This is a genomic window from Pseudomonas boreofloridensis (assembly GCF_030580795.1).
Lineage (GTDB): Bacteria > Pseudomonadota > Gammaproteobacteria > Pseudomonadales > Pseudomonadaceae > Aquipseudomonas > Aquipseudomonas boreofloridensis.
Window position 1 is genome coordinate 340144 of sequence record NZ_JAUQOQ010000002.1, and the last position, 55919, is coordinate 396062.

At 63.5% G+C, this 55919-nt stretch carries 54 protein-coding genes (2 of these 54 only partly in view); 27 read left to right on the plus strand and 27 right to left on the minus strand.

Going from position 1 to position 55919, the window contains the following annotated elements; all coding sequences use genetic code 11:
• Positions 1–293, plus strand: the end of a protein-coding gene (gene pdxY / locus Q6A47_RS03785) for a pyridoxal kinase PdxY (protein WP_304483124.1). 580 nt of this gene lie to the left of the window's left edge; 293 of the gene's 873 nt are visible here — the last part of the coding sequence; its start codon lies beyond the left edge, outside the window; the stop codon is at positions 291–293.
• A 1-nt stretch (position 294) separates the two neighbouring features.
• Here pdxY and Q6A47_RS03790 read toward each other — a convergent pair whose 3' ends face one another.
• Positions 295–774 (minus strand): acyl-CoA thioesterase, encoded by a 480-nt coding sequence (locus tag Q6A47_RS03790; RefSeq protein ID WP_304483125.1) that lies wholly within the window; start codon positions 772–774, stop codon positions 295–297.
• Positions 775–1114: 340 nt separating this feature from the next.
• Between Q6A47_RS03790 and Q6A47_RS03795 the strand changes: the two genes are divergently transcribed.
• Positions 1115–2875, plus strand: coding sequence for a cation:proton antiporter (locus Q6A47_RS03795; RefSeq protein ID WP_304483127.1), 1761 nt, complete (start codon positions 1115–1117; stop codon positions 2873–2875).
• A gap of 76 nt (positions 2876–2951) precedes the next feature.
• Here Q6A47_RS03795 and Q6A47_RS03800 read toward each other — a convergent pair whose 3' ends face one another.
• The 3 genes from Q6A47_RS03800 to uvrD form a co-directional block, all read right to left on the minus strand.
• Positions 2952–3359 carry an SMI1/KNR4 family protein gene (locus Q6A47_RS03800; RefSeq protein WP_039582386.1) on the minus strand — a complete coding sequence of 136 codons (408 nt, stop codon included), beginning with the start codon at positions 3357–3359 and terminating at the stop codon, positions 2952–2954.
• Between the two features lie 113 nt (positions 3360–3472).
• Positions 3473–4321, minus strand: coding sequence for a Tim44 domain-containing protein (locus Q6A47_RS03805; protein ID WP_039582388.1), 849 nt, complete (start codon positions 4319–4321; stop codon positions 3473–3475).
• A gap of 182 nt (positions 4322–4503) precedes the next feature.
• A complete protein-coding gene (uvrD, locus tag Q6A47_RS03810) occupies positions 4504–6687 on the minus strand; it encodes a DNA helicase II (RefSeq protein WP_304483128.1) in 2184 nt (727 codons plus the stop codon).
• Positions 6688–6891: 204 nt separating this feature from the next.
• Between uvrD and Q6A47_RS03815 the strand changes: the two genes are divergently transcribed.
• A complete protein-coding gene (locus Q6A47_RS03815; RefSeq protein WP_304483129.1) occupies positions 6892–9402 on the plus strand; it encodes a putative bifunctional diguanylate cyclase/phosphodiesterase in 2511 nt (836 codons plus the stop codon).
• Positions 9403–9438: 36 nt separating this feature from the next.
• On the opposite strand, the gene Q6A47_RS03820 is transcribed toward Q6A47_RS03815, so the two are convergent.
• Together Q6A47_RS03820 and zwf are read right to left on the minus strand one after the other, a co-directional pair.
• Positions 9439–9735 (minus strand): hypothetical protein, encoded by a 297-nt coding sequence (locus Q6A47_RS03820; RefSeq protein WP_304483130.1) that lies wholly within the window; start codon positions 9733–9735, stop codon positions 9439–9441.
• A gap of 90 nt (positions 9736–9825) precedes the next feature.
• Complete coding sequence (zwf, locus tag Q6A47_RS03825; RefSeq protein ID WP_304483132.1) at positions 9826–11268, minus strand: glucose-6-phosphate dehydrogenase; 1443 nt, start codon at positions 11266–11268, stop codon at positions 9826–9828.
• A 105-nt stretch (positions 11269–11373) separates the two neighbouring features.
• On the opposite strand from zwf, the gene hexR reads away from it, so the two are divergent.
• The gene (hexR, locus tag Q6A47_RS03830) at positions 11374–12240 is read left to right on the plus strand and encodes a transcriptional regulator HexR (RefSeq protein WP_039582397.1); all 867 of its coding nucleotides are present in this window, start codon (positions 11374–11376) and stop codon (positions 12238–12240) included.
• A 104-nt stretch (positions 12241–12344) separates the two neighbouring features.
• On the plus strand, positions 12345–12563 hold the full coding sequence (locus Q6A47_RS03835) for a PA3496 family putative envelope integrity protein (RefSeq protein ID WP_029612230.1): 219 nt from the start codon (positions 12345–12347) through the stop codon (positions 12561–12563).
• Here the strand turns inward: Q6A47_RS03835 and Q6A47_RS03840 are convergent.
• Positions 12505–13467 (minus strand): LysR family transcriptional regulator, encoded by a 963-nt coding sequence (locus Q6A47_RS03840; protein ID WP_304483134.1) that lies wholly within the window; start codon positions 13465–13467, stop codon positions 12505–12507. The genes Q6A47_RS03835 and Q6A47_RS03840 overlap by 59 nt on opposite strands.
• A 190-nt stretch (positions 13468–13657) precedes the next feature.
• Between Q6A47_RS03840 and Q6A47_RS03845 the strand changes: the two genes are divergently transcribed.
• The 4 genes from Q6A47_RS03845 (at position 13658) to Q6A47_RS03860 (ending at position 17693) form a co-directional block, all read left to right on the plus strand.
• Entirely contained in the window at positions 13658–15073 is a 1416-nt protein-coding gene (locus Q6A47_RS03845) for an acetyl-CoA carboxylase biotin carboxylase subunit (protein WP_039582399.1), read from the plus strand.
• 97 nt (positions 15074–15170) lie between these two features.
• Complete coding sequence (gene oadA / locus Q6A47_RS03850) at positions 15171–16979, plus strand: sodium-extruding oxaloacetate decarboxylase subunit alpha (protein WP_039582401.1); 1809 nt, start codon at positions 15171–15173, stop codon at positions 16977–16979.
• A 208-nt stretch (positions 16980–17187) separates the two neighbouring features.
• On the plus strand, positions 17188–17418 hold the full coding sequence (locus Q6A47_RS03855) for a hypothetical protein (protein WP_304483135.1): 231 nt from the start codon (positions 17188–17190) through the stop codon (positions 17416–17418).
• The gene (locus tag Q6A47_RS03860) at positions 17415–17693 is read left to right on the plus strand and encodes a helix-turn-helix transcriptional regulator (protein WP_029612235.1); all 279 of its coding nucleotides are present in this window, start codon (positions 17415–17417) and stop codon (positions 17691–17693) included. Before Q6A47_RS03855 ends, Q6A47_RS03860 begins: the two co-directional genes overlap by 4 nt.
• Here Q6A47_RS03860 and Q6A47_RS03865 read toward each other — a convergent pair.
• The 3 genes from Q6A47_RS03865 to Q6A47_RS03875 are packed head-to-tail and all read right to left on the minus strand — an operon-like array spanning position 17686 to position 19475.
• A complete protein-coding gene (locus tag Q6A47_RS03865) occupies positions 17686–18381 on the minus strand; it encodes a GNAT family N-acetyltransferase (RefSeq protein ID WP_304483136.1) in 696 nt (231 codons plus the stop codon). The two genes, Q6A47_RS03860 and Q6A47_RS03865, sit on opposite strands and share 8 nt — an antisense overlap.
• 5 nt (positions 18382–18386) lie before the next feature.
• A complete protein-coding gene (locus Q6A47_RS03870) occupies positions 18387–18833 on the minus strand; it encodes a GNAT family N-acetyltransferase (RefSeq protein ID WP_039582407.1) in 447 nt (148 codons plus the stop codon).
• Between the two features lie 12 nt (positions 18834–18845).
• Positions 18846–19475, minus strand: coding sequence for an FMN-binding negative transcriptional regulator (locus Q6A47_RS03875; protein WP_304483138.1), 630 nt, complete (start codon positions 19473–19475; stop codon positions 18846–18848).
• 91 nt (positions 19476–19566) lie between these two features.
• On the opposite strand from Q6A47_RS03875, the gene pdxR reads away from it, so the two are divergent.
• Positions 19567–21093 (plus strand): MocR-like pyridoxine biosynthesis transcription factor PdxR, encoded by a 1527-nt coding sequence (pdxR, locus tag Q6A47_RS03880; protein ID WP_295483278.1) that lies wholly within the window; start codon positions 19567–19569, stop codon positions 21091–21093.
• Positions 21094–21112: 19 nt separating this feature from the next.
• Here the strand turns inward: pdxR and Q6A47_RS03885 are convergent, their stop codons facing one another.
• From Q6A47_RS03885 to aspA, 4 genes are all read right to left on the minus strand, one after another.
• The gene (locus Q6A47_RS03885; protein WP_029612243.1) at positions 21113–22216 is read right to left on the minus strand and encodes a polyamine ABC transporter substrate-binding protein; all 1104 of its coding nucleotides are present in this window, start codon (positions 22214–22216) and stop codon (positions 21113–21115) included.
• A 2-nt stretch (positions 22217–22218) separates the two neighbouring features.
• Positions 22219–23259: a histone deacetylase family protein gene (locus Q6A47_RS03890; RefSeq protein WP_304483140.1), complete on the minus strand. Its 1041-nt coding sequence runs from the start codon at positions 23257–23259 to the stop codon at positions 22219–22221.
• Positions 23260–23414: 155 nt separating this feature from the next.
• Entirely contained in the window at positions 23415–24407 is a 993-nt protein-coding gene (locus Q6A47_RS03895; protein ID WP_295483287.1) for an AraC family transcriptional regulator, read from the minus strand.
• A 180-nt stretch (positions 24408–24587) separates the two neighbouring features.
• On the minus strand, positions 24588–26012 hold the full coding sequence (aspA, locus tag Q6A47_RS03900; protein WP_039582414.1) for an aspartate ammonia-lyase: 1425 nt from the start codon (positions 26010–26012) through the stop codon (positions 24588–24590).
• A gap of 181 nt (positions 26013–26193) precedes the next feature.
• On the opposite strand from aspA, the gene Q6A47_RS03905 reads away from it, so the two are divergent.
• The 5 genes from Q6A47_RS03905 to Q6A47_RS03925 all read left to right on the plus strand — a co-directional run bounded on the left by Q6A47_RS03905 (position 26194) and on the right by Q6A47_RS03925 (position 29811).
• Positions 26194–27135 carry a LysR substrate-binding domain-containing protein gene (locus Q6A47_RS03905; RefSeq protein WP_029612249.1) on the plus strand — a complete coding sequence of 314 codons (942 nt, stop codon included), beginning with the start codon at positions 26194–26196 and terminating at the stop codon, positions 27133–27135.
• A gap of 168 nt (positions 27136–27303) precedes the next feature.
• Complete coding sequence (gene purE, locus Q6A47_RS03910; protein WP_029612250.1) at positions 27304–27795, plus strand: 5-(carboxyamino)imidazole ribonucleotide mutase; 492 nt, start codon at positions 27304–27306, stop codon at positions 27793–27795.
• Positions 27796–27805: 10 nt separating this feature from the next.
• Positions 27806–28888: a 5-(carboxyamino)imidazole ribonucleotide synthase gene (locus Q6A47_RS03915; protein ID WP_304483142.1), complete on the plus strand. Its 1083-nt coding sequence runs from the start codon at positions 27806–27808 to the stop codon at positions 28886–28888.
• A 95-nt stretch (positions 28889–28983) separates the two neighbouring features.
• Positions 28984–29229: a GlsB/YeaQ/YmgE family stress response membrane protein gene (locus Q6A47_RS03920; protein WP_039582420.1), complete on the plus strand. Its 246-nt coding sequence runs from the start codon at positions 28984–28986 to the stop codon at positions 29227–29229.
• 48 nt (positions 29230–29277) lie between these two features.
• Complete coding sequence (locus tag Q6A47_RS03925; protein ID WP_162889481.1) at positions 29278–29811, plus strand: DUF3299 domain-containing protein; 534 nt, start codon at positions 29278–29280, stop codon at positions 29809–29811.
• A 13-nt stretch (positions 29812–29824) separates the two neighbouring features.
• Here the strand turns inward: Q6A47_RS03925 and Q6A47_RS03930 are convergent, their stop codons facing one another.
• Complete coding sequence (locus Q6A47_RS03930; RefSeq protein WP_304483146.1) at positions 29825–30721, minus strand: D-hexose-6-phosphate mutarotase; 897 nt, start codon at positions 30719–30721, stop codon at positions 29825–29827.
• Positions 30722–30792: 71 nt separating this feature from the next.
• Positions 30793–31191, minus strand: coding sequence for an acyl-CoA thioesterase (locus tag Q6A47_RS03935; RefSeq protein WP_029612256.1), 399 nt, complete (start codon positions 31189–31191; stop codon positions 30793–30795).
• Between the two features lie 356 nt (positions 31192–31547).
• On the opposite strand from Q6A47_RS03935, the gene Q6A47_RS03940 reads away from it, so the two are divergent.
• The 7 genes from Q6A47_RS03940 to Q6A47_RS03970 all read left to right on the plus strand — a co-directional run bounded on the left by Q6A47_RS03940 (position 31548) and on the right by Q6A47_RS03970 (position 40957).
• Positions 31548–32837 (plus strand): MFS transporter, encoded by a 1290-nt coding sequence (locus tag Q6A47_RS03940; RefSeq protein WP_029612257.1) that lies wholly within the window; start codon positions 31548–31550, stop codon positions 32835–32837.
• A gap of 137 nt (positions 32838–32974) precedes the next feature.
• Positions 32975–33955, plus strand: coding sequence for a phosphate ABC transporter substrate-binding protein PstS (locus tag Q6A47_RS03945; protein WP_029612258.1), 981 nt, complete (start codon positions 32975–32977; stop codon positions 33953–33955).
• A 143-nt stretch (positions 33956–34098) separates the two neighbouring features.
• Positions 34099–36387: an ABC transporter permease subunit gene (locus tag Q6A47_RS03950; RefSeq protein ID WP_304483159.1), complete on the plus strand. Its 2289-nt coding sequence runs from the start codon at positions 34099–34101 to the stop codon at positions 36385–36387.
• Positions 36388–36404: 17 nt separating this feature from the next.
• Positions 36405–38072, plus strand: a complete 1668-nt coding sequence (gene pstA, locus Q6A47_RS03955; protein WP_304483161.1) for a phosphate ABC transporter permease PstA — start codon at positions 36405–36407, stop codon at positions 38070–38072.
• A gap of 90 nt (positions 38073–38162) precedes the next feature.
• A complete protein-coding gene (gene pstB / locus Q6A47_RS03960; RefSeq protein ID WP_039582425.1) occupies positions 38163–38996 on the plus strand; it encodes a phosphate ABC transporter ATP-binding protein PstB in 834 nt (277 codons plus the stop codon).
• A 122-nt stretch (positions 38997–39118) separates the two neighbouring features.
• Complete coding sequence (gene phoU, locus Q6A47_RS03965; protein ID WP_039582427.1) at positions 39119–39889, plus strand: phosphate signaling complex protein PhoU; 771 nt, start codon at positions 39119–39121, stop codon at positions 39887–39889.
• 162 nt (positions 39890–40051) lie between these two features.
• Positions 40052–40957: a response regulator gene (locus Q6A47_RS03970; protein ID WP_304483165.1), complete on the plus strand. Its 906-nt coding sequence runs from the start codon at positions 40052–40054 to the stop codon at positions 40955–40957.
• A gap of 50 nt (positions 40958–41007) precedes the next feature.
• Here the strand turns inward: Q6A47_RS03970 and Q6A47_RS03975 are convergent, their stop codons facing one another.
• The 5 genes from Q6A47_RS03975 to Q6A47_RS03995 form a co-directional block, all read right to left on the minus strand.
• On the minus strand, positions 41008–42348 hold the full coding sequence (locus tag Q6A47_RS03975; RefSeq protein ID WP_029612263.1) for a hemolysin family protein: 1341 nt from the start codon (positions 42346–42348) through the stop codon (positions 41008–41010).
• Between the two features lie 127 nt (positions 42349–42475).
• The gene (phoR, locus tag Q6A47_RS03980; RefSeq protein WP_116887309.1) at positions 42476–43783 is read right to left on the minus strand and encodes a phosphate regulon sensor histidine kinase PhoR; all 1308 of its coding nucleotides are present in this window, start codon (positions 43781–43783) and stop codon (positions 42476–42478) included.
• Positions 43784–43888: 105 nt separating this feature from the next.
• Positions 43889–44578 (minus strand): phosphate regulon transcriptional regulator PhoB, encoded by a 690-nt coding sequence (gene phoB, locus Q6A47_RS03985; protein ID WP_003253341.1) that lies wholly within the window; start codon positions 44576–44578, stop codon positions 43889–43891.
• A 235-nt stretch (positions 44579–44813) separates the two neighbouring features.
• Positions 44814–45704, minus strand: coding sequence for a 4-hydroxybenzoate octaprenyltransferase (gene ubiA / locus Q6A47_RS03990; RefSeq protein ID WP_029612267.1), 891 nt, complete (start codon positions 45702–45704; stop codon positions 44814–44816).
• On the minus strand, positions 45704–46261 hold the full coding sequence (locus tag Q6A47_RS03995; protein WP_039582433.1) for a chorismate--pyruvate lyase family protein: 558 nt from the start codon (positions 46259–46261) through the stop codon (positions 45704–45706). Before Q6A47_RS03995 ends, ubiA begins: the two co-directional genes overlap by 1 nt.
• Positions 46262–46436: 175 nt before the next feature.
• On the opposite strand from Q6A47_RS03995, the gene rubA reads away from it, so the two are divergent.
• The 4 genes from rubA (at position 46437) to Q6A47_RS04015 (ending at position 48799) form a co-directional block, all read left to right on the plus strand.
• Positions 46437–46604, plus strand: coding sequence for a rubredoxin RubA (rubA, locus tag Q6A47_RS04000; protein ID WP_029612269.1), 168 nt, complete (start codon positions 46437–46439; stop codon positions 46602–46604).
• Positions 46605–46634: 30 nt separating this feature from the next.
• A complete protein-coding gene (locus Q6A47_RS04005) occupies positions 46635–47783 on the plus strand; it encodes an NAD(P)/FAD-dependent oxidoreductase (protein WP_304483173.1) in 1149 nt (382 codons plus the stop codon).
• Positions 47784–47971: 188 nt separating this feature from the next.
• On the plus strand, positions 47972–48280 hold the full coding sequence (locus Q6A47_RS04010; RefSeq protein ID WP_029612270.1) for an HU family DNA-binding protein: 309 nt from the start codon (positions 47972–47974) through the stop codon (positions 48278–48280).
• Positions 48281–48424: 144 nt separating this feature from the next.
• The gene (locus tag Q6A47_RS04015) at positions 48425–48799 is read left to right on the plus strand and encodes a hypothetical protein (protein ID WP_029612272.1); all 375 of its coding nucleotides are present in this window, start codon (positions 48425–48427) and stop codon (positions 48797–48799) included.
• Positions 48800–48814: 15 nt separating this feature from the next.
• On the opposite strand, the gene Q6A47_RS04020 is transcribed toward Q6A47_RS04015, so the two are convergent.
• The 6 genes from Q6A47_RS04020 to exbB all read right to left on the minus strand — a co-directional run bounded on the left by Q6A47_RS04020 (position 48815) and on the right by exbB (position 55540).
• Positions 48815–50218 carry an aminoacyl-tRNA deacylase and HDOD domain-containing protein gene (locus Q6A47_RS04020; RefSeq protein ID WP_029612273.1) on the minus strand — a complete coding sequence of 468 codons (1404 nt, stop codon included), beginning with the start codon at positions 50216–50218 and terminating at the stop codon, positions 48815–48817.
• Between the two features lie 81 nt (positions 50219–50299).
• Positions 50300–52378 (minus strand): ATP-dependent DNA helicase RecG, encoded by a 2079-nt coding sequence (recG, locus tag Q6A47_RS04025; RefSeq protein ID WP_039582439.1) that lies wholly within the window; start codon positions 52376–52378, stop codon positions 50300–50302.
• 4 nt (positions 52379–52382) lie between these two features.
• On the minus strand, positions 52383–53309 hold the full coding sequence (locus tag Q6A47_RS04030; protein WP_029612275.1) for a hydrogen peroxide-inducible genes activator: 927 nt from the start codon (positions 53307–53309) through the stop codon (positions 52383–52385).
• 93 nt (positions 53310–53402) lie between these two features.
• Positions 53403–54137 carry an energy transducer TonB gene (locus tag Q6A47_RS04035; protein ID WP_029612277.1) on the minus strand — a complete coding sequence of 245 codons (735 nt, stop codon included), beginning with the start codon at positions 54135–54137 and terminating at the stop codon, positions 53403–53405.
• Positions 54134–54562 carry a TonB system transport protein ExbD gene (exbD, locus tag Q6A47_RS04040; RefSeq protein ID WP_039582442.1) on the minus strand — a complete coding sequence of 143 codons (429 nt, stop codon included), beginning with the start codon at positions 54560–54562 and terminating at the stop codon, positions 54134–54136. Before exbD ends, Q6A47_RS04035 begins: the two co-directional genes overlap by 4 nt.
• Before the next feature lie 3 nt (positions 54563–54565).
• On the minus strand, positions 54566–55540 hold the full coding sequence (gene exbB, locus Q6A47_RS04045; protein WP_304483178.1) for a tonB-system energizer ExbB: 975 nt from the start codon (positions 55538–55540) through the stop codon (positions 54566–54568).
• 190 nt (positions 55541–55730) lie between these two features.
• Between exbB and Q6A47_RS04050 the strand changes: the two genes are divergently transcribed.
• Positions 55731–55919: the start of an SDR family oxidoreductase gene (locus Q6A47_RS04050; protein WP_116887312.1), read on the plus strand. It continues 669 nt past the right edge of the window; 189 of the gene's 858 nt are visible here — the first part of the coding sequence; it begins with the start codon at positions 55731–55733; the stop codon falls past the right edge of the window.

Below are 55919 nucleotides of genomic sequence, written 5' to 3' on the forward strand. Positions count from 1 at the left end.
ATGCCTTCGAAATGCTGCTGGTGACGCGTGAGCAGAGCTGGCACCTGCGTCGGCCACTGCTGGCATTCCCGCGTCAGCCGGTTGGGGTCGGCGATCTCACCTCAGGGCTGTTCCTGGCGCGCGTGCTGCTCGGCGACACCTGGGTACAGGCGTTCGAGTTCACCGCAGCGGCTGTGCACGAGGTGTTGCTGGAAACCCAGGCCTGCGCCAGCTACGAGCTGCAACTGGTGCGCGCTCAGGACCGCATTGCGCACCCACGGGTACGCTTCGAGGCGCAGGCACTCGAGCGGTAGGTCACTCGGTCTTCAAATCCTGATAGCGCTTCTCCAGCTCTTGGCGGATCTGCCGGCGCTGCTGACCCTGCAGGAACCGGCGCTTTTCTTCGCTGCTTTGCGGCTGGCGTGCGGGGACTTGCACCGGACGGCGATTGTCGTCCACGGCCACCATGGTGAAGAAACAGCTATTTGAGTGACGCACCGAGCGCTCGCGGATGTTCTCGGTCACCACCTTGATGCCCACCTCCATGGAGGTGTTGCCGGTGTAGTTGACCGAGGCGAGGAAGGTCACCAGCTCGCCGACGTGCACCGGTTCGCGAAAAATCACCTGGTCCACCGACAGGGTCACCACATAGGTGCCGGCATAACGGCTGGCGCAGGCATACGCCACTTCGTCCAGGTATTTCAGCAGTGTGCCGCCATGTACGTTGCCAGAGAAGTTGGCCATGTCCGGCGTCATCAGGACGGTCATGTTCAGCTGGGCGTTGCCGGGTTCCATAGAGTGCTCACGGTGTGGTTGCGCTGAAACGGGGTGGGTATCTCCAGACACTTCTAAACCCCTTCGATGAAGTTTCCTATCGTGGTTACGGACGTCTGCGAGCGGTCCGCCGTCACGCCGATCATGCCATTACTGGGCGCGGTCTGGCCGATCTGTTTCTGCATATTGCATCGCCGTTCGATCGACGGACGCAATGTTACCCTGAGTACGCCCATGCAACATGGGCGTACCGCCGATCAACACAATCTGTACTTGCCGTTCGCTCAGGTGTCGCGTGGCCGAGCGGCGATCTGCCTCATGCGTCGATACAACCGTGCGTTGATAAAAGGAGTGCCACGCCATGCATGCCATAAGCTTCATCCAGGATCTGGCCGTGATCATGCTGGTCGCAGGGGTGGTAACCATTCTTTTCCACCGGCTGCGTCAGCCGGTCGTACTGGGCTACATCGTTGCCGGCTTCATCATCGGCCCCCATACCCCGCCGTTCGGCCTTATCCACGACGAAGACACCATCAAGACCCTGGCCGAGCTCGGGGTGATCTTCCTGATGTTCTGCCTGGGCCTGGAGTTCAGCCTGCGCAAGCTGTTCAAGGTCGGTGCCACGGCCTTCATCGCCGCGTTCCTCGAGATCGTGCTGATGATCTGGATCGGCTTCGAAATCGGCCGCTGGTTCGGCTGGAACACCATGGATTCGCTGTTCCTCGGCGCCATCCTGGCGATTTCCTCGACCACCATCATCGTCAAGGCGCTCAATGACCTGAAGATGAAGAACGAGCGCTTCGCGCAACTGATCTTCGGTGTGCTCATCGTCGAGGACATCCTCGGCATCGGCATCATCGCACTGCTGTCGGGCATTGCAGTCAGCGGTTCGGTGAGCTCCGGGGAGGTGTTCTCGACCGTCGGCAAGCTGTCGCTGTTCATGATCGTCGCCCTGGTCATCGGCATTCTGCTGGTGCCACGGCTATTGGCCTACGTGGCCAAGTTCGAAAGCAACGAGATGTTGCTGATCACCGTACTCGGCCTGTGTTTCGGCTTCTGCCTGCTGGTGGTCAAGCTCGAGTACAGCATGGTGCTGGGCGCCTTCCTGATCGGCGCGATCATGGCCGAATCGCGACAGTTGCTGAAGATCGAGCGCCTCATCGAGCCGGTCCGTGACCTGTTCAGCGCCATCTTCTTCGTCGCCATCGGTCTGATGATCGACCCGCAGGTGCTGGTCGAGTACGCCTGGCCGATCGTGGTGATTACCCTGGCCGTGGTGCTCGGCAAGATGCTTTCGTGCGGCATGGGCGCCTTCATCGCCGGTAACGACGGGCGTACCTCGTTGCGGGTGGGCATGGGGCTGTCACAGATCGGCGAATTTTCCTTCATCATCGCGGCGCTGGGCATGACATTGCAGGTCACCAGCGACTTCCTCTACCCGGTGGCGGTCGCGGTCTCGGCCATCACCACCTTACTGACGCCTTACCTGATCCGCGCGGCCGATCCGCTGTCCATTCGCCTGGGCAAGGTCGTCCCGCAGCGCCTGTCCAGGGTGCTGTCGTTGTACGGCGAGTGGCTGCGCAGCATTCAGCCGCAAGGTGAGGGCGCCATGCTGGCGGCGATGATCCGGCGGATTCTGTTGCAGGTTGGGGTGAACCTGGCGCTGGTGATCGCGATTTTCTTCAGTGGCGGTTACTTCGCCATGCGCATCGGCGCGTGGCTCAGCGAATGGATCGGCGATGTGGGGCAACAGAAAGCGCTGATCTGGGGCGCCGCGCTGCTGCTGTCGCTGCCTTTCCTGATCGCGGCCTACCGCAAGCTCAAGGCGCTGTCGATGTTGCTGGCGGAGATGGGCGTCAAGCCGGAAATGGCCGGGCGCCACACCCAGCGAGTGCGGCGGGTCATCGCCGAGGTGATTCCATTGCTGTCACTGCTGGTCATCTTCCTGCTGCTGTCGGCCTTGTCGGCCAGCATTCTGCCGACCAGCGAACTGCTGCTGATCATCGCGGTGGTGGCTGCGGTGGTGGTGGCGCTGCTCTGGCGCTGGTTCGTGCGCATGCATACGCGCATGCAGGTGGCATTGTTGGAAACCCTGGAGAACAGCCGCGACCACTCGCACTGATTGATCGCGGTGTCGCTTGTTCCGACGCGGCGAGGGTAAGGCCTTCGCCGTGTCAGACGCGGGTCACTCAGCAGGCTCAGCTTTCCAGCCAGACGTCCCGCGCCCAGTGCCACACCGATTCCCAGCTGTCTTCCCCAACGATCTCTTCGTCACCGTCCCACAGCACCACGGTGCCGTCTTCTTCGACGCAGTAGTAATTGTCGCCGTCCTGGCACAACGGAATCAGGTCACGCGGTACACCGGCGTCCCAGGCGTTGGCGGCGACGTCGGGCAGGTAGGTGTGCGATTGCGGGTCGGTGACGGTGACCGGTTCGAGAGACCCGTAGACCACGTCACTGACCGTGAGCAGGAACTCTTTGAAGACGAAGGGGATGTTGATGAACAGCTCTTCCTCGATCTCGACCAGTTGGTCTTCATCGGGAAGCTCGAGGGGGACCGGTACCGGCTCATTGGCTTCACGGAGTTGTTCGATCACTTCTTCCACGTTTCACTTCCTCTGGCCTTGATGACAACGCTGCGGTTTATACCCTAGTAGTCCGCTATGGCAAAAGCAAAAACCCCGGAACAGGTCCGGGGTTTTTGTGCTGCAGGTCGGAATCAGCCGTTCTGGCGGATACCGGCCAGCATCCAGGGCTGGTTCTCGCCCTGTGCACGCTCCATGTGCCAGCTTTCGCTGAAGGCTTCGCCTTGATCGAAGCGAGAGTTCTTCGACACGCCACGGAAGGTTAGGGTCGCGACGGTCTTCTCGGCACGGTCTTCGACGCCGTCCAGTTGCACGTCGAGGTCGTCGATGTAGGTGGACTGGAAGCCATCACCTTGTTCGGCGCGCTCGCGCTTGAGGAACTCAAGCATCTGCGGGGTGACGAACTCGGCGATCTTGTCCATCTCGTTCGCGTCCCAGTGCTGCTGCAGGGTCTGGAAGTGGTTGCGCGCGGCAGCCAGGAAGTTCTGCTCGTTGAACCAGGCCGGGGCGTTGATGACCGGCGCGGCGACCGGTGCGGCCGAACCGCCGAAGATCGACTGGGCAGGCTGCTGCGCTTGAGTCTGTACTTCACGCTGGTATGGCGCGTGACCCGCAGCCTGTGGCTGCTGCTGACGGCGACGTGCGGCGATGAAGCGGAAGACCAGGAAGGCGATCAGGCCCATGATCAGGAAGTCGAAGATCTGCATGCCTTGGAAGCCATCGCCCATGAACATGGAGGCCAGCAGACCACCGGCAGCGATACCGGCCAATGGACCCAGCCAGCGCGAAGCACCGCTGGCAGCGGCCGGGGCGCGGCCCGGAGCGGTTGGCGTGGCGGCAGGCGTAGTGGGGGAGGCCTGGCGGGTCTGGTGCATGGGCGCTGCGCCCGAGCTCTTGCCACCGCCGAAGCGCTTGGCATTGGCGTCGAGGCTCAGCGTCAGGCCGACGCAGAGCGCCAGTGCGATGCTAAGAAAACGTTGCATAAGATGGGATTTCCCGTTTTGTGGATTGCACGCGCGTCATGGTGCACATGATCTGACAGACAAGGCCAGCGTAAGAATGTTTCGAGCTTTTGCCTGGCGGGCAGGGCGATGTTTGGAAGAGTCTGTAGGTAGAGTCTGGAAAGGTTATCTGAAAAAGGAATCTCGCTGAGATCCCTTTGCCCTCAGATCGCTTCCAGCTTGGCGTACCCCAGCATCAACCATTTGCTGCCTTCGTCGAAATTCACCTGCACCCGCGCCTGGGCGCCGGAACCTTCGAAGTTGAGGATCACGCCCTCGCCGAATACCGAGTGCTGAACCCGCTGCCCGAGGCTGAAGGCGGTCTGCGGGATTGTGGCATTGGCGAACAGGCTGCTGGCCTGGGTCTGAGCGCCGCCGAAGGGGCGACTGACCGAGTTGGACAGGCGCACCTCCTGAACCAGCCCGGCCGGAATTTCCCGAACGAAGCGTGACACCTTGTTGTACGTCTCACTGCCATACAGACGGCGCGTTTCGGCGTAGGACATGATCAACTGGCGCATGGCCCGCGTGATACCGACATACGCCAGCCTGCGCTCTTCTTCCAGACGTCCCGGCTCTTCCAGGCTCATCTTGTGCGGGAACAGCCCTTCTTCCAGGCCGACCAGGAACACATAGGGGAACTCAAGGCCTTTGGCACTGTGCAGGGTCATCAATTGCACGCTGTCTTCGTGCTCATCGGCCTGGGCATCGCCTGCTTCGAGCGAAGCGTGGCCGAGGAAGGCGGACAGCGGCGACAGGTCGCCGTCGTCTTCGCTGGTCTCGAAGTTGCGCGCGGCGCTGACCAGTTCCTCAAGGTTTTCCACCCGCGCCTGGCCCTTCTCGCCTTTCTCTTCCTGGTGATAGACGATCAGCCCGGATTGCTCGATCACGGTCTGGGTCATCGTGTGCAGCGGCATCTCGCTGACCTTGGCCGCGAGGTTCTCCATCAATTCGATGAAGCCACCCAGCGCGCTTGCCGCGCGACCCTTGAGGGCTTTGGCGGCGAGCAACTGGCACATGGCATCCCACATCGACGACTGGCTGTGGCGAGCGTGCTCGCGGATGGCCTCGACGGTTTTTTCGCCGATACCGCGTGGCGGCACGTTGATGACCCGCTCCAGGGCTGCGTCGTTGCCGCGCCCTTCGAGCAGGCGCAGGTAGGCCATGGCGTTCTTGATCTCGGCGCGTTCGAAGAAGCGCTGGCCGCCATAGATGCGGTAGGGAATACGCTCGCGCAGCAGGGCCTCTTCGAGCACTCGCGACTGGGCGTTGGAGCGATAGAGGATGGCAATGTCATTGCGTGAGTTGCCGTCCTTGATCACGCGCTCGATGCTCTCGACCACGTAGCGTGCTTCGTCGTGCTCGTTGTAGGCCGCATACAGCGTGATGGGTTCGCCTTCGCCCAGGTCGGTCCACAGTTCCTTGCCCAGACGCCCGCTGTTATTGGCGATCAAGGCGTTGGCTGCTTTGAGAATGCCGCCCGTGGAGCGGTAGTTCTGCTCCAGGCGGATCAGCTCGGCATCGGGGAAGTCGGCGGTGTACTGATGGATGTTCTCGATCTTGGCCCCGCGCCAGCCATAGATGGACTGGTCGTCGTCGCCCACCGCCATCAGGCTGTCGCCGCCTGCGGCCAACAGGCGCAACCAGGCGTACTGCACGGCGTTGGTGTCCTGAAACTCATCCACCAGCACGTGACGGAAGCGGCGCTGATAGTGCTCCAGCAGGCCAGGGTGGTCGCGCCACAGGTCCAGGGCGCGCAGCAGCAGTTCGGAGAAATCGATGACACCGGCGCGTTCGCAGGCCTGTTCGTAAGCTTCGTAGATGCCACGCATGGTGGCCAGGAACAGGTCGCCGCCTGGCTGGATGTGCTGCGGGCGCAGGCCTTCGTCCTTTTGCCCGTTGATGAACCACTGGGCCTGGCGAGCGGGCCAGCGTTGCTCGTCCAGACCCATTTCGCGGATTACGCGTTTGACCAGGCGCTGCTGATCGTCGCTGTCGAGAATCTGGAAGTTCTGCGTCAGCCGCGCTTCCTGCCAATGGGCACGCAGCAGGCGGTGCGCCAGGCCGTGGAAGGTGCCGACCCACATACCGGCCGGGTTGATGCCCAGCAACTGCTCGATGCGATGGCGCATCTCGGCCGCCGCCTTGTTGGTGAACGTCACCGACAGGATGGAGTGCGGCGAGGCCTGCTCGACCTGGATCAGCCAGGCGATGCGGTGCACCAGCACGCGGGTCTTGCCGGAGCCGGCGCCAGCCAGCACCAGTTGACGGCCACGCGCAGCGGCTACGGCCTGGCGCTGGGCATCGTTGAGGGAATTGAGCAGAAGGGAGAGGTCATCAGTGTGCATCCGGCCATTCTAGGGGCGCGCGGGGGCGGGGGCAAACGCGTTGCTGATAAATCTCGGGCATTGCGGCGGGCCGTTCATCGGCAAGGGGCAGCGGACAAAGGACAGGGCTGTTGTGAAAACATGACGTACAGCAGTTTGGCCAGCGGGCGGTGTTGTGTATTCTCCGTGACCGTTAGCGGCTGACCATTACAAGAACACTGCCATATGACCCAGAATTGCATGGTGATCGACGCATTACCCGACACGACGAAGCGCGTTCGCAGGCAATTCGCAACCGAGCTCTCCATCGAGCGCACCCGCCTGCTGTATCAAGGCTCCTTGCTACCCACTCTGCTCATGTTGCTCAACGGCCTGCTGTGTGCCTGGCTGCTATGGAGTCCGGCCCGCTACCTGCTGGTGTGCGTGTGGACGCTCTGGCTCCTGGCGTTGGTGGGCCTGCGCGTGATTCAGGTGGCGGCCTTCGAGGCGGCGCCTGCGCCACGGCAGGCGCAACCGAGTTGGTGGCGACTGTTTCTCGGCGGGTCTGCCTTCAGTGGGCTGACCCTGGCCTGTGCCGCGCTCGCCTTGGTGCCGGTGGACAGCTTCGTCCAGCAGGCCTGGGTGTTCGGCTTGCTGGGCGCTGCGGCGCTGTCGGCCAGCGTCGCCTATGCGGTGAGTCTGCCCGCCTTTCTCAGTTTCGTGCTGCCGGGGCTGCTGCCGCCGATCGGCTTTCTCTTCATCTACGAGGATGGCGCGCAGCGCGGCTGGGGTTGGCTGGGTCTGATTCTCTTGGGCGCGCTGTTCGTGGTGGCTTGGCAGATCAATCGCCTGATCGAGAACGGTCTGTTGCGACGCTTCCAGAACCAGGCGTTGATCGAACATCTGCAGCAGGCACAGCGCCAGGGCGAGCGGTTGAACCTGGCGCTGAGTGAGGAGGTCAAGCAGCGCCGTCAGGTCGAAACGCAGCTACGTCATGCCCAGCACTGCCTGGAGCAGCGGGTGAGCGAACGTGGCCGTGAGCTGGACCTCGCGCATCAGGCACTGGGCGCCAGCGCGCAACGCCTGGCTGTGCATGAAGAGCAGCAACGCCTGGCCGCCACGGTGTTCGAGGCCGCCAGCGAAGGCATCGCCATCCTCGACGCACACTTCCAGGTGCTGGCGGTGAACCAGCCCTATTGCACACTCACCGGCCACGCTCGCGAAGAGTTGCTGTCGCGCAACCTGTTGCAACTGCCGAGCAGCCGCGATGCGCAGCGTCACAGCGAGTCGATCCGCGAAGCGTTGCAACAGCAAGGCCGTTGGCAGGGTGAACTGGTCGAGGCACGCAGCAATGGTGAGTTGTACCCTCAGTGGTTGCAGCTCAACGGGGTGCACGACGGCAACGGCAGGCTCAGCAGCATCGTTGCGTTCTGCACCGACCTGTCGACGCGCCGTCAGTCGGAGGAGCGTTTGCGTCATCTGGCTCATTACGATGAACTCACTGGCCTGGCCAACCGCATGCTGTTCCGCCTGCGCCTGGATCAGGCACGCCAGCGGGTTCGGCTCAACGGCCGCACCTTGGCCTTGCTGCACGTGGACCTGGACCGCTTCAAGCTGCTCAATGAAAGCCTAGGTCAGGCGCTGGCCGACCAATTGCTCAGGCAGATGGCGCGACGTCTGGCCAACGCAGTACCCGAGGCCGATACGGTGGCGCGTATATCGGGTGACGAATTCGTGGTGCTGTTCGATGGTTACAGCCATTTGTCGAGCCTGGTGCGGGTCACCACGCGCCTGCTCGACAAGCTGCGTGTCCCGCAGCAGTTGGGTGACCACGAAGTGGTGGTCAGTGCCTCGGTGGGGATCAGCCTGCTGACGGATCCTTCCTGCGACCTTGAGACGCTGCTCAACCAGGCTGACATGGCCAAGCAGCACGCCAAGCACTTGGGCGGTGACTGTTTCCAGTTCTACACCGAGAGCCTGCGCGCCAGCACGCTGGAGCGCCTGCAACTGGAGAACCACTTGCGCAAGGCCTTAGTCGAGAACCAATTGCGGGTGTTCTACCAACCCAAGATGTGCCTGCGCAGTGGCCGTCTGAATGCGGCCGAAGCCCTGGTACGTTGGCAGCATCCGCAGTGGGGCATGGTGCCGCCCAGCGAATTCATCGGGCTGGCGGAAGAAACCGGGCTGATCGCGCCGATGGGCGAATTCGTCCTGCGCCAGGCGTGCTGGCAAGCGTGCGAATGGTTGCGCCAGGGCCGAGACATCCGGGTCTCGGTGAACCTGTCGGTGTACCAGTTGCGCCAGGGCAAGGTGGTCAGTCTGGTCCGTCAGGTACTGGAAGAGACCGGGTTGGCGCCGCATCTACTGGAACTGGAACTCACCGAAAGCCAGTTGCTCGACAACGTCGAGCACATCATTGCCACGTTCGAACAATTGCATGCGCTAGGGGTGAAGCTGGCGATCGATGACTTCGGCACGGGCTATTCGTCGCTGAGCTACCTGAAGCGCTTCCCGGTGGATTACGTGAAGATCGACCAGGCATTCATCCGTGGCCTGCATGAGGGCAACCAGGATGCCGCGATCATCCGGGCGATCATCGGCATGGCCAAGAGTCTGGGGCTCGAAGTGGTGGCCGAGGGCGTGGAAACCCCAGAGCAATTGTCGTTCCTGCGTGAGCAGGGATGCGACGAGGTCCAGGGTTACCTGATCAGTCGTCCATTGGAGGCCGAGGCTTTCGAGAAACTGCTGCAGCAATGACCGTCGGCGAGTCGTTCCCGCAATGGGTCGGCCGCGTCAGTTCTGCGCGTTCACGCGCAAGGTTTCGATTGCCTTACCGTCGTGGAGGACGACGACCAGGCGTACCGGGTAGCCGAAGTCTTTTTCGAACACCACCGGTTTGTCAGTCATCACCGCGAGGTGAATCCCGTCCTCCTGCTCCAGGACCAGATCCAGATTCAAGTTGGATGACCTGTCCTGAATGCGCGATGGCACCAGCAGCGGGGTGACCCCAGGGTTGGCCACGGTGACTGTGGCTTCAACGCGCAGCAATGTGTCGGTTTGCGTTGCAGTCCAATGCTTCGATTCGGTCATGAGGGTTTTTCCTGCGATAGGCGTTACGCGGAATGCGTCGCTTCAACGAACGATGCGTCTTGGCAGACCGCGATTGCAGGACGAAAGATTTCAGTCATGCCACTGCCTTCCCTGGTTCGCCAGCAGGCTGTTGGCCTGTTCCGGCCCATCGCTGCCGGCCGGGTAAGGGCGGGGCGCCTGGAAGTGCGCTTCCCAGCCCTTGAGGATCGGGTCGATCCAGGCCCAGGCCGCTTCCACCTCGTCGCGGCGCATGAACAGGGTGGAATCGCCCTCCAGGATATCCAGCAGCAGGCGCTCATAGGCGTCCCAGCGGCGGGTGTGGCCGAACGCCTGGGCCAGGTTCAGGTCCAGGTCGACCGGGGCCAGGTGCATGCCCTTGCCAGGGCGCTTGGTCATCATGCGCAGGCTGATGCGCTCTTCGGGTTGCAGCCGGATCAGCAACTGGTTGACCTGTTGACCGGCGAACAGCGCGTGGGGTACCGGCTTGAACTGAATGACGATCTGCGATGAACGCCGCGCCATGCGCTTGCCGGTACGCAGGTAGAACGGCACCCCGGCCCAGCGCCAGTTCTCGATGTGCGCCTGGACGGCGACGAAGGTTTCGGTGTCGCTGTCGTGGTCCACGTCTTTTTCGAAGTAATAGGCCGGCACCTCCTGACCGCCGATTCGACCGGCGCTGTACTGCCCGCGTACGGTCTGGTCCTGCACGTCCTGGTCGCCGAGTGGACGCAGGGCGCGCAGGATCTTCACCTTCTCGTCGCGCACGGCCTCGGCCTCGAACTGCGCCGGAGGCTCCATGGCCACCAGGCACAGCAACTGCAACAGGTGGTTCTGCAGCATGTCGCGGGTGGCGCCGGCGCGATCGTAGTAGGCACCGCGATTCTCCACGCCGAGGGTTTCGCACACGCTGATCTGCACATGATCGACCTGCGCGTTGCGCCACACCGGCTCCAGCAGCGCGTTGGCGAAACGCAGGGCCATGAGGTTCTGCACGGTTTCCTTGCCCAGGTAGTGATCGATGCGAAACACCTGGGATTCCTCGAATACAGCACCGATGGCGTGATTGATCGCTTGGGCCGACGCCAGCGAATGGCCGATGGGCTTTTCCAGCACGATGCGCGCTTCCGGGTCGGCCAGGCCTGCCAGGCGCAGGTGGCCGGCGATCGAGGCAAACAGACTGGGCGCGGTGGCCAGGTAGAAGATTCGCGTGAGGCCACCCGGTTCGCCAAGATAGCGGGCCAGGCGGACGAAGTCGGCGCCTTGGGCGGCGTCCATGGCGAAGTAGTCCAGGCGCGCGCAGAAGCGTCGCCACAGTTCGTCGTCGAAGTCGGCAGGGGCGATCTGCGCCCGGCCATGACGCTCGACGCGCTTGAGGTAGTCGCGACGCGACAGTGGCTGGCGGGCCAGGGCGATGATACGTACGGCATTGTGCAGGCGGTTTTGGCGATACAACTGATAGAGCGCCGGCAGCAGCTTGCGCAGGGCCAGATCGCCAGTACCGCCGAAAACCAAGATGTCGCAGGGAATACTCAAGCCACCACGCTCCCACGTTCGTTTAGCTGGGCGGTCCGCCGGTCATGTAGTATAACTACAAGATAGCTACATCCCCGGCCAGCCGATCATAACCGAGTCAAGCCTGTGAATCTGTTGCAACACATCGCCCAATCGCGCCATCTGCTGCGCAAATCGGAACTGAAAGTGGCCGACCATGTGCTGCTCGATCCGGCTGCCGTCATGCACAGCTCAATGGCCGATCTGGCGCATAACGTCGGTATCAGCGAGCCGACCATCGTGCGTTTCTGCCGGGCCATCGGCTGCTCCGGGTTCCAGGATCTCAAGCTCAAGCTGGCGCAGAGCCTGGCGGCGGGCGCCAGCTTCGGACAGTTCGCCATCCATGAAGACGACTCGGTGGCCGACTACAGCCTGAAGATCTTCGACACTACGCTGCACACGCTGATGGAGGTGCGCGAGCACCTCGACCCGCAGGCCCTGCAGCAGGCGGTCAGCGCCATGGCCCAAGCCCAGCGCGTGGAGTTCTACGGTTTCGGTGCCTCAGGCGCAGTGGCCGCCGACGCTCAGCACAAGTTCTTCCGCTTGTTGCTCAGTGCGGCGGCCTATTCGGACCCGCACATGCAGGCCATGTCCGCGGTCACGCTCAAGCCGGGCGACGTGGCGGTGTGCATCTCCCAGTCGGGGCGCTCCAAGGACCTGCTGATCACCGCGAATCTGGTGCGCGAAAGCGGCGCCAACCTCATCACCCTGTGCCCCAGCCAAACCCCATTGGCGGAACTCTCGACCGTCAACCTGGCCATCGATGTGCACGAAGACACCGAAATCTACACCCCGCTGACGTCACGCATCGCCCACCTGGTGGTGATCGACGTGCTGGCGATGGGCGTGGCCATGGCGCGTGGCCCGAGCCTGGTGAATCACCTCAAGAGCGTCAAGCGCAGCTTGCGCAGCCTGCGGCTGTCGCCCAAGTCGATCAAGGCGACCGACGACTGAGTGCGCTTGCGTGACGGCGACCCGCAAAATTCATCGGCCTGTCACCAATCGGTAAAGCGCGCTCGCCACCCTGAAGCTCCCGCATCCGATCTGGGAGACAGGCAATGGCAAACGATCACTTCGGTTCGTACCAACCCAACGCCAAGGCTCGCAAGCAGGCTGAAAAGGATCAGCGTCGCATGGAATATCGCCGTGCGATCGAAAGCTATTGCGACCAGCGTCAATTGCTTCGTGAAATCGCCGATTACCCCGAATTGCAAGACATCACGGTGTGGCAAGTGGTGCCGGCAGCTTCCCAGAAAATCGCTCCACCAGCCCACTGATCGTCGCCCGTTCGCTGCGAATGAACGCCAGGAAGGCCAAGGCAACCGGCGACTGTCGCTTGGCCTTGGCCTGTACCACGCACCAACTGCGAAACAGCGGCAGTTCTTCCACCGGCAGCTCGCGCAGCAGGCCGGTGGCCAACTCCATGTTCACCGCGTGTCGCGTCAGCAGGGCGATGCCCAGACCGGCGATCACGCTCTCTCGTTGAGCCTCGGCAGACGCCACTTCGAGGGTCTGGGTAAAGTGCACGCGCTTGTCCTTGAAGTATTCCTCGCAGGCTTTGCGCGTGCCTGAACCCTGTTCGCGGACCAGCAGCGTGTGAGATTCCAGATCTTGCAAGCGCAGGCGCTCGGGCTGTGACAGCGGATGATCCGGCGGCGCTACGGCGATGATCGGGTTGTTGAGGAAGGGCAGGAACTCCAGGCCCATGTCCTGGGGCACCATCGACATGATGATCAGATCGTCGCGGTTGTCCGACAGCCGCCGAATCGCCTGGGCGCGATTGACCACCGTCAGCGTGAGGTTGACCTCAGGATGGCGTCGCTTGAACGCCGCGAACAGATGAGGCACGAAGTGCTTGGCGCTGGATTCGATCGCCAGCTTCAACTGCCCTTGCAGTGAGCCCTGCATATCCGACAGCTGCATGTCGAAGTTCTCCAGCCGGCCGAAGATGTCCCGGCTGGCCCGTTGCAGTGCCTCGGCCGCTTCGGTCAGGTACAACTTCTTGCCCACATACTCGAACAGCGGCTGACCCACCAGCTCCTCAAGCTGACGGATTTGCAGGCTGACGGCCGGTTGCGTGAGCGACATTTCTTCGGCCGCGCGGCTGTAGGAGCGCAGGTCGCACACCTCATTGAAGATCTGCAGTTGACGCAACGTCATACGCATCAATGACTTACGCATTTTTTCCGGTACCTCGGCAATACCCTGTTACCGAACTATAAGCTTTTGCTAATACTGCCTCTAACAAATATTGATTTTTGTTTATCGAACAGCGGCGCTAGCTTTGAACGTGCGACTGGCCAGCAGCGTCTGGTCACGCGCCGACCGGTGTATCCGGATCGTCTGTTCGAACGGCTTTGGGAAGACTCCAGTGATAAAAAAAATCCTGATCGCCAACCGGGGTGAAATCGCAGTCCGCATCGTGCGTGCCTGCGCCGAGATGGGCATCCGCTCCGTCGCGATCTTTTCCGATGCCGACCGGCATGCCTTGCACGTCAAGCGCGCCGACGAGGCCTACAGCATCGGTGCCGAGCCGCTGGCCGGTTACCTGAACCCGCGCAAGCTGGTGAACCTGGCTGTGGAAACCGGTTGCGACGCCCTGCATCCGGGCTACGGCTTCCTGTCGGAAAATGCTGAACTTGCGGAAATCTGCGCCGAGCGTGGGATCAAGTTCATCGGTCCGGCCGCCGAGGTCATCCGCCGCATGGGCGACAAGACCGAAGCACGGCGCACCATGATCCAGGCCGGGGTGCCCGTCACGCCTGGCACCGAAGGCAACGTGGCCGATATCCACGAGGCCCTGCGCGAAGGCGACCGCATCGGTTACCCGGTGATGCTCAAGGCCACTTCCGGTGGCGGCGGACGCGGTATTCGCCGCTGCAACAGCCGCGAGGAACTGGAACAGAACTTCCCACGGGTGATTTCCGAGGCGACCAAGGCCTTCGGCTCGGCCGAGGTGTTCCTGGAAAAGTGCATCGTCAATCCCAAGCACATCGAGGCGCAGATCCTCGGCGACAGCTTCGGCAACGTGGTGCACCTGTTCGAACGTGACTGCTCGATCCAGCGCCGCAACCAGAAGCTCATCGAGATCGCCCCGAGCCCGCAGCTCACCCCTGAGCAGCGCGCCTACATCGGCGACCTGGCGGTGCGCGCCGCCAAGGCGGTGAATTACGAGAACGCTGGCACCGTGGAGTTTCTGCTCGCCGAGGGCGAGGTGTACTTCATGGAGATGAACACGCGGGTGCAGGTAGAGCACACCATCACCGAGGAAATCACCGGTATCGACATTGTCCGCGAGCAGATCCGCATTGCCTCGGGCGAGCCGTTGTCGGTCAAGCAAGAAGACATCGTGCACCGCGGCTTTGCGCTGCAGTTTCGCATCAATGCCGAAGACCCGAAGAACAACTTCCTGCCCAGCTTCGGCAAGATCACCCGTTACTACGCCCCCGGCGGCCCGGGCGTGCGTACCGATACGGCGATCTATACCGGCTACACCATTCCGCCGTTCTACGACTCGATGTGCCTGAAGCTGGTGGTCTGGGCGCTGACCTGGGAAGAGGCCATGGATCGCGGTTTGCGGGCTTTGGACGACATGCGCGTGCAGGGCGTCAAGACCACCGCCGCGTACTACCAGGAAATCTTGCGCAACCCGGAATTCCGTAGCGGCCAGTTCAATACCAGCTTCGTCGAAAGCCACCCGGAACTGACCAACTACTCGATCAAGCGCAAACCCGAAGAACTGGCTCTGGCCATCGCCGCCGCCATCGCTGCCCACGCCGGCATCTGAATGCAGTGGCAAGCTGCGAGCGGCAAGCTGCAAGTAGAAGCGGATCGGCTTTTCTTGCGGCTTACCGCAACACGCTTGCCGCTAAAAGGAGATAACAATGTCCAAGAAAATCCATGTAACCGACACGATCCTGCGTGATGCCCACCAGTCTCTGCTGGCCACGCGCATGCGCACCGAAGACATGCTGCCGATCTGCGACAAGCTCGACAAAGTAGGCTACTGGTCGTTGGAAGTCTGGGGTGGCGCCACCTTCGACGCCTGTGTGCGCTTCCTCAAGGAAGACCCGTGGGAGCGCCTGCGCCAGTTGCGCGCAGCCCTGCCCAATACGCGCTTGCAGATGCTGCTGCGCGGGCAGAACCTGCTGGGCTATCGCCACTACAGCGACGACGTGGTCAAGGCGTTCGTGGCCAAGGCGGCAGTCAACGGCATCGACGTCTTCCGTATTTTCGATGCCATGAACGACGTGCGTAACCTGCGCGTGGCCATCGAAGCGGTGAAGGCGGCTGGCAAGCACGCACAAGGCACCATCGCCTACACCACCAGCCCGGTGCACACCATCGACGCCTTCGTGAAGCAGGCCCAGCAGATGGAAGCCATGGGGTGCGACTCGGTGGCGATCAAGGACATGGCCGGCCTGCTGACCCCATTCGCGACCGGCGAACTGGTCAAGGCCCTGAAGGCCGAGCAGTCGCTGCCGGTGTTCATCCACTCCCACGACACCGCCGGCCTGGCCGCCATGTGTCAGCTCAAGGCCGTGGAAAACGGCGCGGACCACATTGACACGGCCATCTCCAGCTTCGCCTGGGGCACCAGCCATCCCGGCACCGAATCGATGGTCGCAGCGCTCAAGGGCAGCGAGTTCGACACCGGCCTGGATCTGGAACTGTTGCAGGAAATTGGCCTGTACTTCTATGCCGTGCGCAAGAAGTACCACCAGTTCGAGAGCGAGTTCACCGCCGTGGACACCCGCGTGCAGGTCAATCAGGTACCGGGCGGGATGATTTCCAACCTGGCCAACCAGCTCAAGGAGCAGGGCGCGCTCAACCGCATGAACGAGGTGCTGGCGGAAATCCCACGGGTGCGCGAAGACCTCGGCTTCCCACCACTGGTCACGCCGACCTCGCAGATCGTCGGCACTCAGGCGTTCTTCAACGTGCTCGCCGGCGAGCGCTACAAGACCATCACCAACGAAGTGAAGCTGTACCTGCAGGGCGGCTACGGCAAGGCCCCAGGTGTGGTCGATGAGCAACTGCGGCGCCAGGCGATTGGCAGCGAAGACGTGATCGATGTGCGTCCGGCCGACCTGCTCAAGCCTGAAATGGCCAAGCTGCGCGCCGAGATCGGCAATCTGGCGCACAGCGAAGAGGACGTGCTGACCTTCGCCATGTTCCCGGACATCGGTCGCAAGTTCCTCGAGGAACGCCAAGCCGGCACGCTCAAGCCCGAAGTGCTGCTGCCGATTCCCGAAGCCGGCGCCGCCGCCTCGGTGGGCGGTGAGGGTGTGCCGACCGAGTTCGTCATCGACGTGCACGGCGAGACGTACCGCGTGGACATCACCGGTGTCGGGGTCAAGGCCGAAGGCAAGCGCCATTTCTATCTGTCGATCGATGGTATGCCGGAAGAAGTGGTGTTCGAACCGCTCAACGACTTCGTCAGCGGCGGCAGCAGCAAGCGCAAGCAGGCCAGCGCGCCGGGCCATGTCAGCACCACCATGCCGGGCAACATCGTCGATGTGCTGGTCAAGGAGGGCGATGTGGTCAAGGCCGGGCAGGCGGTGCTGATCACTGAGGCCATGAAGATGGAGACCGAAGTGCAGGCGGCCATCGCCGGTAAGGTCGTGGCCATCCATGTCGCCAAAGGCGACCGGGTCACGCCGGGTGAGATCCTGATCGAAATCGAGGGCTGATACGCAGCGCTCGAGGGTGAAGCGGTTACCTCATGGGGAGCGAAGGCTCCCCTTTTTTTGCGGTGCGTTTTAGTGCAGATGGAAACGCAAGATGAGGTCTAGATGCACTAAAATGCAGATCTGAAGTGGTGATCGCTTAGAATCTGCACTATCTTGCAGTTGTGCACGGTTTTTTGACTTACAAGATGCATTAAATTGCAGGTGATTGATGGATAGACTCACGCTCCAACTACACGATCAGGGCAAGTGGCACGATGCGCTCACGCTTGTTTTTGCCTATCCCGACGACGCCTACCAGCGGTTGCGTCAGGACGCACGGCAGTTGTCCGCCTTGCCGGATATTCTTGCCGGCCTGGGACTTACCGATGTTGTGATGAATCATCCGTCAATTGCGCTGGGCAAGCTTGAGCGTCGACTGGTGCAGTGGGGGTTGGCATGACGGTGTCCATCGATGCTCGTGGTCTGATGATCGACAGCGTTCGCGAGGGCATCGCCGACGGCAGCCTGGAATTGGGCGCTGCCGTGCGGCGGTTGCGTCTGGAGGTGGCGAAGATGCAACAGGCGCAGTTCGCGCGCATCTGCAAGATTTCTGTGCGCACGCTCATTCAGATCGAGCAGGGCGACGGCAACCCTACGCTCAAGTCCCTGAACGCGGTATTCAAACCGTTCGGTTTGCAGATGGGTCTGGTCAGGCGCGCAAGCCGGATCAGGTAGCGCTGCCAGCGCCGTCGCTTGCCCGTCGACAGTCTTCCAGCGTTCGCACCTGACCTTCCGGCCGCTGGTTCTCGGCCGCCAACCAGCGCTCGAAACCGGCTGCCACCTGCGGCCATTGCCCGTCGGTGATCGCATACCACGCCGTATCGCGGTTGCGGCCCTTCACCACCATGTGTTGCCGGAACACCCCCTCGAAGACGAAACCGAAGCGCTGTGCGGCGCGCTTGGAGCGGGCGTTGGCGTCGTTGCACTTCCATTCCAGCCGGCGATTGCCCAGTTCGAATCCAAGCTTGCCCAGCAGGTACACCGCTTCGGTGCCCTTGGGCGTGCGCTGCATCGCGGCGCCGAAGGCGATGTGGCCGAGTTCGAAGCGACCGTGGTCGGGCACCATCGACATGTAGCTGAGCAGGCCTTGGGCCTGATCACTGTTTTTGTCGATCACGCTGTAGAACAGCGGATCTGCACTGGCGGCATGGCCGTGCAGCCAGCGGTCGAAGGCGGCGCGCTCGGTGAAGGGGCCATAGGGTAGATAGTCCCACAGAGCGGGGTCGGCGTCCGGACCTTGCAGGACTTCCCAGAGGTCGTCGCCGTGGCGCGCCGGGTCGAGTTTTTCCAGGCGGATGAAGCGCCCCTCCAGGGGCGCAGCATTGGGAGTCCTGGCAGGTGTCCAGTTCAGTGCGTCAGTCATGGCGCTTACAACCCTTTGCGGAATTGGATGAAGCCTGGCCGTTCGGCCACCTGTTGGTAAAGGCCGATGGCTGTGGCGTTGGTTTCGTGGGTCAGCCAGTGCACCTTGATGCAGCCGGCGGCCTTGGCCGTGGCACAGACATGCTCGATCAACTGACGACCGATGCCCAGGCCGCGCTGCTGTGGGTCGACGTACAGATCCTGCAAGTAGCAGGCGTTCTCGATGCTCCAGTTGGAACGATGGTAGATGAAGTTGACCATGCCCACCGCCTTGCCATCGACCCAGGCCAGTGTCGAATGGGTGGGTTCGCTGGGGTCGAGCAGCCGCTGCCAGCTGTTGGCGCTGACCTCCTCGGCCAGGGTGGTTTCGTAGAAGCGCAGGTAGGCCTGCCACAGCGGCAGCCAGGCGGCGTGATCTTCGGCGCGGACAGGGCGCAGCGTGACGGTGGACATGGGCATTCTCCTTTAGAGCGAGCGCATATGCGCGGCAAGTGATTGGTCGAGTGGGTCGCGGCTGTCGGCCAGGCCAGCGTGAACGCCCTGGATGTCCGCCGCGCTGCGGTTCTGGCTGAGCTTGCGCGCGCCCTGTAGGCGGGCGATCGGCAGACGGATACCGACGATGGCGCGCAGCATGCCGTCGATGTAGTCGGCTGGCGCATCGGCCACCGCCCAGGGCTCGCTGCGGCCCTGCTCGTGCAGGTCGGTCAGGCGGCTGACGATCTGCAGCAGCGACTCGGCGTCGTGCATGACATCGACCGGACCGTAGGCATGCACCGCGACGTAGTTCCAGGTCGGCACCACCTTGGGATCGTCGTGCTTGCTCGGGTAATAGCTGGGGCTGACGTAGGCATCCGCACCTGCAAACACCAGCAGCGCCTCGCCGCCGCGCTGCAGGTCCTGCCACTGGCGATTGGCTCGCGCCAGGTGGCCGTAGACCGTGCCGAACTCGCCCTCATCGGTGTCCAGCAGTACCGGCAGATGAGTGGCCAGCAGGCCGTGGTCGCCGTGGCTGATCAAGGTGGCGAGGCGGGCGCTCTGCATGTGCTGGTGCAGACGCTGAAGGTCGTGATCCTGGAAGGGTTTGGCGATGTGCATGATGAAAGTCCTTGTTCAGTGGGGACCATCCTAGGCAGGCTATTGGTCTGGTGTAAGAGCCATTGAAGTCTATTTTCATAGGTCCAATTTCATGACTGAGCGCGCACTCGTATCGTCTTTCGACCCAGCCGGAATCGTTTTGGACCGGCGCCGCGGGCTCAGCCAGCAGCTGTATCAGGCGCTGCGCGCAAGGGTGCTGGATGGCCGCCTGAGCAGTGGTACGCGCCTGCCGGCCACCCGTGACCTGGCGTCGATGCTGGCGCTGTCGCGCAACAGCGTGGTGCGTGCCTACGATCAGCTGTATGCCGAAGGCTTCATTGAAAGCCGGGTCGGCGATGGCACGTATGTGAGTCGGCTGGAAAAACTGTCCACACAGTTATCAACAAGGTTATCCCAGGGGTTATCAACAGGTTTATCCACATTTTCGTCTTCTGATACTGAGCATTTATCCAGCTCGACGCGTTCCAGTGCGCCGCTCGAGCGCCTTGCCAGCCATCATCTTTCACTGCCTCGAACCGATGCGCCGCGGGCATTTCGACTGGGCATGCCGGCAGTCGACCTGTTTCCGTTCGAGGTCTGGGCCAAGCTACAGGCGGGTTTCTGGCGAAATCCCGATCCCGCTGTGCTCGGCTATGGTGATCCGGCGGGCGAGCCACTGCTGCGCGAACTGATCGCCGCCTACATGCGTCGCTCGCGCGGGCTGTCGTGCACGGCTGAACAAATTGTGATCACCAGTGGTGCGCAGCAGGCCATCAGCCTTTGTGCACAGCTCCTGTTGCAGCCGGGCGATGAGGTGGCTGTGGAAAACCCAGGCTATCGTGCGGCTCGGCATGCGTTCGCCCTGGCCGGTGCTTCGCTGCGCGGCGTGCCGGTGGACGAGCAGGGGCTGGAATGCGAGCGGCTGGCGGATTGGCCTGATTGTCGATTGGTCTATGTGACGCCCGCGCACCAGTACCCGACCGGCGTCACCCTGAGCCTGGCGCGGCGCCTGGCGTTGCTGGCCTGGGCCGAGCGCCATGACGGCTGGATCGTCGAGGACGATTACGACGGCGAGTACCGCTACAGCGGCGCGCCGTTGGCCCCGCTGGCGGCGCTGGACAGGCAGCAGCGGGTGATCTACGTCGGCACCTTCGGCAAGATCGCCTTTCCGGCCATGCGCTTGGGCTACCTGGTACTGCCGCCGCGACTGGTCGAGCCGTTCAGCCAGGCACGCGCGCTGGCAGTGCGACACTCCGAGGTCGGTACTCAATGTGTGATGGCGCAATTCATGGCTCAGGGACACTTTCAGCGTCACATCCGCCGCATGCGTCGGGCGGCCCTGGCCCGTCGCGACGTGCTGAAGGCGGGCTGGCCCAAGGATGTTTCGGGATTGGGCACCATGCCGGAAGTGGCGGCAGGCCTGCATGTGAAGGTGGATGTGGATAACGTTGCCCGGGAAACGCAATTGGTGGCGCAAGCCGAGGCAGTGGGGGTTGAAGTGCAGGCGCTTAGCCCGTATTGGCTTGAGAACGGCGAAGCGCCTGTGGATAAGTGCGCGGGTCTGGTGCTGGGTTTCGCCGCGGTTCCCGAGCCGGAGATCGCCGAGGCCTTGCTGCGGTTACGCAAGGCCTGGCGCTAACCACCGGCAGAGGTAGGACTCAGGTTCCCGACTTGATCCGCGTCCAGGCGCGGGTGCGTGCCCGTTCTGCCTCTCGGCTCAGCGGCTTGAGGGTGTACAGCTTGGTCATCGCCTCAGCCGTTGGGTACAGGTTCGGGTTGTTGCGAATGTCCGGGCTGACCTTGTCGGTAGCGTCCTTGTTCGGGTTCGGGTAACCGACGAAGTCGCTGATCGGCGCGATCACCTCAGGCCGCAGCAGGTAGTTGATGAAGGTGTGGGCATCTTCCGGGTTTGCCGCGTTTTTCGGAATCGCCAGCATGTCGAACCAGATCGGCGCGCCTTCCTTGGGCAGGCGCATGTCCACCACCACACCGTTCTTGGCTTCGCGAGCGCGGTTGGCCGCCTGGGAGAAGCTGCCGGAGTAACCCACGGCCACGCAGATATCGCCATTGGCGATGTCGGCCATGTACTTGGACGAGTGGAAGTAGGTGACGTACGGACGAATCTTCAGCAGCAGCGCCTCGGCCTTCTTGTAATCGGCCGGATTATCGCTGTTGGGCGGCAGGCCCAGGTATTGCAGCGCCAGCGGCAGGATCTCCGAGGGGGAATCGAGCAACGCCACGCCGCATTGCTTGAGCTTGGCGATGTTTTCTTCCTTGAAGATCAGGTCCCAGCTGTCCACAGGCGCGTTGTCGCCGAGCGCAGCCTTGACCTTGGCTGGGTTGAAGCCGATCAGGATGGTGCCGTACATGTAAGGGACCGCGAAGCGGTTGCCGGGATCGTTGGCCTCGATCAGCTTCATCAGCGCCGGGTCCAGGTGCTGCCAGTTCGGCAGCTTGCTGCGGTCCAGCGGCTGGAACACCCCGGCTTCGATCTGCTTGGCGAGGAACACATTGGACGGCACCACCACGTCATACCCGGAGTTGCCGGTCAGCAGCTTGGCTTCCAGTGCTTCGTTGGTGTCGAAAATGTCGTAGATCAGCTTGACCTGGGCATCCTTCTGGAAGTCCACCAGGGTCTGCGGGGTGATGTAGTCGAACCAGTTGTACACGCGCAGGGTGCGCTGTTCGGCATGGGCCGCAGCACCTCCGGCCAGCAGGCCGACAGCGATGAGTGGGGCAAGCAGACGCTTGAAGGGACGCATGATCAGGCTCCTGTCTGGACGCGCTGGAAACCTTCCAGCACGTTGACCGCGTTGATACCGATTTCCTCGACGGCGTAGCCACCTTCCATCACGAACAGCGTCGGCTTGCCGAGCCGAGCGATGCGCTCGCCCATGGCCAGGTAGTCCGGGCTGTCGAGCTTGAACTGGGAGATCGGGTCGTCCTTGAAGGTGTCCACGCCCAGCGACACCACGATCACCTCGGCGTCGAAAGCGGCGATGCGCTGGCAGGCGTCTTCCAGTGCCGCGCTCCAGGCCGTCCAGTCGCTGCCCGCTGGCAAGGGATAGTTGACGTTGCAGCCCTCGCCGGCGCCTTCGCCGGTTTCGTCGGCATAGCCCAGGAAGAACGGAAATTCATCGGTCGGGTCGCCGTGGATCGAGGCGAAGAATACGTCGTTGCGGGCATAGAAAATGTCTTGGGTGCCGTTGCCGTGGTGGTAGTCCACATCGAGGATGGCGACCTTGCCCTTGCCCTGATCGAGGAAGGCCTGGGCAGCGATGGCGGCGTTGTTCAGGTAGCAGTAGCCGCCCATCACCTCGGCGGCGGCATGGTGTCCTGGCGGACGGCACAGGGCGAAGGCCGAGTGAGCGCCGTTGTGGATGGCGACCTGAGCCGTCAGAGCCACTTGGGCTGCGCTGTAGGCGGCCTGCCAGGTGCCGGCGGTGATGGGCGCGCCGCCGTCGAAACTGTAGTAGCCCAGTTCGCCATGCAGGCCGCGTGGCTTGATGGGGCGCAAGGTGCGTGCCGGCCAGGTGAAGGGCAGCAGGTCGCCCTCCTGGTTCATCGCCGCCCAGCGGGCCCAAGCACCTTCGAAGAAGTCCAGGTAGGCGGCGCTGTGGACGCGCAGCAGGGGCTCACGGCCGAAGTCGGTGGGCGCCTGGATCGGACCCAATTCGCGCTGCTTGACGCGGTCGAGTACATGATCGGCGCGTGATGGCATCTCGAAGCACGGCATCAGCTTGCCGTCGATCAGCTCGCAGCGGCCGTGGTGCAGGCGGTGATCGTCGGAATAGATCGTCAGCATTTGTTGTTCTCCGCAGGGACTGGCGTGAATTCATTGTGATGGGCAAGCCAGAGGGGGTGAACGTCGCAAACGGCCAAAAGGGGATCGATGTGGCCACTGTCGATGGCCGGATCGGGGCCGTGGGGGATCATTCAGGCCGCGTCCAGCGGTTTGGATCAGCCGCGAAAATGACTGGGCGCTACGCCGCTCCAACGCTGGAAGGCATGCCGGAAGCTGGCCGTCTCGCTGAAACCGAGCGTCTCGGCGATGCGGTAGATGGGCATGTGATCCTCGGCCAACAGCTGTTTGGCGCGCTCGAAACGCAGTTCGTCGAGCAACTGCTGGTAACTGCTGCCCAGCGCCTGCAAGTGGCGGCGCAGGGTCCGCGAGGAGCAGTTCATCTGCTGCGCCAGGCCCTCCAGCCCAGGCGCCGCGTCGAGTTGCTTGAGCAGCAACTGGCGGATGCGCCCAAGCCAGGCCTGGCGTCCTGTGAACTCCAGGTTCAGGCGGCGGCACCGTTCGGCCATGGCCTTGTGGGTAATGGGGTCGGCGAGTGGCAAGGGCATGTCGAGCCAGCGCCGTTCGAAGGCGACGGCGTTGTCTTGCGCGCGGAATTCCAGGGGGCACTGGAATGCACCGGCATAGAGCGGGTGATAGGCCGGGCGCGCGTGTTCGAAGCGGGCGGCCAGCAGGGGCAGTGGCCGGCCGAGCAGGTCATCGCAGATGACCTTGAGCGACACCATGCAGAATTCGGCGTTGAACGCTGCCAGGGCTGGCGGCTCGCGATAATCGCTGGCGCTGAGCCAGACGCGCTGGCCGTCGTCGACCAGGCGCAGTTGGAAGATTGTTCCCAGCAGTGCCGGAAAGCGCAGTGCCAGACGCAGGGCGTCACCCAAAGTGGCACTGGAGAGCAGCGCGTAACCGAGCATGCCATAGCAGGACACATGCATGCGCCGGCCCAGTTCCAGGCCGATTTCCGCGCGTCGCGCCACGGCGTTTGCGCAGACCTGCAGTTCCTGCTGGGTGGTGATGCGCGCGTCGGGATGCCCCAGGTCCGCCGGGCCTATGCCGCTGCCATCGAGCAGTTGCGTAGCGTTGCAGCCCTCTTCCTGGAACAGGTTGAGGATCAGCGAAACGGCGTTGAGGGTAGTGAGGTGACTGTGCAGCATGCTCGGCATCCCGGTGCGGTGAGGGCTATTGGCGAGCAAGTTGTGTGCCGCAGGACGCCGACGGGTCGGTGGAGGTGCGAAGCGTGGATAAAAAAAGGGCCCGGCGCTGTGCGCTCGGGCCCTGGAAAGGTTGAGAGGTGTCTAGTCCCTCGACCTGGTGAGACGGTTGCAGCGGTCGGGTTACGCTTTGAGCGGAACCAGACGGGGAGCGATCATGTTTTCCGGACGCAGGATGTCATCGAGCATGGCGTCGTCCAGCAGCTTCTCCTCGCGAACCAGTTCCAGCACGCCACGCCCGGTTTCCAGGGCGACGCGGGCGATACGGGTGGCGTTCTCGTAGCCGATATACGGGTTCAGCGCGGTGACCAGGCCGATGGAGTGCTCGACCAGTTCGCGGCAGCGTTGTTCGTTGGCGGTGATGCCGACGATGCAGTGCTCGCGCAGCATGTCCATGGCGCGCTGCAGCAGGCGGATCGAGTCGAAGATCTTGTAGGCGATCAGCGGCTCCATCACGTTGAGCTGCAACTGGCCGCCTTCGGCCGCGACGGTCAGGGCCAGGTCGTTGCCCATGATGGCGAAGGCCACCTGGTTGACCGCTTCGGGGATGACTGGGTTGACTTTGCCCGGCATGATCGAGCTGCCCGGCTGGCGCGCCGGCAGGTTGATTTCGTTGATGCCGGTGCGCGGGCCGCTGGACAGCAGGCGCAGGTCATTGCAGATCTTCGACAGCTTGACCGCGGTGCGCTTGAGCATGCCGGAGAACAGCACGAAGGCGCCCATGTCGGAGGTGGCTTCGATCAGGTCGGCTGCCGGTACCAGCGGCTGGCCGCTGATGGTGGCCAGGCGCTGCACGGCCAGGGCCTGATAGCCCGGGTCGGCGTTGATGCCGGTGCCGATGGCGGTGCCGCCCAGGTTGATTTCGGTGAGCAGCTCAGGCGCCAGCGAACGCAGACGGTTGAGGTCTTCGGTCATGGTGGTGGCGAAGGCGTGGAATTCCTGGCCGAGGGTCATCGGCACGGCGTCTTGCAGCTGGGTGCGGCCCATCTTCAGGACGTGGTCGAATTCCTTGCCCTTGGCCGCGAAGGCCTGGATCAGGCTGTCGAGGCTGGCCAGCAGGGCGTCGTGACCCAGCAGCAGGCCCAGGCGGATGGCAGTCGGGTAGGCGTCGTTGGTCGACTGCGCCATGTTCACGTCGTTGTTCGGATGCAGGTACTGATACTCACCCTTCTGGTGGCCCATGGCCTCCAGCGCAACGTTGGCGATGACCTCGTTGGCGTTCATGTTGGTGGAGGTGCCTGCACCGCCCTGGATCATGTCGACCACGAACTGCTCGTGATAATCGCCTTTGATCAGGCGGGCGCAGGCTGCGCTGATGGCAGCGTGCTTGGCATCGCTCAGGTGACCCAGCTCACGGTTGGCGTCGGCAGCGGCCTGCTTGACCATGGCCAGGGCCACGACCAGCTTCGGGTAGTGCGACAGCGGAACGCCGGAGAGGTGGAAGTTGTTGGCAGCGCGCAGGGTCTGGATGCCGTAGTAGGCATCGGCAGGGACTTCAAGGGTACCAAGCAGGTCTTTTTCGACACGGAACGATGCAGCGGAGGACATGACTGATATCATCTCGGGTTGGCCCCGGCACTAGCCGGAATGCCGCCAATCCTAGGGATCGACGGGTTTTGCGGCCAATGCTGATGCACGCTAACCTATGCACAAACGGCATACGGTTTGATGTGACGCCGATTGACAATCGAGCGTGTCCCATTTTGGTGCACGCCTGCGGAGCTTCTCGATGAACCTTGAAAGCAAGTGGCTGGAAGACTTCAGTGCCCTGGCCTCGACGCGTAGCTTCTCTCAGGCGGCAGAGCGCCGTTTCGTCACCCAGCCGGCCTTCAGCCGCCGCATCCGCAGCCTGGAAGCTGCGCTCGGGCTGACCCTGGTGAACCGCTCGCGCACGCCCATCGAACTGACCGAGGCCGGACAGCTTTTTCTGGTCACCGCTCGAACCGTTGTCGACCAGTTGAGCGAAGTGCTCCGCCACTTGCACCATTTGGAGGGCGGGCAGGGCGAGGTCATCCAGGTGGCCGCCGCGCATTCCCTGGCCTCCGGCTTCTTCCCGCGTTGGGTGGCGCAGTTGCGCAACGACGGGCTGAACATCGCCACCCGGCTGGTGGCCACCAACGTCGGCGACGCCGTGCATGCCCTGCGTGAAGGCGGTTGCGACCTGATGCTGGCGTTCTATGACCCGGATGCCGCCTTGCAGATGGATGCGGAGATCTTTCCGTCCCTGCACATGGGCACCACCGAGATGCTGCCGGTGTGTGCGGTGGGGGCTGATGGCAAGCCGCTGTTCGACCTGGAAGGCGAGGCCAGCGTGCCGCTGCTGGCCTACAGTGCCGGTGCGTTTCTCGGGCGTTCGGTGAGCCTGCTGCTGCGCCAGCGCAACCTGCGCTACACCACGGTGTACGAGACGGCGATGGCCGACAGCCTCAAGAGCATGGCGCTCGAAGGCATGGGCATCGCCTGGGTGCCGCGCCTGTCGATGCGCGGCGAGCTGGAGCGCGGGGAACTGGTGATCTGCGGCCCCAGCCAGTGGCATGTGCCGCTGGAGATTCGCCTGTACCGCTGCGCGCTGGTGCGCAAGGCCAATGTGCGGTTGCTGTGGCGCAAGCTCGAAGGTGTCGCACAGGGTGTGGCAGTTGACTCGAAAGTCAGCGCAACCCCCGAAAAATAAGGCCGACAGATGGTCGGCAGGGGTGCCTGTGCGGCGCTGGGTTACGGTATACTGCGCGGCCCCTGGACCGGTTGGATCCGGTCATGAACAGCAAACAAGCCACGCCGTCCCGCGTGGCTTGTTGTTTTTTGACGGCGCCCCCGGGCGCACAAGCGAAGAGGCTCGACGATGAGTGCACTGGTTGGCGTGATCATGGGCTCCAAGTCCGATTGGTCCACCCTTAGCCACACCGCCGATATGCTGGAAAAACTCGGCATTCCCTACGAGGTGAAGGTGGTGTCCGCCCACCGCACCCCCGACCTGCTGTTCCAGTACGCCGAACAGGCCGAAGGCCGCGGCATCGAGGTGATCATCGCTGGCGCTGGCGGTGCTGCGCACCTGCCCGGCATGTGCGCCGCCAAGACCCACCTGCCGGTGCTCGGCGTGCCGGTCCAGTCGTCGATGCTGTCGGGTGTCGATTCGCTGCTGTCGATCGTGCAGATGCCGGCCGGTGTGCCGGTCGCTACCCTGGCCATCGGCAAGGCCGGCGCGATCAACGCGGCGCTGCTGTCGGCGAGCATCCTGGGCGCCAAGTACCCGCAGTACCATGCGGCGCTCAAGCAGTTCCGCACCGAGCAGACCGACACCGTTCTGGACAACCCGGACCCACGCCAGGCTTGAGGCTGACGATATGAAGATCGGTGTAATCGGTGGCGGCCAACTGGGCCGCATGCTGGCTCTGGCGGGTACGCCGCTGGGCATGAACTTCGCTTTCCTCGACCCGGCGCCGGATGCCTGCGCGGCACCGCTGGGCGAACACCTGCGCGCCGACTACGGCGACCAGGACCACCTGCGTCAGTTGGCCGACGAAGTCGATCTGGTCACCTTCGAGTTCGAGAGCGTCCCGGCCGAAACCGTCGCCTTCCTCTCGCAGTTCGTGCCGGTCTACCCGAGCGCCGAGGCGCTGCGCATCGCGCGCGATCGCCTGTTCGAGAAGAGCCTGTTCCGCGACCTGGGTATTCCCACCCCGGCCTTCGCCGATATCCTCTCGCAGGCCGACCTCGACGCCGCCGTGGCCAGCATCGGCCTACCGGCCGTGCTCAAGACTCGCACCCTGGGCTACGACGGCAAGGGCCAGAAAGTCCTGCGCACGGCGCAGGACGTGGCAGGCACGTTCGCCGAGTTGGGCAGCGTGCCCTGTCTGCTGGAAGGTTTCGTGCCGTTCACCGGCGAAGTCTCGCTGGTGGCCGTGCGGGGCCGTGACGGCGAGACGCGCTTCTATCCCCTGGTGCACAACACCCACGACAGCGGCATCCTGCGCCTGTCGGTGGCCAGTGTCGCGCACCCGTTGCAGGCCCTGGCCGAAGACTACGTCGCCCGCGTGCTCGAGAAACTCGACTACGTCGGGGTCATGGCTTTCGAGTTCTTCGAGGTGGACGGCGGTCTGAAGGCCAACGAGATCGCCCCGCGGGTGCACAACTCCGGGCACTGGACCATCGAAGGCGCCGAGTGCAGCCAGTTCGAGAACCACCTGCGCGCCGTCGCCGGCCTGCCGCTGGGCTCGACCGCCAAGGTCGGTGAGAGCGCCATGCTCAACTTCATCGGCGAGGTGCCGGCCGTGGACAAGGTGACGGCCATCGACGATTGCCACCTGCACCACTATGGCAAAGCGTTCAAGGTCGGTCGTAAAGTCGGCCACGCCACGCTGCGCTGCAAGGACATGGTTACCCTCCAGGCGAAGATTGCCGAAGTCGAGCAACTGATCGGCGGCTGATCGAACTTCGCCGGGCGCCCGCCCTCTGAAATGGCAACACGCCAAAGCGCTGCACGGGCTTTGGCCTGTTCCATTTTTATTGCGGAGGGATTGCCATGGGCATCATCGGAACTATCTTCATCGGCCTGATCGTCGGCCTGCTCGCACGTTTCCTCAAACCGGGCGACGACAGCATGGGCCTGATCATGACCATTCTGCTCGGCATCGCCGGCTCGCTGGTGGCCACCTACGGCGGCCAGGCGCTGGGTATCTATCATGCCGGCCAGGCGGCGGGCTTCTTCGGCGCGCTGGTCGGCGCCATCGTGCTGCTGGTGATCTACGGATTCATCAAGAAGCGTTGAACACAGGCTAGAATGCGCGGCAATTCATCCGAGTTGCCGAGCATTGCCATGCGTGCGTCATTCCTGTTTTCCCTGTTGCTGGCCAGCACCCTGGCCCATGCCGAGCTGCCCGAGACCGACTGGCTGGAGCTGATGCCCAAGTCGGACCAGAAGGCCCTCGAGCAGATGCCTGAAATCGACCACAACTCGCCTGAAGCGCTCGGCACCTTCACCGCCAAGGGTGGCCTGAAGCAGAGCAAGGGCCTGCCTGCGGTGATGTACTCGACCAAGACCGTGGCGGCGATGAACGGCCGGCAGATCCGCCTGGGCGGTTATCCGGTGCCGCTGGAAAGCGACGCCAAGGGCAACAGCACGTTGTTCTTCCTGGTCCCGTATCCGGGCGCCTGCATCCACGTGCCGCCGCCACCACCGAACCAGTTGGTGCTGGTGCGCTACCCCAAAGGCCTGAAGATCACCGATATCTACACGCCGCTGTGGGTCAGCGGCGCCTTGAAGATCGAGAAGGTGAGCAACGACCTGGCCGACGCTGCCTACGCGCTGGACGCGGCGAAGGTGCGGGTGGTGGAAGACGCCGACCTCTGAGTCGCCGTAGGGCTCAGAGCGCTTCGCTGCTCAGTTCCACCTGCAGCACATGGCCCGCGCCGGGCGCCAGGGTGACCACGTCATCCCACACGTTCGCCGTCTCGATGCACAGCATGCGCTGCCAGCCATCGTCGGCCATGTCCGGCAACTCGCGGGCTCGGTCGGTCCAGGGGTTCCATATCACTGCGCTGCGCGAGCCGCTGGCACGCAAGATGACTCGGCGGTTCCAGCGCGGATCGACGATCGCCAGTTGCTGGGGCGTGCTCAGGTAGATACGGTCGGTCTCACCCGCAAAGCGCAGCACGCTGTGCTGGGTGCGCGGCTCCCAGTTCTCCAGGGTTTCGATGTAGGTCAGGCCCTCTACACCCTCCACCTGCACCTCGCGCACGTCACTTACGGCGAAGTAGCTGTGCAGCGCCTGGCTCAGGGTGACGGGCGCCTCGCCCAGGTTGCGACTGGACAGTGCGACGCGCAGTTGCGTGCCCAATTCGATCACCAGGCGCAATTCGACGGTGTGCGGCCAGTCGGGCAGTTGGCCCTGGGCCTCGGGCAGGTCGAATTCGATACGCAGCGTTTCATCGCGCTCCTCGACACCCAGCAGTTGCCAGTCGCGGCCGCGCACCAGGCCGTGGGCCGGTGCTTCGCTGCCTTGGTACATCGCGCGGACCGATTCAGGATTGCGCTGGAAGTTGCTGAACCAGGGCCAGCACACCGGCACCCCGGCGCGCACCGACTTGCCTGGACGGAACAAAGCCTGGTCGCTCAGCCACAGCAGCGGCGGCTCGCCGAGGCGCTGGTAGCTGAGGATCTGCGCGCCCTGCTGGGCGATGAGAAGTTCGGCGTGCTGGCTGACGATGCGCCAGCAGCTGAGTTCGCCGTGTTGCTCGGTGTCGACCGTGAAGGTTGCCATGCGGCCCTCATTCAATGCGGGTGAGGCCGTTGGACCTCGATGCCGACGTCGAGTTTACCGCGCGTCGGGCTTCAGCAGCGCGGCACGGAGCGGGTGCGGCCGCTGCCGTCGATGGCGACGAAGACGAATACCGCTTCGGTGACCTTGCGCCATTCGCTGGACAGCGGGTCGTCGCTCCACACCTCGACCATCATGCGGATGGAGCTGCGCCCGATTTCCAGGGTCTGGGTGTAGAACGACAGTTGCGCGCCCACGGCCACCGGCACCAGAAAGGCCATGCGGTCGATGGACACGGTGGCCACGCGTCCGCTCGCGACGCGGCTGGCCATGGCGGTGCCAGCCAAGTCCATCTGCGCGACCAGCCAGCCGCCGAAGATGTCGCCGAAGCCGTTGGTTTCACGCGGCAGCGCGGTGATCTGCAAGGCCAGGTCGCCCTGCGGGATGGGATCTTCTTGTTCGAGCTCAATCATGCCGTGGGGCCTCTGACCCGTGAAGCTTCATTGGTTGGCGCGGTGGTGGACGCCCTGAAAACGATTCAGCGCGAAACATACTACGCTGATCTGGCTGCCGGCGGTGGCCAAAGGAAAACGCTGAGGAACCGTCTGTCCAGTGTGACCGGCGTTTTCGCACAACGTCCCACATCGTAGCCAACCTTTTCCTACAACGGGCCAGTATATAGACGGGATTGGCCAGCGACGACAGCGCCATAGTGAATAACTGTAGGGTTTTTGTATCGCTATGAGCAGCGCTTAGCAATTTGCTATCTTCGCCCTTCCCGCACCAGCAGCCGCGCCACAAGCGGCCTGTCCTATAAAAGAGAATCTCCATGACCGCCGTGCCCAACCCCCTCGAACAGCCTTCCCGGCCGCTGACCCGCAGCGACTACAAGACCCTTTCGCTGTCGGCGCTGGGCGGCGCGTTGGAGTTCTATGACTTCATCATTTTCGTGTTCTTCGCCACGGTGGTCGGCAAACTGTTCTTCCCCGCCGACATGCCCGAATGGCTGCGCCTGATGCAGACCTTCGGCATCTTCGCTGCCGGCTACTTGGCGCGGCCACTGGGCGGCATCGTCATGGCCCACTTCGGTGACCTGCTCGGGCGCAAGAAGATGTTCACCTTGAGCATCTTCATGATGGCGCTGCCGACGCTGATCATGGGCCTGCTACCGACCTATGCGCAGATCGGCCTGTGGGCACCGATCCTGCTGCTGCTGATGCGCGTGGTGCAGGGCGCGGCGATTGGAGGCGAAGTGCCGGGGGCCTGGGTGTTCGTCTCCGAGCACGTGCCCGAGCGCAACACCGGGTATGCCTGCGGCACGCTCACGGCGGGGCTGACGGCGGGCATCTTGCTGGGCTCGCTGGTGGCCACCCTGATCAACACCCTGTACACCCCAGAGCAAGTGGCCGACTACGCCTGGCGTATTCCTTTCCTGCTCGGCGGCGTGTTCGGCCTGTTCGCGGTGTACCTGCGGCGTTGGCTGCATGAAACCCCGGTGTTCGCCGAAATGCAGCAGCGCAAGGCTCTGGCCGAGGAACTGCCACTGCGTGCGGTCCTGCGCGATCACCAGGGCGCGATCATTCTGTCGATGTTGCTGACCTGGCTGCTGTCGGCGGGCATCGTGGTGGTGATCCTGATGACCCCGGCATTGCTGCAGAGCCTGTACCACATCAGCCCCACCGATTCGCTCAAGGCCAACAGCCTGGCCATCGTTCTGCTCAGCCTGGGTTGCATCGGTGCGGGTAGTCTGGCGGATCGCTTCGGCGCCGGGCGGGTGTTCGTGCTCGGCAGCCTGGGGCTGTTGGCCTCGTCCTGGGTCTTCTACCACAGCCTGCCGACGCGCCCGGACCTGCTGTTTCCGCTGTATGCCGTCACCGGTCTGTTCGTCGGCCTGGTCGGCGCGGTGCCCTACGTGATGGTCAAGGCGTTCCCGGCAGCGGTGCGGTTCAGTGGGCTGTCGTTCTCCTACAACGTTGCCTACGCCATCTTCGGCGGCCTCACGCCCATGGTGGTGACCGGGCTGCTCAAAGTCAGCCCCATGGCGCCGGCCTACTATGTGGCGGGGCTGTGTGCGGTGGGCCTGGGGGTAGGGCTGTACCTGCTCGCACGAAAACGCTGATGACCCGCGTGAAAGGCCCTCGTCGCAATGATGGCCTTTCATCCATTTGTCACAATTAGGTCATATCGTGTTCATGCGGCGTGCCGATACTGGGCCCCGTTCCATCCGACACCCCCCATTCCTGCTAGGAGTAAGGCATGAAATTGAAGCGTTTGATGGCGGCCCTCACCTTTGCCGCCGCTGGCGTCGCAGCCGCCACCGCGGTCGCCGCTGTCGATCCTGCTATCCCGACCTACACCAAGACCACGGGTGTGTCGGGCAACCTCTCCAGCGTCGGTTCCGATACCCTCGCGAACCTGATGACTCTGTGGGCCGAGGCCTACAAGAAGGAATATCCGAACGTCAACATCCAGATCCAGGCTGCTGGCTCGTCCACCGCACCACCTGCGCTGACCGAGGGCACCGCCAACCTCGGCCCGATGAGCCGCAAGATGAAAGACGTCGAGCTGCAGGCCTTCGAGCAGAAGTACGGTTACAAGCCGACCGCCATTCCGGTCGCTGTCGATGCCTTGGCCGTGTTCGTGCACAAGGACAACCCGATCCAGCACCTGACCATGGAACAGGTCGATGCCATTTTCTCTTCCACCCGCCTGTGCGGTGGCAAGACCGAGGTCAAGACCTGGGGCGACGTGGGCGTGACCGGCGACCTGGCCAGCAAGCCCATCCAGCTGTTCGGGCGCAACTCGGTGTCCGGCACCTATGGCTACTTCAAGGAAGAGGCGCTGTGCAAAGGCGACTTCAAGCCTAACGTCAACGAGCAGCCCGGCTCGGCGTCGGTGGTGCAGTCGATCAGTTCTTCGCTGAACAGCATCGGTTACTCGGGCATCGGCTACAAAACCGCCAGCGTTAAGACCGTTGCCCTGGCCAAGAAAGGCAGCAGCGAGTTCATCGAAGACACCGAAGAGAACGCCCTGAACGGCAAGTATCCGCTGTCGCGCTTCCTCTACGTGTACGTGAACAAGGCGCCGAACAAGCCGCTGGCACCGCTGGAAGCCGAGTTCGTCAAGCTGGTGCTGTCCCAGGCCGGCCAGCAGGTGGTGGTGAAGGATGGCTACATCCCGCTGCCGGCCAAAGTCGTCGAGAAGACCCTGAACGACCTGGGCCTGGCCCACAAGTAAGACGATGACCCGGAAGCGATCGGTCTTCAGCCGCCGATCGTTTCCACCGCCTTTTCAGTCCGGCGCCAGATACCTGAGCGGCGGGCTTTTTTGCGTCATTGTGTTGTCATGTTTCTGTAATACGGTGCCACTAGGGTGTGCCCATGAACGATCTGGCCAATTCTGCGATGACCCCCAATTCCCCTCCCGTGCGCATTGATTTCAATACGCCCGAGCTGCAACGCAAACGCCGTCTGCGCGCGTTGAAGGACCGCCTGACCCGTTGGTATGTGCTGGTGGGCGGGCTCGCCGTGCTGGCCGCCATCACCCTGATCTTCTTCTACCTGGCCTACGTGGTGTTGCCGCTGTTCCAGGGCGCCGAGCTGACTCGCAAGCCAGCCTTGCAGCCTGCCTGGCTGCAGCAGGATGCCAGCAAGCCGCTCGCGCTTGCCCTCGAGGAGCAGAATCTGGTGGGCATGCGGGTGTCCGATAACGGCCAGGCGCTGTTCTTCGATAGCCGTACGGGTGCCGAGCTCAAGCGCGTCGAGTTGCCGGTCCCGGCCGGCGCCAGCGTCAGTTCGATCGGCAGCGACCAGCCGGGCAGCGCGCTGATGGTACTGGGCCTGTCGGACGGCCGCGCGCTGGTGTTCCATCACAGCTACAAGATCACCTACCCGGACAACAAGAAGACCATCACCCCCGATATCGACTATCCGTATGGTCAGGAGCCGATCCTGCTCGACGAGCAGGGTCGCGCGCTGGAGCACGTCACCCTGAACCGCAACGGCGACACCCTGTTGTTGGCCGGTTCGACCGGTGCGCAGTTGCAGGTGCTGTCGCTGTCGAGCAGCGAGAACATGATGACCGGCGAGGTCACCCATGAGCAGACCCGCATCGTGCTGCCGCAGATGACCGAGACGGTGAAGAACCTCTTCATCGACCCTCGTCAGCAGTGGCTGTACGTGATCAACGGGCGGGCCACGGCGGACGTCTTCAGCCTGCGCGACAAGAGCCTGAACGGCCGCTACACCCTGCTCGACGATGGCAACGCCGCCATCACTGCCAGCGGTCAGCTGGTCGGTGGCATTTCGCTGATCCTCGGCGACTCCAAGGGCGGCCTGAGCCAGTGGTTCATGGCCCGTGACCCGGATGGCGAGTCGCGCCTGAAGCTGATCCGCAGCTTCCAGCTCGGCAAGGCGCCGATCGTGCAGATCGATGCCGAAGAGCGGCGCAAGGGCTTCATCGCCCTGGACAGCGACGGCAAGCTCGGCGTGTTCCATAGCACCGCGCACCGCACCTTGCTGGTGGAGCCGGTGGCCGAGGGCGCCGGGCTGCTGGCGCTGTCGCCGCGGGCCAACCGCATCATGATCGAGCAAGGGGGCAAACTGCTGCCGCTGAGCCTGCGCAACCCGCACCCGGAGGTCTCCTTCAGCGCGCTGTGGGGCAAGGTGTGGTACGAGAACTACGACGCGCCGAAATACGTCTGGCAGTCCACGGCTTCCAACACCGACTTCGAGCCCAAGCTGAGCCTGTCGCCGCTGACCTTCGGCACGCTCAAGGCGGCGTTCTACGCGATGATCCTGGCCGCGCCGCTGGCCATCGCCGCTGCCATCTACACCGCCTACTTCATGGCGCCGGGCATGCGCCGCAAGGTCAAGCCGGTGATCGAGCTGATGGAGGCGATGCCGACGGTGATTCTCGGCTTCTTCGCCGGCCTGTTCCTGGCCCCGTATCTGGAAGGCCATCTGCCGGGCGTATTCAGCCTGTTGCTGATCCTGCCCATCGGCATCCTGGTCACCGGCTTCGCCTGGAGTCGCCTGCCCGAATCGATCCGCCTGCGCGTGCCGGACGGCTGGGAGGCGGCGATTCTGATCCCGGTGATCCTGGCGATCGGCTGGCTCGCACTGCACCTGAGCCCGGCGGTGGAAAGCGCCTTCTTCGGCGGCGACATGCGCCTGTGGATCCGCGAGGAGCTCAAGCTCAACTACGACCAGCGCAACGCCCTGGTGGTGGGGATCGCCATGGGCTTCGCCGTCATCCCCAACATCTACTCCATTGCCGAGGACGCTGTGTTCAGCGTGCCGCGCAGCCTCACCCTGGGCTCGCTGGCCCTGGGCGCGACACCTTGGCAAACGCTGACCCGCGTGGTCATCCTGACCGCCAGCCCAGGCATTTTCTCGGCGCTGATGATCGGCATGGGCCGGGCAGTGGGCGAGACCATGATCGTGCTGATGGCCACCGGCAACACCCCGGTGATGGAGCTGAACCTGTTCGACGGCATGCGCACCCTGGCCGCCAACGTGGCGGTGGAAATGCCCGAATCGGAAGTCGGTGGCAGCCACTACCGTGTGCTGTTCCTCGCCGCCCTCGTGCTGCTGCTGTTCACGTTCGTGATGAACACCTTGGCCGAGCTGATTCGCCAGCGTCTGCGCAAGAAATACTCGTCGCTTTGATAGAAAGGTAGAGATCCGTGAAACAGGATTCCCTCAAAGGCTGGTTCAAGAGCGGTGCGCCCGGCGTATGGATCAGCGGTGGCGCGGTGGCCATGGCGGTGATCATGACCCTGGGCCTGCTCGCCGTGATCGCCGTGCGCGGCCTGGGCCACTTCTGGCCGGCCGATCTGATCCAGGCCACCTACAAGGTGCCCGGGCAGGCCGACGTGGTGATCGTCGGCGAAGTGGTGCAGAAGGAAGAAGTCCCTCGCGTGCGCCTGAAGGATGCCGGCTTGCCGGTGCCCGAGAATGGCCCGGAGTTCATGACCCGCGAGCTGGTCAAGGTGGGTAACCGCGACCTCAACGGCAGCGACTTCACCTGGCTGGTCGGCGACTGGCTGGTGGACCAACGCCGGCCGACCGACCTGATGGCCCTGGAGCGCCGCGAGTGGGGCAACTTCTATGGCTACCTGGTGAGCGTCAAGGAGCAGGGCCGTGTGGTCGCTTCCGGCCCCAGCGCCTGGAACGAACTGCAGGCGCGACTCAAGCGCGCCGACGCGTTCAACGACCAGCTTGTCAGCCTGGAAAAGGACATCGGGTCGATCAACCATGGACTGGAACGCCTGCGCCTGCACAGCCGCAAGCTGGAATTGCAGGGCAAGCTGGACGCGGCAGCCCAGGCCGATATCGAGGCCGAGCGCGCCGAGCTGACCAGTCGTTACAAGACCATCGAAGAGCGCCTGACCGAGCTGCACCAGGCCTTCGCCCGTGACAGCCTGGTGGCTCGCGACGGCAGCGGCCGACAGGTCGAGATCAACTTGAGCAAGGTGGTGCATGCCATCCAGCCCAACAACATGTCGACCCTGGCCAAGCTGGGTGCTTATTTCAGCAAGGTCTGGGAATTCCTCAGCGACGACCCGCGTGAGGCCAACACCGAAGGGGGGATCTTCCCGGCCATCTTCGGCACGGTGATGATGACCTTGATCATGGCGGTGATCGTCACGCCATTTGGCGTGCTGGCGGCCGTTTACTTGCGCGAGTATGCCCGGCAGGGGCCGGTCACTCGCCTGATCCGTATCGCTGTGAACAACCTGGCAGGGGTGCCGGCGATCGTCTATGGCGTGTTTGGCCTGGGCTTCTTCGTCTACGTGCTCGGTGGCTCCATCGACCGCCTGTTCTTTCCCGAATCGCTGCCGGCGCCGACCCTGGGCACGCCGGGCCTGCTGTGGGCCTCGCTGACGCTGGCGCTGCTGGCCGTGCCGGTGGTGATCGTCGCCACCGAAGAGGGGCTGGCGCGCATTCCACGTACCGTGCGCGAAGGTTCGTTGGCACTCGGTGCGACCAAGGCCGAGACCTTGTGGAAGATCGTGCTGCCGATGGCCAGCCCGGCGATGATGACCGGCATGATCCTCGCCGTGGCCCGCGCCGCCGGCGAAGTGGCGCCGCTGATGCTGGTGGGTGTGGTGAAGCTGGCGCCGTCGCTGCCGGTGGATGGCAACTACCCTTACCTGCACCTGGACCAGAAGATCATGCACCTGGGCTTCCATATCTACGATGTCGGCTTCCAGAGCCCCAACGTCGAGGCGGCGCGGCCGCTGGTCTATGCCACCGCCCTGTTGCTGGTGCTGGTCATCGCGACCCTCAACCTGTCGGCGGTATGGATCCGCAACCACCTGCGCGAGAAATACAAGGCACTCGACAGCTGATCCCGCCCGCAAGCGGCAAGCCGATTCGACGCAGGCCCCTATTTGCAGCGTGCAGCTCAACGCTCGCCGCTAAAAAACCGGAGTACGACCATGCAACACGATACTCATAACCACGGCATCGACATGTCGGCGCTGGGGCGCAACAAGCAGAGCCTGCGCCTGGCCGAAGAAACCGTGGCCATCGAAGTGCCGGGTCTGTCGCTGTTCTACGGTGACAAACAGGCGCTGTTCGATGTGCAGATGAACATTCCCAAGCAGCGTGTCACTGCCTTCATCGGCCCGTCCGGTTGCGGCAAGTCGACCCTGCTGCGCACCTTCAACCGCATGAACGACCTGGTGGACGGTTGCCGCGTCGAAGGCGCCATCAACCTCTACGGCCACAACATCTACCGCAAGGGCGAGGACGTGGCCGAGCTGCGTCGTCGAGTGGGCATGGTGTTCCAGAAGCCCAACCCGTTCCCCAAGACCATCTACGAGAACGTGGTCTACGGCCTGCGCATCCAGGGCATCAACAAGAAGCGCGTGCTGGACGAAGCGGTGGAGTGGGCGCTCAGGGGTGCGGCGCTGTGGGATGAGGTCAAGGACCGCCTGCACGAGTCGGCGCTGGGCCTGTCCGGTGGTCAGCAGCAGCGTCTGGTGATCGCCCGGACCATCGCCGTGGAGCCGGAAGTGCTGTTGCTCGACGAACCCTGCTCGGCGCTGGACCCGATCTCCACGCTGAAGGTCGAGGAGCTGATCTACGAGCTCAAGTCCAAGTACACCATCGTCATCGTCACCCACAACATGCAGCAGGCCGCACGGGTTTCGGACTACACCGCGTTCATGTACATGGGCAAGCTGATCGAGTTCGGTGACACCGATACGCTGTTCACCAACCCGGCCAAGAAGCAGACCGAAGACTACATTACCGGCCGCTATGGCTAAGCGCCCTTGGGCGCAGCTGCACGCTTTGAGCTGCAAGCCACAAGTCAAGGCAGCTAGCGCGGCGTCAGGCAACCACAGGAACTACTTGAAGCTTGCAGCCAGCAACTTCGCGGAGCGAACGCATGATCAACAAAGACAGCCTCACCCATCACATTTCCCAGCAGTTCAATGCTGAGCTCGAAGAGGTGCGCAGCCATCTGCTGGCGATGGGCGGCTTGGTCGAGAAGCAGGTCAACGACGCCGTGACTGCGCTGATCGAAGCCGATTCGGGGCTTGCCCAGCAGGTGCGTGAGGTCGATGAACAGATCAACCAGATGGAGCGCAACATCGACGAAGAGTGCGTGCGCATCCTCGCCCGGCGTCAGCCGGCGGCGTCCGACCTGCGTCTGATCATCAGCATCTCCAAGTCGGTGATCGACCTGGAACGCATCGGCGACGAGTCGACGAAGATCGCCCGACGCGCTATTCAATTGTGCGAAGAAGGCGAGTCGCCGCGTGGCTACGTGGAGGTGCGGCACATTGGCGATCAGGTGCGCAACATGGTGCGCGACGCGCTGGACGCCTTCGCTCGCTTCGACGCGGACCTGGCGTTGTCGGTGGCGCAGTACGACAAGACCATCGACCGCGAATACAAGACCGCCCTGCGTGAGCTGGTCACCTACATGATGGAAGATCCACGCTCGATCTCGCGGGTTCTCAGCGTGATCTGGGCACTGCGCTCCTTGGAGCGCATCGGCGACCACGCGCGCAATATCTCGGAATTGGTGATCTACCTGGTGCGCGGTACCGATGTACGCCATATGGGCCTCAAGCGCATGAAAGCCGAGGTTGAAGGCGACCCGTTGGCCGCGCTGGAAAAGGCTAATGTTCCGGGGCAATCTGACGATAAATAGTATTGCCCCCGTGCATCGACGCCCGGCCCAAGCCGGGCGTTTTCGTTGGTGGCAGATGCTGCAGGTACCCGCGAACTGTCTTGAAACGTCCCGGCGTGAACAGTGCTTTGGCAAATTGCCATCATTCGGCGGTAAGCTAGTCGGGATTCAAGAGGAGTATCGATGAGTAAAGTCAATGTGCTGGTCGTGGACGATGCGCCGTTCATCCGCGATCTGGTAAGAAAGTGCCTGCGCAATGCCTTCCCCGGCATGGTCATCGAAGACGCGGTCGATGGCCGTAAAGCTATGGCCATGCTGACCAAGGAACGCTTCGACCTGGTCCTGTGCGACTGGGAGATGCCGGAAATGTCCGGCCTCGAACTGCTAGCCTGGTGCCGCCAGCAGCCTGAGATGAAAGCCATGCAATTCATCATGGTGACCAGCCGTGGCGACAAGGAGAACGTGATCCAGGCCATCCAGGCCGGCGTCTCCGACTTCGTCGGCAAGCCGTTCACCAATGAGCAACTGCTGACCAAGGTGAAAAAGTCGCTGCAGCGCATCGGCAAGCTCGAAGGACTGATGTCGGCGGGACCTGCGCGGGTGAATTCGGCATTCGCCAACGATTCGCTGAGCGCCCTCACCGGCGGCAAGCCTGAGGCGGCCAAGGTCGCGGCAGCGCCGTCCGCCGCGGCCAAACCGCTGATCAATGCGCCGGCCCCGCAGAGCGCCGCTGCTGCTGCCGCAGCACCGAGTGGACGTGGCCAGGGCCAGTTGCGCCTGTCCAGCGGCAACCAACCTTGTGTGATCAAGGCGCTGAGCCTGAAGGAGGCCCTGCTGGTGGTGCGTCGCAGCGCGGTGCTGCCGCAGGTGCTCGAGGGCGCGGTGCTCGATCTGGAGCAGGGCGAGAACGCTGAGGTGGCGCGTCTGAACGGCTACCTGCACGCCGTCGCCGCGCTCGAGCCCAAGCCCGAGAGCGACTGGTTGCAGTTGACGTTCAAGTTCGTCGATCAAGATGCACAGAAGCTCGACTACCTGTCGCGGCTGATCGCTCGCGGCACTGCGCAGAAGCACTTCATTCCCGGCGCCTGATCCGTCCGGCTGCTCGCGATCGTTTGCCGCTCCCCTACAGGAGCGGTGTTTCAGTCCAGTTTGACCACTTTGGACAGCACGATCTTCGGGCCTTTCATCTTCTTGATGATGATCCGCAGGCCCTCGACTTCCAGCACTTCCTCTTCCTCAGGCACGCGCTTGAGCGATTCGTAGACCAATCCGGCGAGGGTCTCGGCCTCGATATGATCGAGGTCGACGCCCAGCAGGCGTTCGACCTTGAACAATGGCGTGTCGCCACGCACCAGCAGCTTGCCCGGTTGGTAGGCGAGGATGCCGCGCTCGGCCTTGCGGTGTTCGTCCTGGATATCGCCGACCAGCACTTCCAGCACGTCTTCCATGGTCAGGTAGCCGATCACCTTGCCATCGGCTTCCTCGACCAGCACGAAGTGCGCGCCGCCCTTGCGGAACTGCTCCAGCAACTGCGACAGCGGCATGTGCCGCGAGACGCGTTCCAGAGGGCGTGCCAGCTCTTCCAGGTCGATGCGCTCGGGCAGGTGGTCGAGCTCGGCCAACTCCAGCAGCAGGTCCTTGATGTGCAGCAGCCCGGTGAATTCCTCGCGCTCGGCGTCGTACACCGGGTAGCGGCTGAACTTGTGGCGTCGCAGCATCGCCAGGATGGTCTTGAGCGGCGCCTTGGCGTCGATTACCACCATGTCTTCGCGCGAGTTGGCCCAGTCGACCACCTCCAGTTCGCCCATTTCCACCGCCGAAGCGAGCACGCGCATGCCTTGGTCGCTCGGATCCTGGCCACGGCTGGAGTGCAGGATCAGCTTCAGTTCCTCGCGGCTGTAGTGGTGCTCGTGGTGCGGCCCGGGCTCGCCCTGGCCGGCGATGCGCAAGATGGTGTTGGCGCTGGCGTTGAGCAGGTAGATGGCCGGGTACATCAGCCAGTAGAACAGGTACAGCGGTACCGCCGTCCACAGCGACAGCAGTTCAGGCTTGCGGATCGCCCAGGACTTGGGCGCCAGCTCGCCGACCACGATGTGCAGGTAGGAGATGACGAAGAAGGCGATGAAGAACGACACGCCCTTGATCAGCTCCGGGCTGTCGACGCCCAGGTAGGCCAGCAGCGGTTCGAGCAGGTGGGCGAACGCCGGCTCACCGACCCAGCCCAGGCCCAGGGAGGCCAGGGTGATACCCAGCTGGCAGGCCGACAGGTAGGCATCGAGTTGATTGTGCACCTTGCGCAGGATGCTGCCGCGCCAGCCGTGCAGTTCGGCGATGGACTCGACGCGGGTCGCGCGCAGCTTGACCATGGCGAACTCGGCAGCAACGAAGAAGCCGTTGAGCACAACCAGGAACAGGGCAAAAAGGATCATGCCGAAATCGGCGAACAGTGACGCGAGGTTGAAACCAGGGGAAGGGTCCATGATGGAGTTTTTACGGGGTCCGTCTTCGATAGGGGGAGAAAAAAAGTGCCAGCTCAAGCTGGCACAGGGGATCCAATGTAGCGGCTGGTGCCGCAAAAGCAAAGGGGACTGATGTCATTGCCAAGCGTCAGCGGCTGGCGCTGACCAATTGTGCCGGGGCGAAGTGACAGGTGAAGGTGCTGCCGTGACCGGGCACGCTGCTGATCTCCAGCTTGCCGCGATGGCGCATCAGCACGTGCTTGACGATCGCCAGGCCCAGGCCGGTGCCACCGGTATTGGACGCGCGGCTGGAGTCGACGCGGTAGAAGCGTTCGGTCAGGCGTGGCAGGTGCTTGGCGTCGATGCCCACGCCAGAGTCCTGCACGCTCAAGTGCGCACCTTGCTCGTCGGCCCACCAGCGAATACGGATGTTGCCGTCTTCTCCGGTGTACTTCACGGCGTTGAACACCAGGTTGGAGAAGGCGCTGCGCAGCTCCGATTCGCTGCCCTTCAGGCGCACCCCGGGCGCCGCCTCCAAGGTAATGTGCTGACGCTTGGGGCCTGACAGCGCCTGGGCGTCGCCCTTGATCGACTGCAACAGCGTGTCCACGGCCACCGGCTGGTTGTCGGAGGGGTAGTCGGTGGCTTCGAGCTTGGCCAGCAGCAGCAGGTCGTTGAGCAACGTCTGCATGCGCGAGCCTTGCTGGCTCATCTGCTGCAGGGCGCGGGCCCAGCGCGGATTCACATCCTCGACGTTGTCCAGCAGGGTCTCCAGGTAGCCGGTGATCACAGTCAGGGGGGTACGTAGCTCGTGGGAAACGTTGGCGACGAAATCCTTGCGCATCTGTTCGAGCAGATGGATACGGGTGACGTCGCGCACCAGCATCAGGTGCTCGTTGTTGCCATAGCGGGTGATGTTCAGTTGCACGCGCAGACGGTCGTTGATGGGCGAGGGGATTTCCAGCGGTTCGACGTAGTTTTCCGCTTCGAAGTATTCCTTGAAGCGTGGATGGCGGACCAGGTTGGTCACCGGTTGTCCGCCGTCCTGAGGGGTCTTGAAGCCGAGCAGGGTCTCGGCGGCGCGGTTCCACCACTCCAGGTTGCCGTCGCTGTCGAGCATGATCACCGCATCGCGCAGGGCCGCGGTGGACTCCTGCACCCGGTCGATCACCGCTTGCAGGCGGCCGCGCACGCGCTGATCGCGGCGTTGCAGGTGATAGATGCTGTCGAACACTTCGCCCCACAGCCCGTAGCCGTCGGGCGGTGCCTCGTCGGGTTGATGGTTGCGCAGCCAGTCGTGCAGGCGCAGCAGTTGCTTGAGGGTCCAGCCCAGGTACAGCGCCAGGCCGATGGCCAGGCTCCAGCCGTACTCGCCGCTGGCCAGGCCACCGACCAGGCAGACGGTGATCAGCAACAGCAGATGACGAATCAGGGTCGCATGCCAGTTCTGGTTCAATTAGGGGATCCTTCGGATCCAGCGGCTAGTTGCGAGCGGCGAGCTGCAAGTAGAGGCGGATCGGTGGTGCATTCACGTCCATTTATGGGCTTGGCGCTTCGCTTTTCAGCTCTTGGTGGAGAAGCGGTAGCCGGTGCCGCGTACGGTTTGTACCAGATTTTCGTAGGCTTCACCCAGCGCCTTGCGCAGGCGACGGATGTGCACGTCGACGGTCCGCTCTTCCACATAGACATTCCCGCCCCAGACCTGATCGAGCAGTTGGCCACGGGTGTAGGCGCGTTCCTGGTGGGTCATGAAGAATTGCAGCAGACGGTATTCGGTCGGGCCCATTTCGGCGGGTTTGCCGTCGATGGTCACGCGGTGGCTGATCGGGTCGAGCAGCAGGCCGCCGACTTCGATGGGCGCCTCGCTGTCGCTCGGGCCGGTGCGGCGCAGCACGGCTTTCAGGCGGGCCACCAGTTCGCGGGGCGAGAAGGGTTTGGTGATGTAGTCGTCGGCACCGACTTCCAGGCCCTGGATCTTGTTATCCTCTTCGCCTTTGGCGGTGAGCATGATGATCGGGATATCGCCCGTGAGTTCGTCGCGCTTGAGGCGGCGCGCCAGCTCGATGCCGGAGGTGCCGGGCAGCATCCAGTCGAGCAGGATCAGGTCCGGCTTGCGGTCGACGATGATGGCATGGGCCTGCTGGGAGTTCTCCGCTTCGAGGCAGTCGTAGCCGGCCATTTCCAACGCAACGGCGATCATCTCGCGAATAGGCGCTTCGTCGTCGACGATCAGAATGTTCCTGCCAACCATGCTCAAACCTCTCCCATCTATGGTGTCTTGGCCCGCATTAGATAACGGAATTATTGCAGCTGTGTGACAGGGCGTTGGCCATTCTGGCGACATTGCATGAACGGAGGGGCCTCGCGGCGTGGCGGCGGCACCACTGAAAATCCGGTGCGGGAGGGGATGGAATACGGCTTGTGGGGCGGCAGCCCACTGGCGATTGCGGCGCAGGCCGGGACCTGCGCCGGTGAACGGCAGGCGTTCAGCGCAGTGCGTAATCCAGCACCACGCCGATGAAGATCAACAGCCCCGCCCAGTGATTGTGCAGAAACGCCTTGAAGCAGGCATCGCGCTGCCGTGTGCGGGTCGACCAGAACTCCCAGGCGAAACAGGCCAGCGCCGCCAGCAGCCCCAGGTGGAACCACCCTCCGAGCGCGAAGCGGCTGCCGGCCAGCAGCAGACAGCCCAGTGACAACACCTGCAGCGTGAGGATGATCACCCGGTCGGCGTCACCGAACAGGATCGCGGTGGACTTCACGCCGATCTTCAGGTCGTCGTCGCGATCGACCATGGCGTAATAGGTGTCGAACGCCACCGTCCACAGCAGGTTGGCGATGTACAGCAACCAGGCGGCGGCAGGCACCTCGACGCCGGCCGCCGTGAAGGCCATGGGAATGCCCCAGGAATACGCCGCACCCAGCACCACCTGCGGGTAGTAGGTGTAGCGCTTCATGAACGGGTAGCAGAAGGCCAGCGCTGCGCCACCGAAGGACAGCCACACGGTGCTGGCGTTGGTGCACAGCACCAGCAGGAAACTGATACCGGTCAGCACGGCGAACAGCAGGACCGCTTCGCGCGGTTTCACCCGACCGCTGGCCAGAGGGCGATCGGCAGTGCGTTTGACGTGACCGTCCACCTTGCGGTCGGCGAAATCGTTGATCGCGCAGCCCGCCGCTCGCATCAGCGCTACGCCCAGGCCGAAGATCAGCACATTGGCCAGCGTCGGTGAGCCGTTGCCAGCGATCCACACCGCCGACAGCGTGGGCCACAGCAGCAGGTAGATGCCGATGGGGCGATCCAGGCGACTGAGCTGCACGAAGTCCCAGGCCCGGGGATGCAGGCGGTTCAGCGATTTGAGCAGGTTCAGGTACATCAGGACGACACCTCTTGCTCAGCCTGCCACAGTGCCGGCAGGAAGACCTCGGCGACCAGCAGGTCGAGGCCGTCGCGAGAGAAGCGCGAGCGTCGCCCCCACAGCCCGGCGCTGGCGCTGGGCGCGGGCAGCCAGGCTTCGGGATAGCGGCACACTTCGATGGGCTGGCGAACGAACGCCTGGTCGCAGAACAGCAGCTCGCCCAGCGAGCGGCTGCCCAGCGTTTCCAGATCCAGGCCACCACGCTCCAGCGCTGCACGGCTGGCGACGCTGCGGGCGAACACCCAGGGCTGATCGTGGCCGCGCAGGAACACCTCGCGGACCCAACCCTGGGCGCCGGGCTCCAGGCTCAGTGCCTGGCATTCGTCGGCACGCAACGGCTGCCAGCCTTCGCTCAGGGGCGTCACGCAGAAGTGATCATCGGACAGGTGTGTCAGGCGGCGGGTCAGGGAGCCCTCGTCGAACAACCAGTCGCGGGTGCGCGGGTCGAGCTCGCTCGCCAGCTGTGAATACGCCAGCCACGCGACAGCGGCTGCTTGCGGGGATTCGTACGGCACGTCGGTATGCTTGCTACATCCAGAGAGGCGGCGAGCTTAGCATGATTGCCCGGTAGGCTTGCATCCTGCCCGCCGGGCCAGTAAAAAGCCCCCATGAATTGCGCGGTGAGTGCAGTGCGGGCCTGCCCGCGCAGCCGTCACCCGACGCAACACGACGCCTGACCGAGGATCACCAATGAAGAAGTGGCAATGCATCGTCTGTGGCCTGATCTATGACGAAGCCGAGGGCTGGCCTGACGACGGCATCGCGCCCGGCACCCGTTGGGAAGACGTGCCAGACGACTGGCTGTGCCCGGACTGCGGCGTAGGCAAGAGCGACTTCGAAATGATCGCCATCGGCTGATCGAAGACCCTTTCAGAGAGGAACCCCGACATGACGTCACCTGTAGTGATCATCGGCACCGGCCTTGCGGGCTACAACCTGGCCCGAGAGTTTCGCAAGCTCGACAGCGAAACGCCGCTGCTGCTGATCACCGCCGACGACGGGCGTTCCTATTCCAAGCCGATGCTGTCCACCGGCTTCGCCAAGCAAAAAGGCGCCGACGAGCTGTGCATGGCAGAGCCCGGCGCGATGGCCGAGCAGCTCAACGCCGAGATCCGCACCCATACGCGTATCAGCGGTATCGACCCCGGCCACAAGCGCCTGTGGATCGGCGAGGAGGCTGTGGCCTATCGCGACCTGGTGCTGGCCTGGGGCGCACAGACGGTACAGGTACCGGTAGAAGGCGATGGTGGGCAGCACATTTTTCCGATCAACGACCTGGAGGATTACGCCCGCTTTCGCGCCGAGGCTGTCGGCAAGCGGCGCGTCCTGGTGCTCGGCGCGGGGCTGATTGGCTGTGAGTTTGCCAACGACCTCACCTTGGGTGGCTACCAGTGCGAGGTGGTCGCGCCGTGCGAGCAACTGATGCCGACGCTGCTGCACCCCGCTGCCGCGCATGCAGTGCAGTCTGGCCTGGAGCAGTTGGGCGTGCGCTTTCATCTCGGACCGGTGCTGACGCGACTGCAGTGTGTCGACGAGGGTTTGCAGGCGCAACTGTCCGATGGCAGCATGATTGCCTGCGACCTGGTGGTATCCGCCGTGGGCCTGCGGCCTCGCACCGATCTGGCGGCGGCGGCTGGGCTGCTGGTCAATCGAGGCGTGGTTGTGGATCGCCAGTTACGCACATCCCACGCCAACATCTTTGCCCTGGGCGACTGCGCCGAGGTCGACGGTCTCAACCTGCTCTACGTCATGCCCTTGATGACCTGCGCCCGCGCCTTGGCGCAGACGCTTGCCGGCAATCCCATGGGCGTGACTTACGGGCCGATGCCGGTGACGGTGAAGACGCCAGCATGCCCGCTGGTAGTTTCGCCCCCGCCACTGGGGCGAGAGGGGACTTGGCGTATCGAAGGGCAGGGCAACGACCTGAGAGTGCTGTGCCACAGCGCTGAAGGCGAGCTGCTCGGCTATGCGCTCACGGGCACGGCGGTCATGGAAAAACTGGCCTTGAATCGACAGTTGCCACCGCTGTTGGCGTGAATGGCGTCCGGAGTGTCCTTTGCGTCGTGTTCTAGACGCGACAATGGCCGCGCAGATACTGGCGCGCCCCCGGCCTGCATGCCATTCTCACTGGCGTCTGCCGCAGACTAGAGCCTGTGGCGCCTTGGGCGCTGCATTCGCAGGCAGTACGGCATAACAACAAAAAATCCCGTCTAAGAGGCTTCACTATGCGTAAACCAGAACTCGCCGCCGTCATCGCTGAAAAGACCGACTTGACCAAGGACAAGGCCAATCAGGTCCTGAACGCGATTCTCGACAGCATCACTGGCGCGCTCGACAAAGATACCGTCACGTTGGTTGGTTTCGGTACCTTCGAAAAACGTCATCGTGGTGCGCGCACTGGCAAGAACCCGCAGACTGGACAACCGGTCAAGATCAAGGCCAGCAATACCGTGGCGTTCAAACCGGGTAAGAACCTGCGTGACACCGTCATGACCTCCGGCAAGCCGGCTAAACCGGCGAAGAAAGCCAAGTAACCGACAGACATTCCAGTGTCATCCAGACGGGCGCCTATGGGCGCCCGTCGTATTTGGCACAAACACCCCTGTGCGCACTGGCGTAATCGGTTCGATAAAAAGCTAGAATCCGCGCTTCGGTCACTTTTCCATCGAGGCACCCTGATGAAGTTTCGCTTTCTGCTCTGGGCCATGGGGCTGCTGATGGCCCGGGCCAGCCGCAACAATCCGGCGTTTCAGCAACAGCTTCGCGGCAAGGACCTGGTGTTCCAGATGCAGACGCTGGACGGCAAGGTGGCGCGGCACTTCAAGGTCAGTGGCGAGCGCATCAGCAGCAAGGGCGGCCTGCATCCTGATCCCGCTTTCGCCATCGCCTTCAAGGATGCGGCGTTCGGCTTCGCCACCTTGCAGGCGAGCAACAAGCAACTGGCCTTCATGCAGGGCATTCAGGACAAGAGCATCCAGATCAAGGGCAACCCGGCCCTGGTGATCTGGTTCCAGGGCCTGATGAAGTACCTCAAGCCGCGCAAGAAGGCGTGAGGCGGTCGCGCACGGTCAGTGCGGGGTGTGGAATTGCGAGGCCAGTTCGCGCAGCAGTGCCTCGGCCTCCAGCACCTTGCTGACCACCTCTTCGGCCTTGTTGCGTGTCAGCCCCAGGCGTTCGAGCAGCGCCTCGGGAATCTCCTCCTGTGGCCCCGCGCCGATGCCCCGCGAGCGCAGCAGCGAAGTGGCCAGGCACACCAGGTTGGGATAGGCCGAATATTCCCCTTCATAGCTTGGATCGTGCTGGAAGCGCAGCGCCGTGGACAGCTCGTCCGGCATGTCCCACAGCTTCATCAGCCAGGCACCGATCTGCTCGCGGCTGATGCCCAGCAGGTGCTGTTCGACGTAGCTGTGATAGAGGTGCGGGTTGACCTCCAGATGGCGACAAATCAGCGAGAAGTGCGGTGGGAACACGTGGGCCAGCAGCAGGTAACCGAAGTTGTGCAGCAGCCCGGCCAGGTAGGTAAGCCCCGCCTCTGGACGCTCGGTACGTGGCATCGCGCGGGTCAGGCCTTCGATCACCGCAGCGGTGTAGATCGATTGCTGCCAATATGGGGTGGCCTGCTGCGGATTGTCCTTGGGCAGGCTCAGGGTTTTGCCCAAGGCCAGACCCAACGCCAGGTTGATCACCAGATCGAAGCCCAGCACCCGCACGATGGCATCTTCCACCGAGCGGATCTTGCCCGGTGAAGCGTAGTAGGGCGAGGCGGCCCAACTGACCACCTGAGCGGCCAGCGCCGGATCGGTTTCCACCACGCCAGTGATGTCGTCGAGGCTGGCATTGGGGTCGACGCGCAGCTTGATGATCTTCTGCGCGGTGTCGGCCAGCGGCGGAATCTCGATGGTCTGTTCGAGGCGTTGCTGGATGCGTCGGGCGGTGAAGGCCTGAACCGCATGGGAAATCTCGCGGGTGTCGTCGTGCGGACGGTCGAGGTTGCGGCGGATGCCCTCGACTTCCACACCGAAGCTGCCGGCACTGGCCTTGCTCAGCATGCGCTTGAAATCGTCTCGGGCAATTTCCAGCAGCAGACCGGTTTCTCCCGACTGGATCAGCAGCGCATCGGCGCTCAATAGCCGCTCATCGTACAGACAGGGGGAACTGGTCAGCGCGGGCAGCCCAGGCAGGGCCTTGAGCGAATGCTTGTCGAGCATCTTCCTCAGGCGCTCCACCGGGACCGCGGTCAGCGTGCGGCCGGTGAGCTCTTCGAGACGCTTGAGGTCGAGCAGTTGGCTCTGTGCGAACAGCACCATGAGTGCGCCGACTTCATCGTCCAGCAGGATCGCCTGGACACGCGAACTGGCAGGCAGGTGTGGGTGCTCCGGCACCTCGCGGTAGCCGATGCCAAGTTTTTCCAGCAGCAGCCGGATGACCGGCGGGGCGTGCGGGTGTGCGGTATCCAGGGCCACTTCAGTCATGGTCTGTTTTCCAATGTGTCTTTTTCAAATGCGAAGTATAACCATCCTGCGCCCCAAGCTGGGGCGCGAATGGGACCAAGGTCACACTTGGCCGTACTGTTGGCCGTGACGCAACCAGCGGTCGAGCAGTGGGCTGACATGCTCCGGCCAGCGTGACAGCAGGGCCTGCGCCGCATCGCGCACCGCTGGCAACAGATCGGCATCGCGCATCAGGTCGGCCACCTTGAACTGCAACAGACCCGTCTGCCGGGTGCCGAGCATTTCTCCAGGCCCCCGCAGTTCCAGGTCCTTTTCCGCGATGACGAAGCCGTCGTTGGTTTCGCGCATGATGCCCAGGCGTTCGCGACCGATCTGCGACAGCGGCGGATGATAGAGCAGTACGCAGTGGCTGGCTGCGCTGCCCCGGCCAACCCGGCCGCGTAGCTGGTGAAGCTGAGCCAGCCCCAGGCGCTCGGGGTTCTCGATGATCATCAAGCTGGCGTTGGGCACGTCGACGCCCACTTCGATCACCGTGGTGGCGACCAGCAATTGCAGCCCGCCCGCCTTGAACTCGGCCATGACCGCAGCTTTCTCGGCAGGCTTCATGCGTCCGTGGATCAAGCCCACGCGCAGCTCGCCCAATGCGCTGCCCAACTCCTCGAAGGTGCTTTCGGCCGCCTGGCAGGTCAGCTCTTCGGATTCTTCGATCAGCGTGCACACCCAGTACGCCTGGCGACCCTCGGCGCAGGCAGCGCGCACGCGCTCGACCACCTCGAATCGACGGCTGTCGGCTACCAGCACCGTATTGACCGGCGTTCGCCCGGGAGGGAGCTCATCGAGAATGGAGGTGTCCAGGTCGGCGTAGGCGCTCATGGCCAGGGTGCGCGGGATGGGGGTGGCGGTCATGATCAACTGGTGCGGACAGAGCAGACCATTCACGCCTTTCTTGCGCAGGGCCAGGCGCTGCTGCACGCCGAAGCGGTGCTGTTCATCGATGATCGCCAGGGCCAGGTTGCGAAAGACCACTTCCTCTTGGAACAGCGCGTGGGTGCCGACCACCATCGGTGCGCCGCCGGCGATCTGTTCGAGCGCGCTGGCGCGGGCCTTGCCCTTGAGCTTGCCGGCCAGCCAGGCGACCTCGATGCCCAGCGGTTCGAGCCAACGCTTGAACGTGAGGTAATGCTGCTCGGCGAGAATCTCCGTAGGCGCCATGAGCGCAACCTGGTAACCCGCCTCCAGCGCCTGCAGGGCGGCGAGCGCAGCGACGACCGTCTTGCCGGCGCCGACATCGCCCTGGACCAGGCGCATCATCGGCTCAGGCTGGCTGAGGTCGTAGGCGATCTCGTTGCCGACACGCTGTTGTGCACCGGTGGGGGCGAAGCCGAGATTGGCCAGGTAGCGCTCGGGCAGGCGGCTGGCCTTGGGCAGCGCCGGTGCCCGCAAAGCTCGCAGGCTTTCGCGCAGGCGCTGCTGGGAAAGCTGATGGGTCAGCAACTCCTCGAAGGCAAGCCGGTGCTGAGCCCAGTGCTGGCCTTCGGCGAGCTCGTCGAGGTCGGCGTCGGCAGGTGGGTTGTGCAGGTAGCGGATCGCATCGTCCAACGGCGCCAGGTGATAGTCGCGGGCCAGCTCGTCAGGCAGCCAGTCGGGCAGGCTGCGTGGCCCGAGCTTGCTCAGGCTGAGTTGGCAGAGCTGACGCAGACGCTGCTGCGTCAGGCCTTCGGTGGTCGGGTAGATCGGCGTGAGGGTCTGCTCGACCGGAGGCGGCGGCTCGTCGCCGTTGAGCGCCCGATATTCGGGATGGTAGATCTCCAGGCCCGAGGCGCCGGGGCGGGCCTCACCGTAACAGCGCAGGTGGGTGCCGCGTTTGAGGCCCTCCTTCTGCGCATTGCTGAAATGATAGAAGCGCAGGCTCAGCACGCCGGTGCCGTCGCCCAGGCGCACGACCAGACTGCGGCGCTTGCCCATGGTCACATCGGCGCCGCTGACCACACCTTCGATCACCGCGTCCTGGCCAGGACGCAGCGCGCCGATGGGCACCACGCGGGTGCGGTCCTGATAACGCAGGGGCAGATGGAACAGCAGATCCTGCAGGTTCTCCAGCCCGACCTTGGCGAGCTTTTCCGCCATGGCCTCGCCGACGCCCTTGAGCTCGGTGACCGGAACCTTCGACAGCTCGGTCATGGGATCAGGCCGGCTGTTGCGTGGGCGTCTTGGCCACCGAGCACAGGCGGATCGAGTCGGCGAGGATCTCGATGGCCTTGGGCCGTGGGAAGCTGGCACGCCAGGCGATGGCCACGGTGCGGAACGGCGCCGGGGCGGTGAGCGGGCGTACTTCGATCACACCGGGTGCATAGTGGTGACTGTGCACGGCAGACAGCGGCAGGATGGAGACGCCCAGGCCGGAGGCGACCATGTGACGGATGGTTTCCAGCGAGCTGGACTCCACCGTGGTGTGCTTGGAGGCATCCGCACCCTTGTTCAGGGTCGGGCAGGCTTCGAGCACCTGGTCGCGGAAGCAGTGACCTTCACCGAGCAGCAGCAGGCTCTTGTCGTTGAGCAGAGCGGTGTCGATGGTCTTCTTCGCGGTCCATGGGTGATCGGCCGGCATCAGCGCGCAGAACGGCTCGTCGTACAGCGGCAGGGTCAGCACGTCGGCCTCGTTGAACGGCAAGGCGATGATCACTGCATCCAGCTCGCCGTTGCGCAGCTTCTCGCGCAGCACGTGGGTGAAGTTTTCCTCGATGTACAGCGGCATCTGCGGCGCGACCCGGTGCAGCTGTGGAATGAGGTGGGGGAACAGGTAGGGGCCGACGGTATAGATGGCGCCGACCTTCAGCGGGGCGGTGAGCTGGTTCTTGCCGGCCTGGGCCAGTTCGCGGATGCCCTGGGCCTGCTCCAGCACCTTCTGCGCCTGGGCGACGATGCTTTCGCCGACAGGCGTGAGGCGCACCGCACTCTTGCTGCGCTCGAAGATCAGCACCCCCAGCTCGTCCTCGAGCTTCTTCACACCGACCGACAGGGTAGGCTGGCTGACGTGGCAACGCTCAGCCGCGTGGCCGAAGTGTTGCTCCTGGGCGAGTGTGACGATGTAGCGGAGTTCTGTGAGGGTCATAACGTGCGTCCATGAAGTTGCGGCCCCAGCATAGCGGGTGCAATCGATAGACGCACGTTATCAGACTTGCGGCTGTGTGACAGATTCAATGTGTCAGCGCTTGTCCAGCGAGAAGACAAAGGGTGCGACCACTTCGATCTGACCGTTGTTCAGCAGCTCCGGCGGCGGCTTCGGCACCGTGCCCGCGCGGCGGATCATGTCCATGGTCGCTCGGTCCAGCGAAGCGCTGCCTGAACCTGCTGCCATCGAGTAGGACAGAATCTTGCCGTCGGCATCGACCACGAAACGCAGCCGGTTGATGCCTTGCAGGCCGCGACGGCGCGCGTCCTCCGGGTACTTCTTGTACTTGGCCAGATGGCGCAGCAGGTCACTCTGCCAGTTCGGCAGGGCATTGCTGTTGGACGCGATACTTGGCTGCGGTGCGGCCGACTTCTGCGGTGGCGCATTGCTGGGCGGCGTATCGGCGACCTGCTCCTTGGCGGGAGGCTCGTCCTTCGGCGGCTCGGGCTTCTTCTCAGGTTTGGGCGGCTGCGGCTTGACCTTCGGCTTGGGCGGCTTGTTGATGGCGATCTTCGGCTTCGGCGCCTCGGCGACCTTCGGCAGCGGCGGCTCTTCGACCGGCGCCGGCGGCGGCGGGGCGACTTTCGGTGGCGGCGGCGGTGCCGGCTCCGGCAAAGGCGCCAATTCGACCATCATCGCTGCCGGAGGCAGTTCGATGGCCTGGGGCACCGTCCAATTGAGCATGAGCAGCACGGCGATCGCGTGCACACCCAGCACGACCGCCAGGCCTACACCGTAGCGCGCCAGGTTGGAGCGCGTCTTTGTCATTTCTTCGCTGCCGTCTCGAGTCCGACCAGACCGACCTTGAGATAGCCGGCCGCACGCATGGTGTTCATCACTTCCATCAGGTCGCCGTAGTCGACCCCCTTGTCAGCCTGGAAGAAGATGGTGGTTTCCTTGTCACCCTTGGTCTTGCCGTCGAGCATCGCGCCAAGCTGATCGGGTGTGGCCACCGGGTCATCGCCGACATACAGCTTCTTGTCGGCCTTGACGCTGACGAACACCGGCTTCTCCGGCCTCGGCGCCGGTTTGGCGGTGGAGGCGGGCAGATCGACCTTGATGTCGACCGTCGCCAAAGGCGCGGCAACCATGAAGATGATCAGCAGTACCAGCATCACGTCGATGAACGGGGTGACGTTGATTTCGTGGTTTTCGGCGAGGTCGTCGCCACCTTCGTTGAGATGCAGGCCCATGGCTTACCCCACTTTCACCATGTGCGGGGCGGCGCGATCGCCAGCCTGGTGGTCGAGGTCGCGGCTGACCAGCAGCAGGACCTGCGCCGAAGCATCGGACACCTGCGCCTTGTAGCCGGCGATGGAGCGGGCGAAGACGTTGTAGATGACCACCGCCGGGATGGCGGCGACCAGACCCAGTGCCGTCGCCAGCAGGGCCTCGGCGATACCCGGTGCGACCACGGCCAGGTTGGTGGTCTGGGTCTTGGCGATGCCGATGAAGCTGTTCATGATGCCCCATACGGTACCGAACAGACCGACGAACGGTGCGGTGGAGCCGATGGTCGCCAGTACGCCGGTGCCGCTGCTCATGGCGCGGCCGCTGGCGGCCACCAGGCGTTCCAGACGGAAGCTGACGCGTTCTTTGATGCCTTCCTTCTCGCGGCTGTTGGCCGACAGGCGCATTTCCTCGAGGGCGTCATGCACCAGGGTATGGGCCAGGGTGCCTTCCTTGTTGGCGACCGTGCTGGCCTCCTTGAGGCTGGCGGACTTCTTCAGCACGGCGATTTCGCCACGCAGACGGCGCTTGGCGCCCAGCAGCTCGAAGCCTTTGGCGATCCAGATGGTCCAGGTGATGATGGAGGCGATGGCCAAGCCGATCATCACGGCCTTGACCACCACGTCGGCGTTCTTGTACATGCCCCAGGGCGACAGGTCGTGAGCCATGCCCAGCGAGGTGTCCTCGACCAGCGCCTGAGTGCTGTCGTCGGCAGGTGCCGGGGCGTCGACGGGTGCGGCGGCGGTGTCTGTCGTCGACGGCTGGGCAGCAGTGGGGGCTGCCGGGGTCGCCGGGGCTGCGGCGGCTGGCGCGGCTGCGCCATTGGCGGCGGGCTCATCAGCCATGGCGGCCGGTGCCAGTACCAGGCTGAGCATCAGCGCGGCGATGGCGCCCCAGGCGCGCGATGTGGTTGGCGAAGCGGAGGGTTGAGTACGAGTCATGCTGGCCGGACCTGATGAAGAAAAGAGGGTGACGTTCTTCACGGCCTCGAGGCAGGCCGAGAATTTTTCAGGGCGCCATTATTGCAACTAATTCTTGTTAACAAAAGCAATACAGTAACTTTTTTTATATGTTCCATAGCCGCTGATCGTCAGAAGGGGCTAGCCTGAGGCTTTGGAATTGGAGTGTGTGATGCCCGATTTATCCGCAATGATCGTAGGCTGCGGCGATGTAGGCGGGCGATTGGCTCGACAGTTGCTCGCGCGTGGCTGGCAGGTGCATGGCCTGCGAAGGTCCGTCGATCAACTGCCCAATGGCGTGCTGCCGGTGGCGGCGGACCTCGCCCAGGTCGAAATGCCAGCGGCTTGGCCCGAGGGCTCT

Excerpts from the sequence above, each read along its gene's own strand:
- pdxR (WP_295483278.1), top strand. The coding sequence starts at position 19,567 with ATGACTGAGCGCGCACTCGTATCGTCTTTCGACCCAGCCGGAATCGTT.
- rubA (WP_029612269.1), top strand. The coding sequence starts at position 46,437 with ATGAAGAAGTGGCAATGCATCGTCTGTGGCCTGATCTATGACGAAGCC.
- pstB (WP_039582425.1), top strand. The coding sequence starts at position 38,163 with ATGCAACACGATACTCATAACCACGGCATCGACATGTCGGCGCTGGGG.
- Q6A47_RS03875 (WP_304483138.1), bottom strand. The coding sequence starts at position 19,475 with ATGCACATCGCCAAACCCTTCCAGGATCACGACCTTCAGCGTCTGCAC.
- Q6A47_RS03925 (WP_162889481.1), top strand. The coding sequence starts at position 29,278 with ATGCGTGCGTCATTCCTGTTTTCCCTGTTGCTGGCCAGCACCCTGGCC.
- Q6A47_RS04010 (WP_029612270.1), top strand. The coding sequence starts at position 47,972 with ATGCGTAAACCAGAACTCGCCGCCGTCATCGCTGAAAAGACCGACTTG.
- Q6A47_RS03885 (WP_029612243.1), bottom strand. The coding sequence starts at position 22,216 with ATGCGTCCCTTCAAGCGTCTGCTTGCCCCACTCATCGCTGTCGGCCTG.
- exbD (WP_039582442.1), bottom strand. The coding sequence starts at position 54,562 with ATGGGCCTGCATCTCAACGAAGGTGGCGACGACCTCGCCGAAAACCAC.
- Q6A47_RS03835 (WP_029612230.1), top strand. The coding sequence starts at position 12,345 with ATGGCAAACGATCACTTCGGTTCGTACCAACCCAACGCCAAGGCTCGC.
- Q6A47_RS03840 (WP_304483134.1), bottom strand. The coding sequence starts at position 13,467 with ATGCGTAAGTCATTGATGCGTATGACGTTGCGTCAACTGCAGATCTTC.
- Q6A47_RS03950 (WP_304483159.1), top strand. The coding sequence starts at position 34,099 with ATGAACGATCTGGCCAATTCTGCGATGACCCCCAATTCCCCTCCCGTG.
- aspA (WP_039582414.1), bottom strand. The coding sequence starts at position 26,012 with ATGTCCTCCGCTGCATCGTTCCGTGTCGAAAAAGACCTGCTTGGTACC.
- Q6A47_RS03905 (WP_029612249.1), top strand. The coding sequence starts at position 26,194 with ATGAACCTTGAAAGCAAGTGGCTGGAAGACTTCAGTGCCCTGGCCTCG.
- Q6A47_RS03915 (WP_304483142.1), top strand. The coding sequence starts at position 27,806 with ATGAAGATCGGTGTAATCGGTGGCGGCCAACTGGGCCGCATGCTGGCT.
- Q6A47_RS04015 (WP_029612272.1), top strand. The coding sequence starts at position 48,425 with ATGAAGTTTCGCTTTCTGCTCTGGGCCATGGGGCTGCTGATGGCCCGG.
- Q6A47_RS03895 (WP_295483287.1), bottom strand. The coding sequence starts at position 24,407 with ATGCTGCACAGTCACCTCACTACCCTCAACGCCGTTTCGCTGATCCTC.
- recG (WP_039582439.1), bottom strand. The coding sequence starts at position 52,378 with ATGACCGAGCTGTCGAAGGTTCCGGTCACCGAGCTCAAGGGCGTCGGC.
- Q6A47_RS04005 (WP_304483173.1), top strand. The coding sequence starts at position 46,635 with ATGACGTCACCTGTAGTGATCATCGGCACCGGCCTTGCGGGCTACAAC.
- phoU (WP_039582427.1), top strand. The coding sequence starts at position 39,119 with ATGATCAACAAAGACAGCCTCACCCATCACATTTCCCAGCAGTTCAAT.
- Q6A47_RS04020 (WP_029612273.1), bottom strand. The coding sequence starts at position 50,218 with ATGACTGAAGTGGCCCTGGATACCGCACACCCGCACGCCCCGCCGGTC.
- ubiA (WP_029612267.1), bottom strand. The coding sequence starts at position 45,704 with ATGTACCTGAACCTGCTCAAATCGCTGAACCGCCTGCATCCCCGGGCC.
- Q6A47_RS03865 (WP_304483136.1), bottom strand. The coding sequence starts at position 18,381 with ATGACTGACGCACTGAACTGGACACCTGCCAGGACTCCCAATGCTGCG.
- Q6A47_RS03945 (WP_029612258.1), top strand. The coding sequence starts at position 32,975 with ATGAAATTGAAGCGTTTGATGGCGGCCCTCACCTTTGCCGCCGCTGGC.
- Q6A47_RS03940 (WP_029612257.1), top strand. The coding sequence starts at position 31,548 with ATGACCGCCGTGCCCAACCCCCTCGAACAGCCTTCCCGGCCGCTGACC.
- exbB (WP_304483178.1), bottom strand. The coding sequence starts at position 55,540 with ATGACTCGTACTCAACCCTCCGCTTCGCCAACCACATCGCGCGCCTGG.
- Q6A47_RS03870 (WP_039582407.1), bottom strand. The coding sequence starts at position 18,833 with ATGTCCACCGTCACGCTGCGCCCTGTCCGCGCCGAAGATCACGCCGCC.
- Q6A47_RS03855 (WP_304483135.1), top strand. The coding sequence starts at position 17,188 with ATGGATAGACTCACGCTCCAACTACACGATCAGGGCAAGTGGCACGAT.
- Q6A47_RS03805 (WP_039582388.1), bottom strand. The coding sequence starts at position 4,321 with ATGCAACGTTTTCTTAGCATCGCACTGGCGCTCTGCGTCGGCCTGACG.
- Q6A47_RS03970 (WP_304483165.1), top strand. The coding sequence starts at position 40,052 with ATGAGTAAAGTCAATGTGCTGGTCGTGGACGATGCGCCGTTCATCCGC.
- Q6A47_RS04035 (WP_029612277.1), bottom strand. The coding sequence starts at position 54,137 with ATGACAAAGACGCGCTCCAACCTGGCGCGCTACGGTGTAGGCCTGGCG.
- uvrD (WP_304483128.1), bottom strand. The coding sequence starts at position 6,687 with ATGCACACTGATGACCTCTCCCTTCTGCTCAATTCCCTCAACGATGCC.
- Q6A47_RS03815 (WP_304483129.1), top strand. The coding sequence starts at position 6,892 with ATGACCCAGAATTGCATGGTGATCGACGCATTACCCGACACGACGAAG.
- Q6A47_RS04030 (WP_029612275.1), bottom strand. The coding sequence starts at position 53,309 with ATGACCCTCACAGAACTCCGCTACATCGTCACACTCGCCCAGGAGCAA.
- oadA (WP_039582401.1), top strand. The coding sequence starts at position 15,171 with ATGTCCAAGAAAATCCATGTAACCGACACGATCCTGCGTGATGCCCAC.
- Q6A47_RS03930 (WP_304483146.1), bottom strand. The coding sequence starts at position 30,721 with ATGGCAACCTTCACGGTCGACACCGAGCAACACGGCGAACTCAGCTGC.
- Q6A47_RS03795 (WP_304483127.1), top strand. The coding sequence starts at position 1,115 with ATGCATGCCATAAGCTTCATCCAGGATCTGGCCGTGATCATGCTGGTC.
- Q6A47_RS03860 (WP_029612235.1), top strand. The coding sequence starts at position 17,415 with ATGACGGTGTCCATCGATGCTCGTGGTCTGATGATCGACAGCGTTCGC.
- Q6A47_RS03890 (WP_304483140.1), bottom strand. The coding sequence starts at position 23,259 with ATGCTGACGATCTATTCCGACGATCACCGCCTGCACCACGGCCGCTGC.
- Q6A47_RS03935 (WP_029612256.1), bottom strand. The coding sequence starts at position 31,191 with ATGATTGAGCTCGAACAAGAAGATCCCATCCCGCAGGGCGACCTGGCC.
- phoB (WP_003253341.1), bottom strand. The coding sequence starts at position 44,578 with ATGGTTGGCAGGAACATTCTGATCGTCGACGACGAAGCGCCTATTCGC.
- Q6A47_RS03790 (WP_304483125.1), bottom strand. The coding sequence starts at position 774 with ATGGAACCCGGCAACGCCCAGCTGAACATGACCGTCCTGATGACGCCG.
- Q6A47_RS03920 (WP_039582420.1), top strand. The coding sequence starts at position 28,984 with ATGGGCATCATCGGAACTATCTTCATCGGCCTGATCGTCGGCCTGCTC.
- purE (WP_029612250.1), top strand. The coding sequence starts at position 27,304 with ATGAGTGCACTGGTTGGCGTGATCATGGGCTCCAAGTCCGATTGGTCC.
- Q6A47_RS03975 (WP_029612263.1), bottom strand. The coding sequence starts at position 42,348 with ATGGACCCTTCCCCTGGTTTCAACCTCGCGTCACTGTTCGCCGATTTC.
- Q6A47_RS03820 (WP_304483130.1), bottom strand. The coding sequence starts at position 9,735 with ATGACCGAATCGAAGCATTGGACTGCAACGCAAACCGACACATTGCTG.